This window comes from Nocardia sp. NPDC003963 (assembly GCF_053605105.1).
Window position 1 is genome coordinate 1 of the sequence record NZ_JBSGIP010000032.1, and the last position, 57,671, is coordinate 57,671.

The window sequence follows — 57,671 nt, forward strand, 5'->3', positions numbered from 1 at the left end:
GAGTCGAGTCTTACGAGACACCTCCAAGGGTTGAGGCCCGTCCCGCCGTTCAGGCCTCGAAGCGCATGCGCGAAGCGCGAGTCTCGAGGCCTGAACGGCGGGACACCAGGGGGCCTCAACCCCCGCGACGCCGAAGGCGGCGCCAAAAACACAGCACCTTCACGAGCAACCCCACATCCCCCACCTCCACCGACAAGCTCACCTCTTGTCCACCAGCAAGCTCAGCTCCCACCTCACCAGCAAGGTCAGCTCCCACCTCACCAGCAAGCTCAGCTCCCACCTCACCGGCGAACTCAGCTCCCACCTCCACCGGCAAGCTCACTCCCGCCCCGACTCACTCCCGCCCCGACCAGCGAGCTCATCCCCACCCCACCAGCAAACTTCCCCCACCCCTCACAACAACCACCCGTCGACCAGGACACCCCCACAGCGTCCGAACCCCACCCCACCGCCCGGCCGATATCTCATTCCCCCGGCCGGAGATGCGTCACATCCCCCGCAGCGACCGCTCGATCGTCGATGAGCAACCGTCCCGCCGAATCGATATCGCGCGCGATACCCGTCAGTACCCCGCCTCCCGGCAGTTCCGCCCGAACCCGGGACCCCAGCGTCGCGCAGCGCTCCCGGTAGGCGTCGGCGAGCGGCCCACTCGCCCAGCCGGATTCCTGCCACCGCGTATAGCGGCGGGCGAATTCGGTGAGGAACGACAGCACCAGACGCGTGCGGTCGGTATCGGTGGCGCCGCTGAGGAGCAGCGAGGTCGCGTGCGGGACCGGTAGTTCGTCGGCGGTGAGGCTCACATTCATGCCGATTCCCACGACGATCGCCGGGCGGGGGCCGCCGGCCGCGACTTCGGCGAGGATCCCCGCGACCTTGCGGCCTTCGATCAGGACATCGTTGGGCCATTTCAGCGCCGCGGATACCTCGGCGGTCGTGGTGAGTGCGTCGACCGCGGCGATCCCGGTGAGCAGCGGTAGCCAGCCGAGAGTTTCGGGATCGAGGCCGTCCGGCCGGATGAGCAGCGACAGCGAGATCTGGGCGCGGGGCGGGCTCGCCCACGCGCGGGCGAGCCGGCCGCGGCCGCTCTGCTGCGCCTCCGCGACGAGGACCACGCGGTCCACCTCGGGGTCGGCCGCGCGCGCGATCAGGTCGGCGTTGGTGGATCCGGTCGATTCGATCACGTCGATTCCGGTGTAGAACGCCAGTTCCGGGGTCCCGGTCAGCGCTCGCCGCAGATGTTCGACGTCCAACGGTGGCCTCTGCACGAGGGCAGGTTATCCGGCCGGGCCGGTGGTCACCGCACGCCGGGTGCGGTGACCTCCGGGTCTAGCCGACGAGGTCGTAACCGTTGGGCCGGGAAACTTCGCACAGTGCGTCGTTTTCCACGGTTTCGGTCTCCTCGGTTCCGGCCTCGGTCGCGGTGACGGTTTCGGTGATGGTGGGCTCCGGTTCGGTAACCCGGGTGAACGCGACGGCCTCCGGGAATTCGCCGATTCGAGTTGTCCAATGCCACATAGCAGGCCACCCCCCTTCTGTGCTCCAAAAGTGGCCTGCTACAAGGGTATTGCCCAGTCCAGTTCCACGAAAGCGATTTAATTCCCGGGCGCGCGTCCAGGACCCGGACGCGGTAATCTTGTGAGGGTTCACCGTGCGCGCCGAGTGGACGTTCACCGCGATTCCCGGTACACATATGAACCGGCGACGACTTGCCCACCTGGGGTTTTCTCGACCGGGTTCTACTCACCAGTAGCTGGATCTGGGTTAACAGTCCGGTACGGCTCTGGTTACACTCCGACCCATGACGAGTGTCCAGCAGCAGCCCACGCCGGATTCGGCAGGTGCGCCCGATATCCACACCACCGCCGGCAAACTGGCTGACCTGCGGAATCGGCTGGAAGAAGCCCAGCATCCGATGGGTGAGGCCGCGATCGACAAGGTGCACGCCAAGGGCAAGATGACCGCGCGGGAGCGCATTCTCGCCCTGCTCGACGAGGGTTCCTTCGTCGAACTCGACGCCCTGGCCCGGCACCGCAGCGTGAACTTCGGGCTCGACCAGCAGCGCCCGCTGGGCGACGGCGTGGTGACCGGCTACGGCACCATCGACGGTCGCGAGGTGTGCATCTTCAGCCAGGACGTGACCGTGTTCGGTGGCAGCCTGGGCGAGGTCTACGGCGAAAAGATCGTCAAGGTCATGGACCTGGCGCTCAAGACCGGCCGGCCACTGGTCGGTATCAACGAGGGCGCCGGCGCCCGCATCCAGGAGGGTGTGGTCTCGCTCGGCCTCTACGGCGAGATCTTCCACCGCAATATCCAGGCCTCCGGCGTGATCCCGCAGATCTCGCTCATCATGGGCGCCGCCGCGGGCGGACACGTGTACTCCCCCGCGCTCACCGATTTCGTGGTGATGGTCGACCAGACCAGCCAGATGTTCATCACCGGACCGGATGTCATCAAAACGGTCACCGGCGAAGAGGTCACCATGGAGGAGCTGGGCGGCGCCCACACTCATATGGTGAAGTCGGGATCCGCGCACTATGTGGCCTCCGGCGAACAGGACGCCCTGGATTACGTCAAGGATCTGCTGTCCTACCTGCCGAGCAACAATCGCGCCGAGGCACCGCGCTTCCCGGCCTCCGATCCCATCACCGGCGCGATCGAGGAATCGCTCACCGAAGAGGATCTCGAGCTCGACTCCCTGATCCCGGATTCGCCGAACCAGCCCTATGACATGCACGAGGTCATCCGTCGGCTGCTCGACGACGACGAGTTCCTCGAGATCCAGGCCGAGCGGGCCATGAACATCATCGTGGGCTTCGGCCGGGTCGACGGCCGCAGCGTCGGCATCGTCGCCAACCAGCCGACCCAGTTCGCCGGCTGCCTCGATATCGACGCCTCGGAGAAGGCCGCGCGCTTCGTCCGCACCTGCGATGCGTTCAACGTCCCGATCATCACCCTGGTCGATGTCCCCGGCTTCCTGCCCGGTACGGACCAGGAATACAACGGCATCATCCGGCGCGGCGCCAAGCTGCTCTACGCCTACGGTGAGGCCACTGTGGGAAAAATCACGATCATCACTCGCAAGGCTTACGGTGGCGCCTACGACGTGATGGGTTCCAAGCATATGGGTGCCGATGTGAACCTGGCCTGGCCCACCGCTCAGATCGCCGTGATGGGTGCGTCCGGCGCGGTCGGGTTCGTGTACCGCAAGAAGCTGGCCGAGGCCGCCCGCGACGGGTCCGACGTGGACAAACTGCGTCTGGAGCTGCAGAACGAGTACGAGGACACGTTGGTCAATCCGTACGTGGCCGCCGAGCGCGGTTACGTGGACGCGGTGATCCCGCCGTCGCACACTCGCGGCCAGATCGTCTCCGCGCTGCGGCTGCTCGAGCGGAAGATGGTCACCATGCCCCCGAAGAAACACGGCAACATCCCGCTGTGATCCGGCGATACCCTCAGTAGGCCGCACACTGGTTTCGGGTATGCGATCGGTGAGCGAAGATCGGCTCGCTGAACAGCGCGAGCCCGCTCTAGGCAAGAGAGAGGATCTGGCACTGTGACGATCGTGGCAGAAGAAGAAGTACTGGTCGCAGCGGAACTGGACCTCGCCACCAGGGATGTGCCGGTCGATACCGCGACCGAAGCCGAAGCGGGTGCCGCCGCCGCGACGAACGGGGAGAAGCCGTTCCTCGTGATCGAGAAGGGCGCACCCACCGACGCGGAGATCGCCGCACTGGTATGCGTGTTCACCGCCGCCGCCGCCGCAGGTTCGGCACCCGCCGATTCCGGCCCGCAGGATCTGTGGGGCCAGGCGACACTGCTGCACCGCGGGAACTCCCCGTTCTCGCCGTACTCGTACCCGCAGCTGTCACATCTGCGGTTCTGACACCTATCCCAGGAGATCCCCAGACGTGACCCGGCTGGTACTCGCTTCCGCGTCACCTGCCCGCCGGTCGGTGCTGCGCGCCGCCGGTATCGAACCCGTCGTCCGGGTATCGGACGTGGACGAGGACGCCGTAGCGGCGGCCCTACCGGCCGATACCGGACCGCAGGAAGTGGTCGTCGAACTGGCCCGGGCGAAAGCCCGGGCCGTCGCGGCCACCCTGACCGGTGGAACCGCGGAGGGCGAATCCGATCTCGTCGTGGTCGGCTGCGATTCGATGCTGCTGATCGACGGCGAGTTACAGGGCAAACCACATACACCCGAGGTGGCGCTGGCGCGCTGGCAGGCGATGGCCGGTCATTTCGCGGATCTGGTGACCGGGCACTGCGTACTGCGCCTGCGCGACGGTGCCGTCACCGCCGAGGCCGTCGACTGCAGTGCCACCACCGTGCACTTCGGCAAACCCGATCCCGCCGAACTGGACGCCTATATAGCCACCGGCGAACCGTTGCAGGTGGCCGGCGCGTTCACCCTGGACGGCCTCGGCGGCTGGTTCGTCGACCGGATCGACGGTGATCCCTCCAGCGTCGTCGGGATCGGCCTACCACTGCTGCGCCGACTGCTCCAGGAAGTGGGGGTCGGCGTCGCCCAGCTGTGGACCGACCGCTCCTGACGGCGGACCGCCGCGGAACGACCGGCCGCCCTGCTGCCGAGCGGGTGTCAGCGGCCCGGTAGCGGCCGGGAACGGGTCGGAATCCAGCGCGGCGGACGCGGGTGGCAGCTGGCTGCCCGGCGGCACCGTCTGCCCCGAGACCCGGGACAACCGCGCGGCCTGCCCCGCGGCCGGGTCGATCCGGCCGGGCTGCGGCCGCCGGCGCGCGGCGGGCTCGGCCGCTTCGGGAGCCGGGTTCCGATCCGGTGGCGCGGCGATCCGCCGCAACCGCACCTCACACGTCTCCTCGGACACGAACGGCACCAGTTCGGCCTCGACCGTGCCCTGCGCTCCGGAACGCTCCAGCAGCGCCGCCAGGAGCCCGCGATGCACCCCGCACACGACTTCGGTATGCGTCCGCGCCAGATCGCGCAGCGGACACGCCGTCAACCGGACCACCGCGCTCTCCTCCGGGTCGCGCGCGGCCTCGCGCCCGTCCCGTTCGGGGGCGAAACCCAGCTCCGACATCAGCGAGACGACACGGTCCTTGGCATCGCGCATCGATTCGACCGGCTCACCGGCCGTATCGAGCTTGTCGCCCCAGGCCCGTCCGGCCGCCAGACCCGCGGCCGCCTGCCGCTCCGCGTCCGGCCCCAGCTGATCGGCCAGCACCTGGGCCAGGTCCTGGTATCCGATGGTCCGCTGGACAGCCTTGTACCCGATCCGTGGTCGGCCCCGGCCGCGCGGCGGTTGCTGGAACTGCCGGACCAGTGATTCCCGGGTGAGGATGTCGAGATGGAACCGCACCGTGGTGACATGCTGACCGGTGATCTGCGCCAGCTGCTGTGCGTCGAGGGGCTCGCTCGCGCCGCGGAGGATCGCGAGCAGGCGCCGCCGCGGCCAAGAATCAGACATAGCTCACCCCTCCTTCGGGGAGACTTTATCGGAGATATGTGCGATTAAATCGCCCATTGCACCGACTCTGTGCTCTGCGACAAGTTCACGACAAGTCACACTTACTATCCACAGTGCGGCTCGAACCTGTCGTCAGCACTGCCCGCCTCCTGTGAAGGAACCCGAACGTGCCCGTCGCCCCGGACCCATATCCCGCCTTCGCTTCCTATGCTTACCCACACCGTCTGGTAACCACGGAATGGCTGTCGGCAAACCTCGGCACGCCCGGACTGAAGATCATCGAATGTAATGCCGACGTCCTCCTCTACGGCATAGGCCATGTTCCCGGTGCCAGCAAGCTCGACTGGCGCAGCGACCTCGACGACCCGGTGACCCGTGACTATATCGATGGCGGACGGTTCACCGAACTCATGCGCTCCCAGGGCGTCGAACACGACGACACCGTCGTGCTGTACGGCAATGACGGTAACTCCCACGCCGCCCACGCACTGTGGGTTTTGACCATGTTCGGCCACGCGGACGTCCGCCTGCTCGACGGCGGCCGCGACGCGTGGATCGGCGAGGGCCGGGATACGGTCTTCGAAACCCCCGAACCCACCCGCAGCCGGTACCCGGACACCGAACGCGACGACCGGAAGTTCCGGGCCTTCCGCGAGGATGTCCTCGACCATCTCGGCGATCCGCTGGTGGATGTGCGTTCCCCGCACGAGTACGCGGGCGACCCGGGTGCGGGCGGTCCGGGCACGGCACTGCGCGGCGGGCATATCCCCACTGCCGTCAACATCCCCTGGACCAGCGCACTCGCCATCGACGGCCGTTTCCGCGGCCGGGCCGAACTGGACGAGATCTACGGCGGTATCGACGCGGGCCCACTCACCGTCTACAGCGGGGTCGGCGAACGCTCGAGCCACACCTGGTTCGTACTGAAGTATCTGCTGGGACGGGAGTCGGTACGCAACTACGACGGCTCGTGGACGGAGTGGGGGAATTCGGTCCGGATGCCGATCGTGACGGGTGGTGTATGAGCGGCCCGGTCCGGCGCGGACTTTACACCGGAAAGGGAGGGATACGAACGGGCGCAGCGGCACCGGCGGTCCGAGAGTTTTCCACATGCGCAGGTAGGAACGTTTGTGACCTGGGACCTACTCCCCGGTAGCCCTATCCGAGTTCCGCCTTTGTTGGCAGACTGCCTACACTCGCCCCGAGACAGTTAGTGTCGACCACGGGCGCGGAGCCCGCGTAGCGGATCCGAACCCACGGACCCGGAGCCCCACCAAGCGATCCGAACCTTCGGAAGCCGGACAGCGGACCCCGATCCGCGGGAGCGGAGCCGAAGCGCGGCCCATCCCGCACATCGAACAAAGAGATTGCACACAGGAGGCTCAGTGCCCAGCCATGCCAGCGCGCGGATCACGAAGGTACTCGTAGCTAACCGAGGCGAGATTGCCGTGCGCGTTATCCGGGCGGCCAAGGACGCCGGTCTCGGCAGTGTCGCGGTTTACGCCGAACCCGATGCCGACGCACCCTTCGTCAAGCTCGCCGACGAAGCCTTCGCCCTCGGCGGCCAGACCTCCGCGGAGTCGTACCTCGTCTTCGACAAGATTCTGGATGCCGCCGCCAAATCCGGCGCGGATGCCATCCACCCGGGTTACGGCTTCCTCTCCGAGAATGCCGAGTTCGCCCAGGCCGTCCTCGACGCCGGGCTGATCTGGATCGGCCCGTCGCCCCAGTCGATCCGCGACCTCGGTGACAAGGTCACCGCACGCCATATCGCCGAACGGGCGAAGGCGCCGATGGCCGCGGGTACCAAGGACCCGGTGAAGAACGCCGACGAGGTCGTCGAGTTCGCGAAGCAGTACGGCGTACCGGTCGCGATCAAGGCCGCGTTCGGTGGCGGCGGCCGCGGTATGAAGGTCGCGCACACCATCGAAGAGATTCCCGAACTGTTCGAATCGGCCACCCGTGAGGCGGTCGCCGCCTTCGGTCGCGGCGAATGCTTCGTCGAGCAGTACCTGGACAAGGCCCGCCACGTCGAGGCCCAGGTCATCGCCGACCAGCACGGCAATGTGATCGTCGCCGGTACCCGCGACTGCTCGCTGCAGCGCCGTTTCCAGAAGCTGGTCGAGGAGGCTCCCGCCCCGTTCCTGACCGACGACCAGCGCGCCCGGATCCACGCGTCGGCCAAGGCCATCTGCAAAGAGGCCGGCTACTACGGCGCCGGCACGGTCGAATACCTGGTGCAGGGCGATACCGTCTCGTTCCTCGAGGTGAACACCCGCCTGCAGGTCGAGCACCCGGTCACCGAGGAGACCTCGGGTATCGACCTGGTCCGCCAGCAGTTCCGCATCGCGAACGGCGAGAAGCTGGAACTCACCGAGGATCCGACCCCGCGCGGTCACTCCTTCGAATTCCGGATCAACGGCGAGGACGCGGGCCGCGGCTTCCTGCCCGCCCCCGGACCGGTCACCGAGTACTCCGAGCCCACCGGCCCGGGCGTGCGCGTGGACTCCGGTGTGGTGGCCGGCAGCGTGATCGGCGGCCAGTTCGACTCGATGCTGGCCAAGCTGATCGTCACCGGCGAGAACCGGACGCAGGCCCTGGAGCGGGCCCGGCGCGCGCTCGCCGAATTCCATGTGGACGGGCTGGCCACGGTCATTCCGTTCCACCGGGCGATCGTGGAGGATCCCGCCTTCGTCGGCGACGGTGAGTCGTTCGATGTCTACACCAAGTGGATCGAAACGGAGTGGAAGAACTCCGTCGAGCCCTTCACCGGCGGCGCTCCGGCCGAAGAGGACGACGAGCCGCGGCAGAAGGTCGTGGTCGAAGTCGGCGGCCGGCGGGTCGAGGTCTCGCTGCCGGGCCAGTTCTCGGTCGGATCGGGCGCTCCGGCGGTCGGCGCGGTGCGCAAGAAGCCGAAGCCGCGTACCCGCGGTGGTGCCGGTGGCGGCGCGGCTTCCGGTGACGCCGTCACCGCGCCCATGCAGGGCACGGTCGTCAAGGTCGCGGTCGAGGAAGGCCAGACCGTCGAGGCGGGTGATCTGATCGTGGTGCTCGAGGCCATGAAGATGGAGAACCCGGTCAACGCGCACAAGGCCGGTGTGGTGACCGGGCTGAGTGTGGCCGCCGGTGCCGCGATCACCCAGGGCACCGTTCTCGCCGAGATCAAGTAAAACCGGCCCGGCGGCGCGGCCGCCTCGCCGTGGGCCGCGACCGGTATGCGACAGCATGCCGACCAGCGAGCCAACAGTAGATGCACAGTGCTCCGGGGCGGGTGCGCGGCCGATGGCCCGCACCCGCCCCGGCGTATGGTGACCTGGTGAGTCCAGGACAACCGACGGTCGCGGAGGTGATCCGCGACCGTTTCGCATCCGGTAGCCGAGCCGACGGTCGTCGGCTCGTCCTCGTCGTCGAGGGTGGTGGCAGCCGGGGGGTGTATTCCAGCGGCATGGTGCACGCGCTGGAGGAGCTCGGATTGGCCGGCGTCTTCGACGCCGTGTACGGCACCTCGGCGGGAGCGATCAACGCGGCCTGGCTGCTGTGCGGCCGGGCGGGCCGGGGGCTGAAGGCCTGGACCGACGCGGCGATCATGCGCCGGGCCATCGATCCGGCCCGGATGTTGCGCGGCCGGCCCGCGTTCGACCTGAACTATCTGGTCCACAAGGTGTACGACGGACTGCATCCGATGGATTTCCCGGCGATCCTGGCCAACGAGACCACTTTCCATCCCATCGCCACCGATATCCACACCGGTGCATCGGTGGACCTGCATCCGTTCATCGTCGACAAGGCGACACTGCAGACCGCGCTGCGGGCCTCCTCCGGACTGCCGCTGCTGGCCGGTCCCCCGGTAGAACTCGGCGGGCGACGGTATTTCGACGGCGGGCTCTCGGAAACGGTCCCGGTACGCAGCGCACTGAAGGCCGGCGCCACCCACGCACTGATCCTGCGGACCCGGCGCTCCGACGAACGCCGCCCACCGGCACCGTGGCTGCACGATGTGGTCGGCGGTACCTATATGCGGTTCATCGCGCCCGGCGCCTACCGGGCGTGGAAGCTACGGCCGGGCCAACAGGCGCTGGAGGACGGGGTGATCGCCGGGATGGGCGCGGCCGCGTGCCAGATCCATCCACCGGCCGGGTCGCCGGATATCAGCAGTGTCGAAACCGATCCCGGCATCCTCGCGCGCGGAATGGAGATCGGCCGCCGCGTGGTGACCGAGATCTTCGCCGAACTGGGTCGCGTCGACGGCGTCGCCTTCGGCGCCGCCGGGCCGGGGCCCGGTTGACCCCGGGTCGCCGACCGGTCGCCGCGCGCCTTCGCTCCGGAACCGGGCGGGCCCGGCCACGCAGGCGGACCGTTCGAAGGCGGGAGTGTGCGAACTCGGGTCAGTCGAACCGGATGCCCTGGGCGAGGGGCAGCTCGGTGGAGTAGTTGATCGTGTTCGTGGCGCGGCGCATGTACGCCTTCCACGCGTCCGAACCCGATTCGCGGCCGCCACCGGTATGTTTCTCACCACCGAACGCGCCGCCGATCTCGGCACCCGAGGTACCGATATTGACATTGGCGATACCGCAGTCCGAACCGTCGGCGGCGAGGAAACGTTCGGCCTCCCGCTGATCGGTGGTGAAGATCGCCGACGACAGCCCCTGCGGGACACCGTTGTGCAGGGCCAGCGCCGTATCGAAATCGTCGTAGGTGAGCACGTAGAGGATCGGGGCGAAGGTCTCCTCGCGTACCACCTCGGTCTGCGCGGGCATCCGCACGATTGCCGGATCGGCGTAGACCCCACCCGGCCCCACGCCCTCGGGTGTCACCCGGTCGCCACCGCACAGCACTTCACCGCCGTCGCCGCGCGCGCGGGTGAGGGCGTCCGACATCCCCGCCCAGGCGTCGGGCCCGCACAGCGGTCCCACCTGGACACCCGGATCCAGTGGGTTGCCCACCCGCAACTGACGGTAGGCGCGCACCAGGCGGCCGGTCAGATCGTCGGCCACCGAGGAGTGCACGATGAGCCGGCGCAGACTCGTGCAGCGCTGTCCGGCCGTGCCGACGGCGGCGAAGACGATGCCGCGCACCGCCAGATCGAGGTCGGCGGAGGGGCCGACCACGGCGGCGTTGTTCCCGCCCAGTTCCAGCAGGCAACGGCCGAACCGGGCGGCCACCCGCGGTGCGACCGCACGTCCCATCGCCACCGACCCCGTCGCGCTGACCAGCGCGATCCGTTCGTCGTCGGTCAGCCGGACTCCGGCTGAGGCCGGGCCCAGGATCAGCTGGTGGATCCGCTGATCGGCACCCACGGTTTCGGCCGCGCGGCGGAGCAGCGTATGGCAGGCGAGCGCGGTCAGCGGTGTGCGGTCCGAGGGCTTCCACACCACCGTATCGCCGCAGACCAACGCGAGCGCGGTATTCCAGGACCAGACTGCGATGGGGAAGTTGAAGGCCGAGATCACCCCGGTCACGCCGAGCGGATGCCAGGTCTCCATGAGCCGGTGGCCCGGCCGTTCCGAGGCCATCGTGTAGCCGTAGAGCTGGCGCGACAGACCCACCGCGAACTCGCAGATATCGATCATCTCCTGGACCTCGCCGCGCGCCTCGGCGGGGATCTTGCCCACTTCGAGAGTGACGAGTTCGGCGAGTTCGTCCTGGTGCCGGCGGAGCAGGACGGCGAGTTCACGGATCACGGCCGCCCGCTGCGGTGCCGGGACCAGGCGCCAGGAGCCGAAGGCGTCTACCGCCGCCCCGATCGCGGCATCGATCTCGGCGGGACTGTCGGGCCGCAGTCCGATCAGTACTTCGCCGTCGATCGGGCAGTGCACGAACATTCCGCCCGTCGCCGGGCACTCGATCTCCAGCGAACGCAGCAGGACCGCGGCCCGGTCGGCATATCCGACGGTGACGGTTCGGTCGGTCTCGGTCATCGCGAACTCCTCGGGTTCGGCCGGACGAAATACGCTGTGCGATTTGCGGGGCCGGAGAATGAACGTTCACAACACGGTTCCGGCGGTGTGTCCGCTACGTTAGCCTTCGCTGATGGCGGAAACACCGGCAAAACCAACCCTGGACGAGATCGATCGCCTGTTGATCCGGGAACTGATGGCCGATGGACGGGCGACCCTGTCCAATCTGGCCGAGAAGGCGAGTCTTTCGGTATCCGCCGTGCAGTCACGGGTGCGCAGGCTCGAGGCGCGCGGCGTGATCCGTGGTTACACCGCGAATGTCGACCCCGAAGCACTGGGACAGCTGTTGTCGGCATTTGTGGCGATCACTCCTCTCGATCCTTCCCAGCCCGACGATGCCCCGGCGGCGTTGCAGAACATGCCCGGGATCGAGGCCTGCCATTCGGTGGCGGGCGACGAGAGCTACATCCTGCTGGTGCGGGTGGCCTCGCCGCGGCATCTGGAACAGTTGCTGCAGCAGATCCGGGCGACGGCCAATGTCCGGACCCGGAGCACCATAATCCTGCAGACATTCTACGAAAAGTAGTCGATACCGTAACAAGTCCCTTTAGTTACGGACTTGTCAGAAAATCTTCCTGACAAGCCGGTCGCCGGTCCCGTACCGTCGGAGTGTGACCATCGAACTGGAGCACTCCGGCACGGGCGGTGGCAGAACAAACGGCCGCATCCCCGCATCACGCGTGTTCGAGACCCTGTCGGGCAGTATGCTCGCCGACGGTTTCGACCTGGTACTCGACCTGGGCGCATCCCACGGCTGCCATCTGGTGGACGCGCGCGACGGCACCGACTATCTCGATATGTTCGGTTTCTTCGCCTCCAGCGCCTTGGGTATGAACCATCCCGACCTGGCCGGGGACGCCGGGTTCCGCGCCGAATTGCTCACGGCCGCACTGAACAAGCCGAGCAACTCCGATATCTACACGGTCGAGATGGCGCGATTCGTGGACACCTTCGTCCGGGTGCTCGGCGATCCCCGCCTGCCGCATCTGTTCTTCATCGACGGCGGCGCCCTCGCGGTGGAGAACGCGCTCAAGACCGCATTCGACTGGAAGAGCCGGCACAACGAGATGCACGGCCGGACAACCCTTCCCGGCCACGAGGCGGGAGTCCTGCACCTGACCGGCGCGTTCCACGGGCGTTCCGGATACACCCTGTCACTGACCAATACCGATCCGGTCAAAACCGCGCGGTTCCCCGCGTTCGATTGGCCGCGGATCGAAACCCCCTGCTCCGGAACCGATATCGATATCGAGGCGGCGGAGCGCCGCGCGCTCGAACAGGCCACGCGCGCGTTCACCGACCGGCCCAACGGCATCGCCTGCTTCATCGCCGAACCCATCCAGGGCGAAGGCGGCGACCGGCATATGCGGCCGCAATTCCTGCGGGCCGTCCAGGAACTGTGCCACGCCAACGACGCGCTGTTCATCCTCGACGAGGTACAGACCGGTGTCGGGATGACCGGAAGCACCTGGGCCTACCAGCAACTCGGGCTCGAACCGGATGTGGTGGCCTTCGGCAAGAAGACACAGGTGTGCGGGATCATGGCCGGCGGCCGGCTCGACGAGGTCCCCGACAATGTGTTCGCGGTGTCCTCACGACTCAATTCCACCTGGGGCGGCAATCTCGCCGATATGGTGCGGACGACCCGCATCCTCGAGGTGATCGAACGCGACGGACTGGTCGACCGCGCCACCGAACAGGGCCGGACACTGCTGAACCTGCTGCGCGAACTCGCCGATCGCCGTCCCGCGGTCACCGAACCACGCGGCCGGGGGCTCATGTGCGCTGTCACGCTGCCCGACAGCACCTTCCGCGATACCGTGCTCACCGCCCTGCGCGAACGCGAACGAGTGCTGATGATCGGCACCGGGGAACGCGGTATCCGCTTCCGGCCACCGCTGACCGTCGAGCCCGGTGAACTCACCGCGGCGGTGGCCGCACTGGACCGCGTACTCACCGACCTCGACTGACTTTCCCGGCCCGATCAGACCGGGTCGGGACGCAAACCCAGCGCGCCCGCGGCGAATCGGCGCACCGCCGCCGCCGCGACGGCCAGCGCCGCCTTGTGACCCGGCCGGGCCCAGCCCTCGACGGCCGCGGTCCCGTCCGGACGGGGCGTCACGCCGACCTCGGCCACCAGTTCCGCGGTGGTCGGTTCGCAGACCGCCCAGGAGAAGTGGGACTCCTCGGCCCACTGCGCGCCCCGCCGGGCCACATAATCCGGATCGGTGATCCCGCCCGCGGCCAGCGCGGGCCGGTCGTCGATCCGCTCGTCGGCACGCAGGGCGCGCAGATACCATGCGCCCGCGTTGATCTCGATCGCCTCCATCCGGACACCCTGGCACAGCCGGTCGAGGCGCTCACGCCCGGTTCGTGGCGACGGTCGGGAAGCTCACACCGGGCCGCGGCGCCAGGCCGGGGCGGGTTTGCCCGGCGTTGCGCTCCAACCGGGCGCGACCACGGATGGGCTTCGCCGTCCGGGCCCATTAGGGTCGGTGTACAGTCCGGCCCCCGGGCGGGTCCTCCGATCACCACGACCGCCCGGACCGCGGGCCGGCGTTGATCGAGAAGGGTGCGTTATGACCGGGCAGCGATTGGGCCGCTACCGGCTCGAGCGATTGCTCGGCCAGGGCGGGATGGGCCAGGTATGGCTCGCCCACGCCGAACCGGCCGGGGGACGCCCGGGCGGACTGGTCGCGCTGAAGCTGCTGCCCGCCGAACTCGCCGCCGACCGGACCTACCGGAGCCGATTCGAACGCGAGGCCGAACTCGCCGCCCGGCTGCACGACAGCCATATCGTGCCCATCCACGCGCACGGCGCGCTGGACGGCCGGCTGTTCATCGAGATGGAATTCGTCGAGGGCGACGATCTGGGCCGGATCCTGCGCGCGGACGGCGCGCTGGATCCCGCGCGCGCGGTCGATATCGTCACCCAGACCGCGGCGGCGCTGGATGCCGCGCATCGGGCCGGACTGGTGCACCGGGATGTGAAACCGTCCAATATCGTCGTCCGGCGCGACGGTTTCGCCTATCTCATCGACTTCGGTATCGCCCGGGGTACCGACAGTGCCGCCCTCACGGCATCGGGTCTGACCGTCGGCACCTGGGCGTATATGGCGCCCGAACGGTTCACCGGAGAAACCGACGCCCGCGCCGACATCTACTCCCTCGGCTGCGTGCTCTACGAATGCCTGGCCGGTGTGCGCCCGTTCGGCGAAACCGATCCGGCCCGGCAGATGCACGACCACCTCACGACCACACCGCCCAGTGTGCGCGCCCTGGTGCCGGGGATTCCGGTGGAACTGGACCGGGTGATCGCCCGTGCGATGGCCAAGGATCCCGACGACCGTTATCCCAGCGCCGGGGTTTTCGCCCGAGCCGCCGCGGCTGCCCTGGCGGGCGTTGTGCCCGCGGCTCCCACCGTCCAGGAGGTGGAGCATCCCGGGACGCGCCACTACGAATTGGACGACCGGTCCGCGGCCGCTCACCCGTCCACCCGGGCGTATACCGAGTACCGGCCCGGGGAGCCCGCGCACACCCCGGCATACCGACCGACCCGCGCCTACACCGAACACGCTCCCGACGGGCCGGCACCCACCCCCGGATACCGACCGACCCGCGCCTACACCGAACACGCTCCCGGCGCGGCGGCGCATGCGCCCGCATACCCGCCCACCCGGGCCTATACCCGGTTGGAGACCGGGATGCGACCCGGGAGCCCGGCGCAGATCGCCGGCGCCGCACCGCACGCCCGGGGCAACGGGGGTCCACCGGCCGCGCCGAATCGCCCCGCACCCCACTATCCGGGACCCCCGCCCCGTCGTCCCGCACCACGCGCGAAACCACCCCGGCGCCGCAAGAGCCGATTGCGGCGGCTGCTGCTGTGGCTGACAGTGCTGGTGGTGGTGCCTCTGGTACTGATCGGCGGTTGTGTCGCCGCGCTGGTCGAAGGTGCCGGGTCGATCCGGTTCTTCAGCGGGGACAGCGGTCCGGCGAGCGCGACGGTGGCCGATCCGGGCGTCGCGGTCCGGGACGGCGGTTTCGAATTCGCCGTGCTGAATGTGGAGACCGGGGTGAGCGCGGTCGGGATCGAACGTGCCGAGGGGACGTTCGTGGTGGTCAGCTTCACCGTCCGCAATATCGCCGCCCAGCCGAAGACCTACCTGCCGCTCGGGCAGGAGCTCAACGATACGGCGGGCGCGAAATACGGCCCGGATGTCACGGCCACCGCCCAGCGCGCCGCCGCCGCGGCCGCACCGCGCAACCTGCAGCCGGGCGAATCACTGGGTACCCACCTCGTCTACGGCCTACCGGCCGGCGCAGCGCCGGCGAGTATCACCTTCCGCGATTTCCCGCTGTCCTTCGGCACCACGGTCGCTCTGTAGCCGGGGCGGGCCGCTCAGTTCAGTCGCAGCGTCCACGCGCTCCGGTGGTGCAACCGGACCCGGGCACCCGGCGCCACATCGAAGCGCCAGAACGATTCCGGCGCGGTGTCCAGAGCGACCACCAGCACGGCCCGGACGACCGCCGGATGTGTCACCGCGACGGTATGCGATCGATCCCCGGCGGCCACCTCGGCCAGCCAGCCGCGGGCCCGTTCGATCACGTCCAGAACAGATTCGCCATTGTGCTCGCGGTACCCCGGATCGGTCAGCCAGCGACCCAATTTCTCCGGCGCCAACAGGCCGAGTTCCGTACCACGCCAGTCGCCGCTGTCGAGATCGCGTAACCTCGACAGTGGTGCGGCGTCCAAGCCCAGCAATCGGGCAGTTTCTCCGGTCCGCCGCTCCGGGCCCGCGAGCACCAGTGCGCCCGCCGGTGGTTCGACCGCCCGGTCCGCCAGCGCCGCCCGCCCCGCCGGGGTGAGCGGTTCGTCGGCCGGGAAGCGCGCCACCCGCGACGCCTCGGTGACACCGTGGGAGATCAGGTCGAGTTTTCGAACACCAGGCACCGTCGCAGCATAGAAATGCCGGACTGTCACCGGTAGCCGGCCATCAGCACCACCGGCTCCCGGCCCATCGTGCCCCGCTGCCAGCAGGAGGTGATCGAGGATGACAGATATCCTGATCCGTGCCGTTCCCGGTGCGGTCATCGACGAGATCGACCGGCAAGCCAATGGCCTGGGTATATCCCGTACCGAGTTCCTCCGCCGCAGACTCAGCCGGGAGTTCCGGCCGATCGGCGGGCTGACCACCGCGGATCTGGTCCGGCTGGCCGGGATCATCGGGGAGGACCACACCCCGGATCTGCTCTCCCCCGACCTCGCCGAGACCGAATTCGCCGATCCGGGGATCATCGGCCCCCATCTGGTCGACGAGGCCCCGGCCTGACCGTTCCCACGCCCGGGCGGGCCGGGCCCGAACCTCGTCCGCTTCGATGTCGGTGCCCCGGTGCACACTGGGTTCCGTGACCGAGTTCTCCGCCGCCACCCAGCAGTGGTTCGACGGTGCGTTCCCCGCGCCGACGGCCGCGCAGCTGGGGGCGTGGCAGGCGATCGCGGCCGGTGAGCACACGCTGGTGATCGCACCGACAGGGTCCGGTAAGACCCTGTCGGCGTTCCTGTGGGCCATCGACCGGCTGGCCGCGGCGGAAACCCCGGAGCCGGGTACCTCGGTGCTCTATATCTCGCCGCTCAAAGCGCTGGCCGTGGACGTGGAGCGAAATCTGCGGGCACCCCTGGTGGGGGTGCGCCAGACCGCCCGCCGCCTCGGACTGCCCGCGCCGGATATCAGCGTGGGCGTCCGTTCCGGCGATACCACCACCCAGGAACGCCGGCGATTACAGCGCACCCCGCCGGATATCCTCATCACCACCCCGGAATCGCTGTTCCTGATGCTCACCTCCGCGGCCCGGGAGACCCTGCGTGGCGTACGAACCGTCATCGTGGACGAGGTCCACGCCATCGCCGGATCCAAACGCGGATCGCATCTCGCGCTCTCCCTCGCCCGGCTGGATTCCCTCACCGAGCGGCCGGCCCAGCGGATCGGTCTTTCCGCGACCGTGCGGCCGCCGACGGAAGTGGGCCGGTTCCTGGTGGGGTCGGCACCGATCACCATCGTCTCCCCGCCGGCACCCAAAACCTTCGACCTCTCGGTGCGGGTCCCGGTCCCGGATATGACCGAGCCCGGCGATTCGGACCAGCCCGGCTCGCTGTGGCCGCATGTGGACGAGGCGATCGTCGAACTGGTGCTGGCACACCGCTCCTCGATCGTATTCGCCAATTCGCGCCGGCTCGCCGAACGACTGACCGCCCGCCTGAACGAAACCTACGCCGACCGGCTCGGCGAGTCCGTCGAAACCGCCCACCCGCCACCCGCGCAGCTCGGCCCGTCCACCGAGGTCAACCACGGTGCCGACGCACTGCTCGCCCGCGCCCACCACGGATCGGTGAGCAAGGAGCAGCGGGCCCTCATCGAAGACGACCTCAAAAGCGGCCGGTTGCGCTGTGTGGTGGCCACCAGCAGTCTCGAACTGGGTATCGATATGGGCGCGGTGGACCTGGTGGTCCAGGTCGAGGCGCCGCCTTCGGTGGCCAGTGGGCTACAGCGGATCGGGCGGGCCGGACACCAGGTGGGCGAGATATCACGCGGGGTGCTCTTCCCCAAGCACCGCACCGATGTGGTGCACTGCGCGGTGGCCGCCCAGCGAATGCTGTCCGGACAGATCGAGGCGCTGAAGATACCGGCACACCCCCTCGATATCCTCGCCCAGCAGACGGTCGCGGCCTGCGCCCTGGAACCGCTGGACGTCGACGCCTGGTTCGATACCGTGCGCGGCACCGGCAGTTACGCGTCACTGCCCCGCTCCTCCTACGAGGCGGTGCTCGATCTGCTGGCGGGGCGCTATCCCTCCGACGAATTCGCCGAACTCCGGCCGCGATTGGTGTGGGACCGCGACGCCGGCACGCTCACCGGCCGGCCCGGTGCCCAGCGTCTCGCGGTGACCTCGGGCGGCGCGATCCCCGATCGCGGCATGTTCGCGGTGTACATGGTCGGCGAGAAGGCCTCGCGGGTGGGCGAACTCGACGAGGAGATGGTCTACGAATCCCGGGTCGGCGATGTTTTCGCCCTCGGCGCCACCAGCTGGCGGATCGAGGACATCACCTATGACCGCGTACTGGTCACCCCCGCGTTCGGGCAGCCCGGGCGGTTGCCGTTCTGGCACGGTGATTCGCTCGGCCGGCCCGCCGAACTCGGTGCCGCGCTGGGTGAATTCGTACGGCGAGCCGGTTCGCAGAGCTCGCCGGAAACACTGGCCGAACAGACGACCGCCGCCGGCCTGGACGCCAATGCCACCGCCAATCTCGGTGCGCTGCTGGAGGATCAGCGCCGGGCCACCGGCCGGTTACCCACCGACCGGACACTGGTGGTCGAGCGCTTCCGTGACGAACTCGGTGACTGGCGGCTGGTCCTGCATTCGCCCTACGGGCTGCCGGTACACGCGGCCTGGGCGCTGGCGGTGGGCGCCCGGTTACGCGAACGCTTCGGTGTCGACGCCGCGCCCAATGCCTCCGACGACGGCATCGTGGTGCGGCTTCCCGATACCACCGACGAGCCGCCGGGGGCGGAACTGTTCGTCTTCGAACCGGACGAGATCGACGAGCTGGTCACCGAACAGATCGGTGGCTCGGCGCTGTTCGCCTCCCGTTTCCGGGAGTGCGCCGCCCGGGCGCTGCTGCTGCCGCGCCGCGATCCCGGACGTCGCGCGCCGCTGTGGCAGCAGCGCCAGCGTTCGGCCCAATTGCTCGACGTGGCGCGCAAGTTCCCGGATTTCCCGATCCTGCTGGAAACGGTGCGCGAATGTCTGCGCGATGTGTACGACCTGCCCGCGCTGCGGGATCTGCTCACCGGGGTGGCCCGCCGTCAGGTGCGGCTGATCGAAGTCGAGACCGCCACCCCGTCACCGTTCGCCAACGCCCTGCTGTTCGACTACATCGGCCAGTTCATGTACGACGGCGACAGCCCTCTGGCCGAACGCCGGGCCGCCGCGCTGTCCCTGGACTCCACCCTGCTCGCCGAACTCCTCGGCCGGGTCGAACTACGGGAACTGCTGGACAGCGAGGTCATCGCCCAGGTCGAACTGGAGCTCCAGCGGCTCACCCCGGAACGGCAGGCCCGCGATATGGAGGGTCTGGCCGATCTGCTGCGGTTGCTCGGACCGCTCACCGCGGCCGAAGCGCGGCAGCGCTGCCGCGCGGACCCGGCGGAGTGGTTCGCCGAACTGGCCGGCGCGCGGCGCGCGCTCGAGGTGTCCTATGCGGGCCGGGTGTGGTGGGCCGCGATCGAGGACGCCGCCCGCCTGCGCGATGCACTGGGTGTGCCGCTGCCGATCGGCACCCCGGCCGCCTTCATCGAACCGGTCCCCGACCCGCTCGGCGATCTGGTGGCCCGCTACGCCCGGACGCACGGGCCCTTCACCACGGAATCGGTCGCGCACCGGTTCGGGCTGGGTATCGCGGTCGCGGGTTCGGCACTACACCGGCTGGTGGCCGAGAAACGAGTGGTGGAGGGCGAGTTCACCCCGGCGGCCGGCGGGTCGGAATGGTGCGACGCCCAGGTCCTGCGACGGCTGCGGCGGCGCAGTCTGGCCGCCGCCCGGCACGAGGTCGAACCGGTATCCACCGGGACCTTCGGCCGCTTCCTACCCGACTGGCAGCACATCGGCACCGGAGAACTACGCGGTATCGACGGCGTCGCGACGGTGGTCGAGCAGCTCGCCGGAGTCCCGGTCCCGGCGTCGGCCTGGGAATCACTGCTCCTACCGGCCCGGGTCCGCGATTACTCACCCGCTTTCCTCGACGAGCTCATGGCCACCGGCGAAGTCCGCTGGTCCGGCCACGGCGTCATCAACGCCAAGGACGGCTGGATCGCACTGCACCCGGCCGACCAGGCTCCCCTCACCCTGCCACCGGCCGACGAACCCGAGTTCACCGCAACCCATCTCGCCCTGCTCACCGCGCTCGGTGCCGGCCCTGCCCGCACCGAGCCGGGGGGCGGCGACGGCGACGCCACCGCCCCACCGGTCCCGCACAGCGGTGGCGCCTATTTCTTCCGTCAACTGTCGGACGCGACGGGCCTGCTCGACGATGCGGGGGTCGCGGCCGCCCTGTGGGATCTGGTCTGGGCGGGGCTGGTCTCCGGTGACACCTTCGCCCCGGTCCGGGCCCGGCTGTCGGGCTCGACCCGGACCCCGACCGCGCACCGGACCCCGCGGCGCGCACCCCGCGGCCGCACCTACCTGCCCCGGCCGGCGATGCCGAGTCGTTCCGGCCCGCCGACCGTGGCGGGCCGCTGGTCACTACTACCCGACCGCGCGGCCGACAATACGGTTCGCGCCCACGCCACCGCCGATCTGCTGCTGGAACGCTACGGCGTCCTCACCAAGGGCTCGGTGCAGAGCGAGGGCGTACCCGGCGGTTTCGCACTCGTATACCGCGTGCTCAGCGAGTTCGAGGATCGCGGCCGCTGCCGCCGCGGGTATTTCGTCGATTCGCTCGGCGGCGCCCAGTTCTCCACCACCGATGTGGTGGACCGGCTGCGGTCCTTCGACGGCGACCGCCGCCCCGCCGGCGCCGCGATCGCGCTGGCGGCCTGCGATCCGGCCAATCCCTACGGTGCCGCGCTGCCCTGGCCCAAAACCGAGGGCGGCGCCGGTCACCGGCCGGGCCGGAAAGCGGGGGCACTGGTCGTACTGGTCGACGGCGAACTCGTCCTCTACCTGGAACGCGGCGGAAAGACCTTGCTCACCTGCACCGAGGATCCCGCCGCCCGGCAGGCCGCGGCCGGAGCCCTGGCCGATCTCGTACGGACCGGGCGGGCGGATTCGCTGGTCATCGACCGGGTCGACGGCGAATCGGTGCACGGCAACACCTTCGCCGCGTTCCTCGGCGAAGCCGGTTTCGCCTCGACTCCGCAGGGCCTGCGGCTACGACGTACGGTCGGCCGGCCATAGATCGGAGACCATTGAGCACTCACGGTGATCCGAGCCCACCCGGGCGATCGGATCCGGCGACACGCCCCGGCCCCCCCCCCCCGGTGCCGGCGGCGACACCGAAAGATACAGTCGCTCATGCCTGAGGGTGATGTCGTCTTCCTCGCGGCCGCGCGCCTGCGGGCCGCGCTCGACGGTGCGACACTGACCCGCAGTGATTTCCGGGTACCCCGCTACGCGACCGTCGATCTGCGCGGCCAGGTCGTCGAGAGCGTCGGCAGCTACGGAAAGCATCTGTTCGTCCGCACCGAGACCGTCAGTGTGCACACCCACCTGAAGATGGAGGGTAGCTGGCGGGTCTTCCGATGCGGCCAGCGCTGGACCAAACCGCGGGTCGCCGCGCGGATCGTGCTGGGTACCGCCGACGCCGAGGCCGTCGGGTTCGATCTCGGCTTGGTGGAGGTCCTGCGGCGCGGTGAGGAAGACCGCGCGATCGAACATCTCGGACCCGATCTGCTGGGCCCCGGATGGGACCCGGCGGAGGCGGTGGCCCGGCTGAACCGTGATCCCGCCCGGCCGATCGGCCTCGCCCTGCTCGATCAGCGCAATCTGGCCGGAATCGGCAATATCTACCGGAGCGAGATCTGCTACCTGCGCCGGGTCCATCCGGCACTCCCGGTCGGCGCGGTGGACGATCTGTCCGCGCTGGTGCACGAGGCACATCGGGTGCTGTACCGGGCCGCGCACGAACCGCCCTGGCGGCCGCTGGCCTACGGCCGGGCCCCGCGGCCGTGCCGGCGATGCGGGACCTCGCTGCGGGTGGAGATGCTGGGCGAAACCGTGCCCGGCTACGACCGGGTGAGCCGACGGGAACGCGGGATCTACTACTGCCCGAAATGCCAGGTTCTGCCGGTCTGAACCCGTACGCTGGCGCATACCGGCCGCCGCCCTCTCTGTGACGGCAGCCATGAGCGCAGTAATGTTCGGCCGCTTTCCGACGACACACGGGTACCGCACTGGAAGCAGGTCCCATGAACGCCCGAACCGTCCACCTGGCCGCCGTCACCGGCAAGCTGCTCTCCGCGGTGCTGGCAGTAGTGGCCACCGCGGTGTTCTGTTACTTCCTGCTGCATCCCGCCGCCGCACGGCAGGCGCCGGCCCCGGTACCGCTGGGACCGGCGGCCACCACGGCGCCGAACCACTCCCCCGCTCCGCACTGAACGGTGGCACGGCGCCGCTACGGCACGGTTCAGCCGTCGGTGGGTACCGGTTCCAGGATCTCCGGGCGGGGTTCCGGTGCCGCGATCCGCAGCGCGTCGGCCGAGGCGTCGTCGGGCTGGGCCTGGGACCGGACCTCGGCATCCACCCGGGCGAGATAGGTCCGGATCTCCCGATCGGTCTCCGCATCGCTCCAGCCGAGCACCGGGGCGATGAGCCCGGCGACCTCGTCGGCGCATTCGGCGCCGCGGTGCGCGTACTCGATGGAGATCCGGGTGCGTCGGGCGAGTACGTCGTCGAGATGTAGCGCGCCCTCCGCGGCCGCCGCGTATACCGCTTCCACCCGGAGGTAGGAGGGAGCCGCCGCGATCGGCTGTTTGAGATCGGGGCGATCGGCCGCCAGTGCCATGACCTCGTCGATGAGCGAGCCGTAGCGGTCCAGGAGATGTTTCACCCGGTACGGGTGCACCCCGTACTCCTCGGCCAGTTGCACGGTCTGGTTGACCAGCGCGAAATATCCGTCGGCGCCGAGCAGCGGCACCTTCTCGGTGATCGACGGGGAGACCCGGGCCGGGATGTCCTGGGCGGCCTCGTCCACCGCGTCGTAGGCCATCACCCGATAAGTCGTGTATTTCCCGCCCGCGATCGCCACCAGTCCCGGCGCTATCCGCGCCACCGCGTGCTCGCGCGAAAGCTTGGAGGTCTCGTCGCTCTCGCCGGCCAGCAGCGGCCGCAGACCCGCGTACACACCGTCGATATCGGCAGGAGTGAGGGGCGTGACCAGTACCTCGTTCACCCGGTCCAGCAGGTAGTCGATATCGGCCTTGGTGGCAGCGGGGTGGGCCAGATCGAGATTCCAGTCGCTGTCGGTGGTGCCGACGATCCAGTGCGCGCCCCAGGGGATCACGAACAGCACCGATGTGGCCGTCCGCAGGATGATCGCGGCATCGCTGACTATCCGGTCCCGCGGGACCACGATATGCACGCCCTTGGACGCCCGCACATGGAACCGGCCCCGCTGCTGGGACAGCGCCTGTACCTCGTCGGTCCACACCCCGGCCGCGTTGATCACCACATGTCCCCGGACTTCGCCGGTGGTGCCGTCTTCGCTGTCGCGTACCTGCACCCCGACCACCCGGTCGGCCTCCCGCAGGAACCCCACCACCTGGGTGGAGGTGCGGATAACCGCACCGTAATGCGCCGCGGTACGGGCCACCATCATGGTGTGACGGGCATCGTCGACGACGGTGTCGTAGTAGCTGATGCCCCCGATCATCGAGTTGCGCCGCAGGCCCGGGGCCAGCCGCAGGGCGCCGTGGCGACTCAGATGCCGCTGCCCCGGAACGGATTTCGCGCCGCCCATCGTGTCGTAGAGGAACAGCCCCGCCGCGACGTAGGGCCGCTCCCACGCGCGCCGGGTGAGCGGATAGAGGAAGCGCAGCGGTTTCACCAGATGCGGCGCGAGCCGCGACATGGACAGTTCGCGTTCCTTCAGCGCCTCGCGAACGAGCCCGAATTCGAGCTGTTCCAGATACCGCAGACCCCCGTGGAACATCTTGGACGACCGGCTCGAGGTACCCGAGGCCAGATCCCGCGCCTCCACCAGCGCCACCCGCAACCCCCGGGTCGCCGCGTCGAGCGCGATTCCGGCCCCGACGACCCCGCCGCCGACCACCACCACATCGAAATGTTCCTTGCCCAGACGGTCCCACGCCGCACGACGCTGATCCGGCCCGAGCAACTGCGATCCCGACTCCATACTCATGATCCCTCCCTCGAAGCAGATTCAGGCGACCCGCCGAGGCCGCGGCGAAAACTGAGTTCAGCTGTGGGTTCCCGCTTCCGATCTACAGCGTAGGCGGAAAACGCGGTGAACTCCGGCAGGGAGACAGCCGTCACCGACATGCCGAATTACGCTAGCCTCCTGCCATGCGCTATGTGGCCGCCATCGACCAGGGCACGACCTCGAGCAGATGCATACTGTTCGACCGGCAGGGACAGATCGCGGGCGTGGCCCAGCGCGAGCACGATCAGATCTTCCCGAAGCCGGGCTGGGTCGAGCACGATCCGGAAACACTGTGGCGCAATACCGAATTCGTGCTGGGCGCCGTCCTGGACGAGGCGGGGATCACCGCCGCCGATATCGCGGCGGTCGGTGTCACCAACCAGCGCGAGACCACCGTCGTCTGGGAGCGCGCGACCGGCCGGCCCGTGCACAACGCCATCGTCTGGCAGGACACCCGTACCGACCGTCTGTGCACCGAACTCGCCGGGGATCTCGGCGCGGCGCGCTACGCCGAACGCACCGGACTGCCGCTGTCGACCTATTTCTCCGGACCGAAGGTGCGCTGGATCCTGGATACCGTGCCGGGCGCGCGGGAACGCGCCGAAGCGGGCGAACTGTGTTTCGGGACCGTGGACAGCTGGCTGCTGTGGCAGCTGACCGGCCGCCACATCACCGATGCCACCAATGCCTCCCGCACCCTGCTCATGGATCTGCGCACCCTCGCCTGGGACGAGCGGATCTGCGCGGAGATCGGGGTGCCCACCGCGATGCTCCCGGAGATCCGCAGTTCCTCGGAGATCTACGCGGAGATCGGTACGGGACCACTGGCCGGAGTACCGGTCGCCGGTATCCTCGGCGATCAGCAGGCCGCGATGTTCGGCCAGGCGTGCCTGGCGCCCGGGGAGGCCAAGAACACCTACGGCACCGGCAATTTCATGCTGCTCAACACCGGCACCACCCCGGTTTTCAGCGAGCACGGCCTGCTCACCACGGTCTGCTACCGGCTGGGGGAGCAACCGCCGGTCTACGCGCTGGAGGGGTCGATCGCCGTCACCGGCGCGCTGGTGCAATGGTTCCGGGACAATCTCGGCATCATCTCCGCGGCACCGGAGATCGAAGATCTCGCGCGCACGGTGGACGACAACGGCGGCGCGTATATCGTCCCGGCCTTCTCCGGTCTGTTCGCCCCGCGCTGGCGACCCGACGCCCGCGGGGTGATCGCCGGTCTCACCCGGTTCGTCACCAAGGCCCATCTGGCCCGCGCGATCCTGGAGTCGACGGCCTTCCAGACCCGCGAGGTGATGGACGCCATGCGCGCCGACGCCGAGGCCCGGTCCCTGGATCTCGAGGCGACCGCGCTCAAGGTCGACGGCGGAATGGTCGAGAACGACCTGCTCATGCAGTTCCAGGCCGATATTCTCGAACTGCCGGTCGTCCGCCCGCGGGTCAACGAGACCACGGCACTCGGAGCCGCGTACGCGGCCGGGCTGGCAGTCGGATACTGGTCGGGCACCGACGATATCCGGGCCAATTGGACCGCGGAGAAGACCTGGACCCCGGCCATGTCCGACGCCGAACGCGAATCCCGGCTCGGCGATTGGAACAAGGCGGTCGAACGCACCTACAACTGGGCCGATTGAACCGGTACCCGGCGGTCGGCGGCCCTGGCCAGCCGTGACATCGCTTCGGCGAGCACCTCCGGTGCGGCGGTGGTGAAACACATCCGCGCCGCGTTCGTATAGGGCTCGCTCACCGCGAACGCCCGGCCCGGTACGAAGGCGACACCGGCGTCGAGCGCCCGGGGCAGCAACTCGGTGGTATCGGTACCGTCGGTGAACTCCGCCCAGACGAACATGCCGCCGGACGCCGCCGAGCAGCGCAGAGTATCGCCGAAGTTGTCCCGCGCGGCCTCGACCAGGGCTTTGGCACGCACCGCGTACACACTGCGGACGGTTTCGATATGCCCGTCCAGCCAGGTGGTGTCGGCGAGCAGTTCGGCGGCGATCTGCTGGGTCAATGCCGAACCGCACAGGTCGGCGCCCTGTTTCAGCAGTTCCACGGCGCGGCATACGCGTTCCGGTGCCACCATCCAGCCCACGCGCAGCGCGGGCGCGATGATCTTCGATGCCGAGGAGAGCCGGATCACCGATCGCGAATACGAGGCCACCGGTGCGGGTGCGGGCCGATCGAACCAGAGTTCGCCGTAGGGATCGTCCTCGATCACCCAGAACCCGTGTTCCTCGGCCAGCGCCGCCAGCGCCTGCCGGCGGCGCGTACTCATGGTCACGCCGCCCGGGTTGTGGAAATTGCTCACGGTGTGCACGACGGCCGGCCGTTCCCCGCCGGCGATCAGGTCGGCGAGCAGGTCGATTCGCAGCCCCTCGTCGTCCAGCGGAACCGCGACGATCCGCGCACCGGCCGCCCGGAACACCTGTAGCGCGCCCACATAGGCGGGATCTTCGACCACCACCAGCGCGCCCGGGTCCAGTAGTACCTCCGCGAGCAGCGACAGCGCCTGCTGCGAACCGTGGGTCACGAAGACCTCGGCGATATCGACCCGGCGCCCGAGCCGGTCCGATTCCCGGCCGACCAGTACCTCACGCAGCGGTCCCCACCCCGGCGATTCGGTGTACTGGAGCGTGGCGCTGCCGCCCAGTGCCGTATCGGCCGCGGCGGCGATCCGGGCACCGGGCATGAGTTCGGCGTCGGGCAGTCCGCCGGCCAGGCTCACGATATTCGGATCGGCGGTGAGTTTCAGCAGGTCACGAATGGCGGAGCTGGTGAGGCCGGCCAGCTTGCCGGCCAGCGGCGGTTCGTAATGCGACATGGGGCCTCCGGGGAATTACCTGGTAGTACACCCGATCATCCCATGAATTTTCACCATTTGGCATTGTGATTTCACATACTGAGATCAGCGGCGGTCCGCGATCACCCACAGCACGGTTTTGCCGTCCCGCTCCACCGTGGTCACCGTCTGCTTGTACACGGTCCGCTTCCCGTCCGGCTGCAATTCGGTGAGATCGACGTCGAAGGAGGCCGGCGCGCGCTCGGTGATCCGGACACAGTGCTCGGTCCCCGCCGGGATATGCGTGTCGATCGCGTCCTGGATCGTCGCCGCGTCGGAAATCGTGGGTGAATCCGCGGCGACGAACTGCCGGGCGCCGGCACCGCTGCGCTCCACATAGAACTGGTGCTGGAATCCGAGCACGGCTCCCGCGCCGCTGGTCGTATCCCCGACCCCGTCGCCGACGGTCACCCCGTCCGCCTCGCTCGCCGGGCAACTCAGCGCGGAATCGGCCACCGGTGGCGCCGACGGTTGGTCGTCACCGCCGCTCACCACGACGATCGCCACCCCTACTGCGACCAGCGCGACCAGTACCGCGACCACCGTCACGATCCGGCCGGCCGGGACGTTGCGGCGTGGTTTCGCCGAGAGCGCACCGGCCACCGACTGCGGGGTCAGCTTCTGCGCGATGGGATCGCTGTCCCAGGACAGACCACCGGGCCGCGGCCGCGGCGCCGACCCGACCGGATCGGTCGCACCGGACTCGTGCGGCTGGTTCGGCGACGGCCAGCGCAGATCCGGCCCGGTGTGGTGACGGACCGTGGCCTGCTCCGACTCCGGCACACGGTCGGCAGTATTGCGCACCGTCGGCTCCGGCGGGATCTGATGACGGACCGTGGCCGAATCCGGATCGGGTACGCCGGGCGCGGGCCGCGATACCGGGCGGGAATCGGTCGGCGTCGGACGCTGGACCGGAGTGGAACTGTCCGGGGCCCGATACTGGGGCGGTGGCGGCGGAACCGGCGGCGGCTCCGGCGGCGAAGTCCCCGAACCGGGGGCCGGCCGCCAGGTCAGCCCGGAATCCTCCGGGCGTGGAGTCGGCTTCCAGCCCGGCACCGGTAGCTCGCCCGTCGGCGGGCCGAACTCCGATACCGGCGGACCGAAATCGCCGGTGGGAGGTCCGAAATCCGCCCGGTCGGGTTCGCGCTCTTTGCCTTCGCCCTCGCCGGTCACAGCCTATCCCTTCCGAGACACGCGGGTGGGGCGGCCGTGCACGACCGCCCCACCCGGCAAGATTTCACTCGCGTCAGTACTGGAGTGAACCACCCCACTGGGTATTGACGCCACCGAGGTTGAATCCCTGCTCCGGGTAGTTACCCGGCGGCAGCAACGGCGGCGGCGGCGGAATCTGGGCGGCCGCGTCCAGCGCGGCGGCGCCGCCCGGCTGCTGCGCGATCCAATGTTCGACCGCGGCCTTCGCCGTATTCACCGGAGTGGTGTCGATGACATGGTCGAGCCGGTTGTCCGGCACGCCGTTACCGCCGGTGAACGTCGAAACGTTGATGGTGTTCTCGTCGACGAACTCCACCGAGATACCGGCCTCGCCCGTGCCCGTGGGGGTACGGAAACCGGCGGTACCGACATAGCCGGACTGGTTGGAGAAGTGGTGGGTGTTCGCGAAATGCCCCGGAGCCAGCGCACCACCGTCGACGGCGGCACCGATCTCCATATGCGGACCCTGCATCTCGACGACCGGCGCCACCGGCGCCTCGTCCAGACTCGGCGCCTGCCACTGCGGGCTCTGCGGCTCGATCAGGGTATCGGTCTGCGGGGCACCCGGCTGCGCGTTCTCGCCGTCGGTATCCGGCGTCGCGGCGGGAGCGTCACCCGGCTGCGCGGGCGGCGGCTGCTGACCCTGCGGTGTATTCGGCGAGATGGCCGGCTGCGCCGGAGCGGGCTGACCCGGCACCGGCAGCGGCGCCACACGCGGGGTGGTGACACCCGGCTGCGTCGGCCCGGGGCCGGTCAGGCCCTGGTCGTTCGGACCGTCCTTCTCCGGGGTGGTGACCCCGGGCTGACTCGGGCTCGGCGTGGGGCTGCTCCCCGGCTGCTCCTGGTCGTTCTGCACGCCCGGCTGGCTCGGAGTGGTCTCCGGACCGTTCTGCTGGTCGTTGGTGCCCGGCTGCGAAGGCGCCGGCGCCGGTGTCGTCGGTGTCGCCGGCTGATCGCTCGGAACGGCCCCCGCCGGCGACGCGAAAATGGCCATGGCCGCGGCAGTTGCGAGAGGCAGCGAAGTGCTCGCCACCGCCCGGCCCGCCCGGTTCGGCTTACGATGTTTCACTTTTCGCCCAATCCCTTTCCCGGATGCGGCGCTACCTGCGGCTCACATCCAGTTCCGTCTCATCCGAGACACGAACTCCAGCGGTGACCCGCAGTGGGCCTCGCTGTCCGAGTCCGAAAGGACGAACCCCCCGGCACCAAACCTCGCGACCGCCCGTCGATCGCATCTCTGCCTGGGAAGTGAACCATACTCGAGCAGTTCCGGCAATGTGGCGAAAACTCACCACCGGCAGGAACACTCACGGGTGACCCGCGCGTGAAAAAGCTGTGACACATCCAGGAACTTCGCGCCTTTCCTACCCCAAGTCGTCGTGGCGCATGAGCTGGCGCGCGGCTTCCATAACCGATCCGGTGAGCGACGGATATACCGAGAATGTCTGCGCCAGATCATTGACCGTCAGGTTGTTCTGAACCGCGAGCGCGATCGGCAGGATCAACTCCGAGGCGATCGGCGCCACGACCACACCACCGATCACCACACCCGTCGCCGGCCGGCAGAAGATCTTGACGAAGCCGCGCCGCAGCCCCGACATCTTCGCGCGCGGATTGGTGTTGAGCGGCAGCATCACCGTCCGTGCCGGCACCTCACCGTCGTCGATCGCGGTCTGACTCACTCCCACGGTCGCGATCTCCGGCCGGGTGAACACCGCCGAGGCCACCGTTTTGAGCCGGATCGGGCTGACCCCTTCGCCCAGCGCGTGGTACATGGCGATCCGGCCCTGCATGGCGGCCACCGAGGCCAACGGCAACAGTCCCGTGCAGTCCCCCGCCGCGTAGATACCGGGCACCGCGGTCCGTGATACGCGATCCACCCGCAGGTACCCACCGCGATCGAGTTCGATACCGGCCTGCTCCAGACCCAGATCACCGGTGTTCGGGGTGGATCCGACCGTCATCAGCGCATGTGACCCGGAGACCGTGCGGCCGTCGGCCAGGGTGACCACCACCGAATCACCCGTGCGCTCGACCTTGTCGGCGCGGGCATGCTTCACCAGTTCCACACCGCGTTCGGCGAAGGCGTCCTCCAGCACCAGCGCGGCATCGGCGTCCTCACCGGGCAGCACCCGGTCCCGGCTCGACACCAGGATCACCCGCACCCCCATTTCCGTGTACGCGGAAACGAATTCGGCACCGGTCACACCGGATCCGACCACCACCAGGGTCTCCGGCAGCTCCGCCAGATCGTAGAGCTGACGCCAGTTCAGGATCCGCTCCCCGTCCGGTACGGCACCGGGCAGCACCCGCGGCGAGGCGCCGGTCGCGATCAGCACCACCTCGGCCTCGACGGCCTCCTCCGTCGAATCCGGAAACGACACCACCACCCGATGCGTCGACCGGCCCGAACCCGGCCCCGCCAACCGACCCCGCCCCGGCAGCACCCGCACTCCCGCCGCCTGCAGTTTGGACCGGATATCCGAGGACTGCGCCAGCGCCAGCGCTTTCACCCGCTCGTTCACCTCGGGCAACCGCACCTCGGCCTGGCTCGGATCGAGCGTGATCCCCAGATTCCGGGCCCGCCGCAGATCGGTCCGCACGCCGGTGGAAGCGATGAAGGTCTTCGACGGCACGCAATCCCAGAGCACACACGCCCCGCCGATACCGTCGGAATCGATCAGCACCACCTGCGCGCCGTGCTGAGCCGCGACCAGCGCCGCCTCGTAACCGGCCGGTCCGCCACCGATGATCGCAATGCGGGTCATTCGTTCCCCTGTCCTAATCACCCGCGCGCGGCGCGGCAGCTTCGCGGCCTTCACTCGCCGGACCCAGCCTAATAGGCGCAGTTGGGCGCAGCCCATCCGCACTCCGCGCAGGCCGCGGCGAAGCCGGAGGTACGCCTGGTGGGCGCAGCCCATCCACACTCCGGGCACAGCCGCAGCGACGCCGGAGGTACGCCCGATGAACACTGCTGGGCACAGCCCATCCACAGCCCGCGCACGGCCGCAGCGAAGGCGAAGGTACGCCCGATGAACACTGCTGGGCACAGCCCATCCACAGCCCGCGCACGGCCGCAGCGAAGGCGAAGGTACGCCCGATAGGTGCAGCTGGGCGCAGACCACCGGCATTCCGGGCATTGCAGAAACGCATCCCGGGACACGATTTACGACGCCCCGTACCGGTGAGACCGACCACACAACTAAGCTGCCGGTGTGCCGATCTACGCTGCCTACGGGTCCAATATGGATTCGACCCAGATGCTCGAGCGCTGTCCGCACTCCCCCATGTCCGGGACGGGCTGGCTGGAGGGCTGGCGCCTCACGTTCAGCGGGGACGATATCGGCTGGGAAGGTCCGCTCGCCACTGTCGTGGAAGAACCCGGCTCCCGGGTCTTCGTCGTGCTCTACGACGTCTCCCCCGAAGACGAGCAGCGGCTCGACCGTTGGGAGGGCTCCGATTTCGGGATCCACCGCAAGATCCGGCTCCGTGTCACCCCCAGCCCCGGCAGCGGCGCCGACCCGATCCTCGCCTGGCTGTACGTCCTCGACGCCTACGAGGGCGGACTCCCGTCGGCGCGTTATATAGGTGTGATGGCCGACGCGGCCGAGAAGGCCGGGGCACCGGAGGAGTACGTGCACGCACTCCGCACCCGCAACAGCCGGAACGTGGGCCCCGGGAACAACTTCAGCTGAGTTGTTTTGGCGCCGCCTTCGGCGTCGCGGGGTCGAGGCCCTGTGTTTTCGGCGCGCTGGCGCGCGCGGTCGAGGCCCCCTGGTGTCCCGCCGTTCAGGCCTCGAGACTCGCGCCTTCGGCGCATGCGACGTGCGGTGGGCCGTCCGCGGAAGGTGACCTTTGAGCACCTTCGGCCAAGGGGCGGGACGGGCCTCAACCCTTTGTGGTGTCTCGTATGACTCGACTCGGGGGGGTTGTGACGGCTCTTGCGGTCACTCTGGCGTTCGAGATCTCGGGGTACGTGGCTGCTTTCTCAGCTGCGTATTCGTGCCGGTGAGTGGGCATCCACAAGTGGATCGCCGCGGTGGTCGAGGACGGCCGCTGTCCGGACCGGGCGGCAGGCACCGTCCACAGATTTCCGGCGTGCCGGTGGATCGTGTTCCGCGGTCCACCGGCCGCAACCGTCACACCGGTTCCTGTCCCGCCTGGAGCACGATATTGGTCAGCGTCCGCACTCCTACCGGCAGCGCGCGCTCGTCGATATCGAAGGTCGGTTGATGCAGGTCGAGCTGGGGACCTTCACCCGACCAGACCCCGAGCCGGGCCATGGCGCCGGGCACTTCCTCCAGGTACCAGGAGAAATCCTCGCCGCCGCCGGATTGGGGGGTGTCGGCGAGGGCGTCGGGGCCGATGGCACGTACCGCGTCGCTGAACATGCGGACCGATTGCTCGTCGTTGACCACCGGTGGCACACCCCGCCGGTAGTCCAGCTGGTAGCGCACTCCGGTCGGGGCGAGCAGCCCGTCGACGATTTCGCGCACCATCGGTTCGAGCAGCGCCCAGGTGGTGTGATCGCCGGTGCGGACCGTGCCGGTGAGCATGCCGGTCTGCGGGATCGCATTGGGCGCCTTACCGGCGCTGACCGCTCCCCACACCATGACCGTGCTGGTGCGTGGATCGATCCGGCGGGTGAGCAGACCGGGCAGGCCGGTGATCACGGTGCCGATGGCGTAGACGAGGTCGCTGGTGAGATGTGGGCGTGAGGTGTGCCCGCCGGGCGAGTCCAGGACCAGTTCGACGGTGTCGGCGGCGGAGGTGATGGCGCCGACCCGGATACCGACCTTGCCGGCCTCCAGCCGGGGGTCGCAATGCAGGGCGAACACCCGGTCCACACCGTTCACGGCACCGCTCGCCACCATATCGATGGCACCTCCGGGCATGACTTCCTCGGCGTGCTGGAAGATCAGCCGGACGCCTACCGGTAGGTCGAGGTCGGCCAGTGCCAGGGCGGTGCCGAGCAGGATGCTGGTGTGCGCGTCGTGCCCACAGGCGTGCGAGACGCCGGGCACCGTGGAGGCGAAGGGGCGCCCGGTGAATTCCTGGAGCGCCAGCGCGTCCATATCGGCGCGCAACGCGATACGCGGCGCGTTCTCGGGACCGATATCGCAGATCAGGCCGGTACCGGTCGGCAGTACCCGGAACGCGAGTCCGGCCTTCGTCAGCCAGGTGCCGACGAATTCGGTGGTCGCGAACTCGGTGCGGGATAATTCCGGGTTGGCGTGGATGTGCCGGCGCCATTGAACGAGATCGACCGTGTGCTCGGCCAGCCACGCCGTCACCGCGTCCTGTCCGTCTCGCACCGTACGGCCGGTTGTGCTCACCGAATGTCCTCCTGTCGTAGAACGAGCAGCTGCGAACCACTTCTGCGCGTGCACGGCCCACCCGTACACGTATCGGCCGCGACCGTGGCCGCGGTACATACCGGCGGTTCCGCTATCCCCCGGGGAACAGCCGTAACCTCCAGTTTCGCACCGCTGCCGGATCCGTGCGCGACGGCATCCGCGCCGCACCCGCGCATCCGGGCGGGCGGCCACCGCTCCGGCCGCCGGCCGCGCGCTCGTTCGACGCTAGTTCGAGGCGAATGCCAGGTTATCGGGAGTGGTGGGTACCGCCAGTCCCGACAGGGCCGGGGCGTGCAGGGAACGTTTGATCGCGGGCAGGCTGGGGGTCCGGTTGGCGGCCAGCCCCGCGGCCCGCTCCACTGCGGCGGCGCGCAACGCCTCGGCCTCGGCGATATCGTCGACGATTCCCGACGCGAGTGCCTCCGCGGCACCGAAACGGTGCCCGGTGGTCATCGCGGTGAGCGCCACCTGGTTGGTCAACCGGCTGCTGAGCAGGGCATTCATCCCGACGGTGAACGGCATCCCCAGATGCACCTCGGGTAGGCACCAGAACCCGCGATCGGCGCGCATCACCCGGAAGTCGTGCGAGGTCGCGAGCATCGCTCCGGCGCCGAACGCATGGCCGTTGACGGCGGCGACGGTGGGCAGCGGGAAGGCCAGGATCCGGCTGAACACGCTGTGCACGCGGTCGAGGTAGCCGTGCATCCGGTCGAGATTCGCGAACAGCCAGTCGGTATCGAGCCCGTTGCTGAAGAATTTCCCGGTGGCCGTGGTGACCAGCGCGGCGGGCCCCTCACTGACGGCCACGGTGTCCAGCAGCGCGTGTGTCTCGTCTATCCACTCGTGGCTGAAGCGGTTCTCGCTGTCGGTCTGGCCCTCGTTGCCCAGCGACAGCACGAAAACGTTCCCATCACGTTCCAGGTACGGCATCTGTGCAGCGTATCGGCTACAGGTCGGTGGGCGGGCGCCGGTGGGCGCCGGAGCCGCCGACGGCGCGGGTGGTTCGGGCGGGCCGGGAGCGCGCGAGGCCATACACTGACCGCCATGCTTGCCGAAGAGGCCGCCGAGGAGATCGCGGCCCGGTCGTCGGTGGATCGACACCGGGTCGCAGTGGTACTGGGTTCGGGGTGGCAGGACGCCGTCGCCGAACTCGGGACCCCGAACGCCGAGATCCCGATGCCGGAATTACCCGGGTTCGCCGCGCCTACTGCGCAGGGCCATGTAGGGCGGGTGGTCTCGGTATCGGTAGGCGGTACCGACACCCTGGTGCTGATGGGGCGACAGCATCTGTACGAGGGCCATTCGGCCGAGGAGGTCGTGCATCCGTTGCGTACCGCGGTCGCGGCGGGCGCGGAGACGGTGATCCTCACCAATGCCGCCGGTGGTATCCGGCCGGGCCTGCGGGTCGGGGAGGCGGTACTGGTGCGCGATCACCTGAACCTCACCGGTACGACCCCGCTGACCGGGGCCTCGTTCGTCGATATGGTGGACGCCTGGGATCCGGAGCTGCGCGACCTCGCCCGCCGCATCGACCCCGAACTCACCGAGGGCGTCTACGCGGGACTCACCGGTCCGCAGTACGAGACCCCCGCCGAGATCCGGATGCTGGCCACGATCGGCGCCGATCTGGTGGGGATGTCGACGGTGCTCGAGGCCATCGCCGCACGTGCTCTCGGGGTCAGACTGCTGGGCATCTCGCTGGTCACGAATCTGGCGGCCGGGGTCACCGGCGCACCGCTCACCCACGCCGAGGTGCTGGCGGAGGGGCGCGCGGCGGCGCCGCGGCTGGGCAAACTACTGCGCGGGTTGCTGGAGCAGCTGTAGATGCTGACTTTCGGGACGGCGGGGTTGCGCGGGCCGGTGGCACCCGGACCGGACGGAATGAACGAGATCACCGTGGCCCGGGCCACGGCCGGGCTCGCGGCCTGGTTACGGGACCGCTGTCTCGGTGGCGGCCGGGTCGTGGTCGGCCGGGACGCCCGGCACGGGTCGGTGGAGTTCGCCGAGGTCACCGCCGAGGTGCTGGCCGCGGCCGGTTTCACGGTGATCCGGCTGCCCGAACCCCTGCCGACGCCGGTCACCGCCTTCGCCGTGCGCGAATCCGGTGCGGTGGCGGGCGTGCAGATCACCGCGTCCCACAATCCACCGGCCGATAACGGCTACAAGGTGTTCGTGGACGGCGGCGCCCAGCTCGCACCACCGGCGGACACCGAGATCGAACAGCGGATCACCGCGGTCACCGAACCGATCGACCGGAGCCCGGTGGCCATATCGGGCGATGCCGTCCTGGCGCGCTATCTGGCGCGGGTCGCCCAACTGCCGAACCTCATCGGCGGCGCCGGGGAGCGGGCCGGGATCCGGATCGCTCTCACACCGATGCACGGAGTCGGTGGCGCCACCGCCGTCCAGGCGCTCAGCTCGGCCGGGTTCACCGATATCCACACGGTGGCCGAACAATTCGCGCCCGACCCCGATTTCCCCACGGTGGCGTTCCCGAATCCGGAGGAGCCGGGGGCGGCGGATCTGCTGTTGCGGTCGGCCGAGCGGGTGGACGCCGATCTCGCCGTCGCGCTGGACCCGGACGCGGACCGCTGCGCACTGGGCGTGCCCACGCCGGACGGCTGGCGGATGCTGCGCGGCGACGAGACCGGGGTGCTGCTGGCCGACGATGTGCTGCGTACCGCGGCGCCGGACGCGCTGGTCGCCACCACGATCGTCTCGTCCCGGCTGCTGTCCCGGCTGGCTCCGGCGCGCGGTGCCCGCTACGCCGAAACTCTCACCGGGTTCAAATGGCTGGCCCGCGCGGGCGACGGGCTGGTCTACGCCTACGAGGAGGCCATCGGCCACTGCGTGGACCCCGCCACCGTCCGCGACAAGGACGGCGTCTCCGCGGCGGTGCTGGCGGCGGATCTGGTGGCGCGCCTGCGCGCCCGCGGCCGCACCCTGAACGACGAACTGGACGATCTGGCGGTCGAGTTCGGCGTGCACGCCGGCGATCAGGTCTCGCTGCGCCTGCCGGACCAGCGGGCGGCCGCCGAGGTGGTGAACGCCCTGCGTGCGGCGCCGCCGCGGACACTGGCGGGGACCGCGGTGGAGTACACCGATATGTCGGCGTCACGTGGCCGGATGCGCACCGACGCATTGGTGTTCACCGGTGCCGGGCTGCGGATGGTCGTCCGGCCCTCGGGCACCGAACCGAAGCTCAAATGCTATCTGGAGGTGATCCACGAGGTCTCCGGCCCCGGCGCGTTGCGAACCGGCCGCGCGACCGCGCGGGAGCAACTCTCGGAGCTGCGCGACTACTGCCACACACTGGCCCGCTGAGCGGGTTCAGCGCGGACCGAACTGCCGGTCCCCGGCATCCCCGAGTCCGGGCACGATGTAGGCGTCTTCGTTGAGCCGGTCGTCGATGACCGCGGTCACCAGCCGGACCGGATAACCCGAACCCGCCAGCGCCGCTATCCCTTCCGGGGCCGCCACCACGCAGACGGCGGTGATGTCGGAGGCGCCGCGGTCGGCCAGCAAACCCAGTGTGTGCAGCATGGATCCGCCGGTGGCCAGCATCGGGTCCAGGACCATGACGGGAGTGGCCGAGAGATCGGCGGGCAGCGATTCCAGATACGGCACGGGCCGGTGGGTCTCCTCGTTCCGGGCGACACCGACGAATCCCACCTGCGAATCGGGGATCAGATCGGTGGCCGCGTCGACCATGCCGAGTCCGGCCCGCAGCACCGGGACCAGCAGCGGCGGGCGCGCCAGCCGTACACCCCGGGTGGCCGCGACCGGTGTGGTGATGTCGAAATGCTCCACCGGGGCGTCGCGCAGCGCCTCGTAGACCAGCAATCTGGACAGGTCTCGCAGGGCGGCCCGGAAGGCGGGATCGGGTGTGCTTTCGTCCCGGAGCGTGGTGAGCAGTATCGCCACGAGCGGATGATCCAGCGTGTGCGTGCGCATGAGGGAACGATAAAGTCGAAGGGGCGGGCGGGGCGGACTCGCCGTGACATTCGCGGGTTCGGTTTTCGGGGAACCGTGCGGGAAGCCGATGCGTCGAAACCGGTGGATGACATACTCTGCCCGTTAACGAAGTCGATGGGGGAACCTCTGATGGTGAACATCTCAGCCGATGCCCAGGGCATCGCGGCCTACGGCACCACCGCCGGGGTGATGGCCTCCGAACTCGCGGCGGCGGGGACCGGGGCATCGGGTGCGGCACCCACGATCCTGGGGCCGATCTTCGGTTTGATCGGCGGCGATTTCCTGGCGGCGTACGCGGCCGCACACGCCGGTCATACCGCGGCGATCGGCCAGCTGTCCGCGGTTCTGGGCACGATGAGCGGAGCGGCCGGGGTGGCCGCGGTGAGCTACGCCGAGGCCGATATCAGCAACGCGGCCGCCCTGCGCGGTGTCGCCGGGGAGTGACCCGGTGATCGATATCAGTACGCTGGCCAAACCGATTCTCGATCTGCTCGCCAGCTTCGGCACCGGCGCACTGGCCGCCGGCGGCCCCGGCGACGCGCTGCGTGCCGCGTCCACGGCCATCGACCAGGTCCACTCGCTGGGCCGCAACGGAATCAACCAGATGAACACCGCCTGGGACGGCACCGGGGCGGATGCCGCGACCTCCAAGGCATTACGCGTCCAGACGTCGGCCGCGACGATCTCCGACCGCGGCAACGAGATGGCGACGGTGATGGGCCTGGCCGCGTCCCATGTGGAGACCGGCAACAAAGACCTCACCGCCATCGCGCAGTCGTTCGTGAACACCGCCACCGCGGCCGCGCCCACCCTGGGCACCCCGGCGGGGATGACCCTGCTGGTCGGTTCCGCGATCGACCATCTGGGCCAGGCGCTGGGCGTGGTGGGCCGGGTGCAGAACGAATTGCAGACCCAGACCGCCTCGATGAACGAACTCACCCCGCCCCCGACCACCCCGTCGGCGGCGAACACCTCGCCGGTGAGCACCCAGACCATCTCGACGGTGACTTCGGGCCTCAGCAATGTGGCCGGGGTGGCCGGTTCGATGATGAGCACCGCCATGTCGACGAGCCCCAGCGGTACCACCACCAGTTCCGGAACTCCCGGCAAGACCACCACCTCGACGGGTACCACCACCGAGGGCGAAGGTGTGAAGATCACCCTCCCCGACGGCAGCGTGGTGGAGGCGCCCAACGAGAAGGCGGCCACCGCGGTCAAGGCCGCGCTGAGCACCCAGGGCACCCCCTACGTCTGGGGCGGCAACACCCCGGGCTCCGGGCTGGACTGCAGCGGTATGACCAAATACGCCTACGGCGAGGCCGGGGTGGAACTTCCCCGGCTGGCCCACGAACAGGCCAACGGCGCGACCCCGGTGTCGGCCGGTGATCTCGCCCCCGGTGATCTGGCCGTATGGGACGGCCATGTGGCGATGGTGATCGGCAACGGACAGTTGATCGAGGCCGGAGATCCGGTACAGATCAGTTCGGTGCGAACGGAGAACAGCGGGATGGAGTTCCTCGGGTTCTACCGGCCCACGGAATGAATCGCAGGCAGCAGGGTGCACCCGTTTCCGGGGGCGGACATCCGATCATGACGAGTGGACAGAATATGAGTGAACAGCAGGTTCCCGAGGTGCCGAATGTCACGATCGCGGCCAGCCGCAATCGGGCCGGCACCCTGTCGGTACGCGCCACCGATCAGGGCATGCCGGTGGAGATCAAATTCGAACGCAGTGAATATCGTTACGGCGCGCAGGCTCTCGCCGACGAGATCCTGCGCCTGACCCGCCGTTCCACCATCGCCGCCAAGGCCAAGCGCCGGGAAATGCTGGCGGAGAACGGAATGCCGGCGGAGATCCTGGATCAGCTGGGTCTGCCCACCCGGCAGCAGGCGGTCGACGAACTGGACCGGATGGACGATGCCGATACCGGCCCGACCAGCTGGATGAGGCCGGTATGAGCGACCGGAGTACGCCGAACCACTACAGCGGATCCCCGCTCGTATCCAGGAGGCATGTATGAGCGCGGAAATGGACGCCCTGGTCGCCGGCGCCACCCGGAAACTCGAGGCCCTCGAAGCGGCGCTGTACGGACTCAAACAGGTCCGTGGCCACTTCGGCACCGAGGACGGAATGATCACCGCCGAGGTCGACAGCGACGGCGCGCTGGTGAGTTTGCAGCTGACCGAAGCGGTGACCGCACTACCGCCCGCCGAGGCGGCGCAACTCATCATCGCCGCGTGCCGGCAGGCCGCCGAGGATGCGGGCGGGCGGCGTTCGGAGGTTGTTGCCACACTGAACGAATCGTTCGCGCCGACCCCACAGGCAGTGGTCGATACGACCGGAACCACACCCGGCAGCGTGTGATCGGGCAGTCGGCCGAACGCGTTTCCGCCCGCGTCGCGGCCGTGCGCGGACGACGGAACGGTATCGCTGTGGCTCCACCGAGGCCGTGCGCGAACCAGGGGTGGGCTCCGCCCAGCCGGACCTATTAGGCTTCCGCGTATGGCTTCTGGAGACATCGTCCCGATCGAGCTCGGTTTGACCGACGGCGATCTTGTCACCCTGTGGGCACCGCGCTGGCGTGACGGTGACGACGAGTGGGAGGCGTTCCTAGGGCACGAGGACGCCCTCTACGGCTTCGAGTCCGTTGCCGAACTAGCGGCTTTCATCCGAACCGACTCCGATAACGACCTGGTCGACCATCCGGCGTGGAAGGTGGTCGCGGGCTTGTCGGCGGCCGAGCTGGAGCCCGACGACAACTACTCCTTCGACCTGGTCGGGGTGCCGGAACTGGCCGCGGGCGAGCCCGATGTGGACACCGTCGCCGAGTTGGAGGACACCTTGGCCATGGTGCGCAATATCGGTGAGGTCTGTGAACTGGAGACGGTCACCAAATTCTTCGGTTCGCATCCGTCGCTGGGGGCGCTGTCCGGCGGCACCCATATGTTCGCGGGTCGCGAAGGCCAGGAGGCGTGGGATCTGATCGGCGCGGCGGTGGCCAAGAGCTGGGACGATGTACTCGACGCCATCGATTCGGTGGTACGGGTACCCGAGGTCGACGCCCAGGCCGTCGCTCTGGCCGAGGCCGAACTGCTGGCCGCGGAGGAGAACGAGGTCGACGCCGACGATGCGGCCGATACCGACGACGACAGCGATTTCGAACCCGTCGATCTGGACGAGGACGACGATGCGGACGACGACGATGACGACGCCGAACTCACATTCTGGGAGGAAGTGGGCATCGACCCCGTCAAGATCGTGACGGCCGATACCGAGTACTTCACCCTGCGGTGCTACCTCGACGACGAACCGATCTTCCTCGGCACCAAGAACTCCATCTCGGTGTTCGGCAGTGAACGTGCACTTGCACGGTATCTCGCCGACGACCACGAACACGATCTGTCCCGGATCAGTACGTTCGCCGAAGTGCAGACGGCGGCCATCGACGGATCGCTGGAGGTCGAGGTCACCGAGGAGAACGTCTACGTACTGCCGGGCCTGGCCGACGATCTGGCCGAGGGGCCGGAAGCGGTGGATACCGAGCAACTGGACCTGGTGCTGGAGCTGTTCTCCGATGCCGCCGACTATGCCGAGGATGATGCCGTGGAGCAGGCCCTGGCCAAATCGACACCGCTCGGGTGGTACGTGTCCTACCTGCTCAACCCCGACCCGACCCGGATGGCGCCCAACCCGCCGTTCGACGCCGAATCGCGTGCCTGGCGCGAACTCGAACGCAACTTCGAGTCCCGGCTCACTCCGCGCTGACCGGGCGGCCGGCCCCCGCGGTACAGCCGACGAGAACCCCGGCCCGCGCACCGAGGCGTATCCGCGACCGCGCGGGTACGGTCCGGGCGGCCGGCCGGCCGCGCCCGATTAGGTCTCGATGTGGACACACGGCGTGACATTCGGTCGATAATCCGGGGTGGACTGGGCAAACTGACTGGCCAGCGGCGTTCGTTTGCGTAGTCGTTGCCCGGCTCGCCCGGGTGCCGGCGCCACGCCGTAGCACCAGGGCGGATGTACGAAGGAGGACGCATGCCGACAGTGCGGATCGAGCTGGATCAGGACCTGCTGGTGGCCGCGGGGGCCATCATGGGCACGGCGACGAGCAAAGCGACCATTCACGAGGCACTGCGCCGGATCGTGGTACACGAGCGCCAGCTACGGCATTTCGAGCGACTGGCCGCGTCGGCACTCGATCGTTCTCCTCAGCCCGCCACGGTCGAGGGCTGATCCGGCACCCGCGGCCTCGCCGACCGGCCGAGTCCGGCGAGATCTGTCGGTATCCGCTGGCATGATCCGGACGCACGGAGTCTGGAGGGGATTCATGCCGGTACCGATCACCGATCTACCCGTGGCGCAGCGACCGCGCGAGCGCCTGTGTTCACTCGGCCCGCAGGCGTTGAACGACGGTGAGTTGCTCGCCCTGTTGCTCGGCCAGGGCCGCCGTGGGGAGAACGCCGTCGAACTCGCGCTCGCACTGCTCACCGCGTTCGGCGGAGTGAGCGGGCTGGCCTCGGCACGACCGGAGGAACTACTGCGCCAGCCCGGGGTGGGCGCCGCCAAGGCCACCGCGATCGCCGCCGCGTTCCAGCTGGCTGCCCGGGCGCGCGCCGGCACCCCGACGCCGGCGCCACTGCTACGAGCCGACGATGTGGCCCGGGAAGCCGCTCCCCTGTTCGCCGGCGCCCGGGTGGAGCGGCTGCTGGTGCTGATCTGCGATGCGCGTAACCGGCCACGGCAGCGGGTTTTCGTCGCCGAGGGCGCCATCGACGAGGTGGCGGTACCGGTCCGCGAAATCCTGAACACGGTCCTGCGACACGACGGCCGGGCCTTCGCGCTGGCACATAATCACCCGTCCGGTGATCCGACCCCCAGCCCGGACGACCGCCGCGCCAGCACATTGCTGGCCGCCGCGGCACGGACGGTGGGGCTGCGATTCCTGGACCATGTCGTGCTCGCGGGCGAGAACTGGCAACGAGCCGCCCCGTTCGAGGACGCGTTCCCGTGAATCCGCGACGGGTTTCGCACCGCCGCTCCGCCGCGGACCGGGTTCGGGCGTATCGAACCGGCCGGACCGTTGTACAACGCCGCGGCGGCGAACTGTACGAGGTACCCGGCGGCACCGGGAACAGTGTCGCCGACCACCGGTACGGTGGTTCGCCGCACCGGATCCGGGAGGTCGCCGCTCAGGAGGCCGGTTCGCTCGCAACAGCGGCAGGAGCCGCAGTGGAGGCCCGGCGGCGCCCGGCGGCCAACCGGGAACCGATCAACCCCTGCCGCGGCGCGAACAGGTACACCAGGGTGAACACCGCCCCCTGGGCCAGCACGATGGTGGCACCCGGCGCGGTATCGGCGTAGTAGCTCACATACAGGCCGGTGACAGCGCAGATCGCCGAGAGCGCCGGGGCGATCACCAGCATCCGCCCGAAGCGGTCGGTGAGCAGGTAGGCGGTCGCGCCGGGGATGATCAGCATCGCGACCACGAGGATCACGCCCACCGCCTGCAGGGCCACCACCGAGGTCAGCGCGAGCAGACCGAGCAGGGTCGCGCCCAGGACCCGCGGATTGAGCCCGAGCGCATACGCGTGGGTGGGGTCGAAGGCGTACAGCGTGAAATCGCGGCGTTTGAGTACGAGCGCGGCGAAGACGAAGGCGGCCAGCCCGGCGATCTGGACCAGTTCATCCTGGCTCACCCCCAGCAGGTTCCCGAAGATGATGTGGTTGAGATCGGTATTGCTGGGCGTCACCGAGATGAGCACCAGACCGAAAGCGAACAGGGTGGTGAACACGATGCCGATGGCCGCGTCCTCCTTCACCCGGCTGGTATCGCGGACCACCCCGATCAACCCGACCGCCAGGAACCCGAAAATCACCGCGCCGACGGCGAACGGGACTCCCGCGATATAGGCGAGCACCACTCCCGGCAGCACCGCGTGCGACACGGCGTCCCCCATCAGCGACCAGCCCACCAGTACCAGCCAGCAGGACAGCAGACCACAGACGATCGCCGCGACGACGCTGGCGGTGAGCGCGCGCACCATGAACGCGTAACGCATCGGTTCGAGCAGGAATTCGAGCAGATCCATCACACTCACCGCTGTCCGATCACGTCGAGGCCGAAGGCGAGAGCGAGGTTCTCCGGCCGCAGGGCCTCCTCGGGAGCACCGTGGACGAGTACGCGCCGCATCAGCAGTACGGCTTCGTCGGCGAGGCCGGGCAGCGCGTGCAGATCGTGGGTGGAGATCAGCACGGTCGCACCGTCGGCGGCGAGGTCTTTCAGCAGGCGGGTGATCGTCGCCTCGGACCTCTTGTCCACTCCGGCGAACGGCTCGTCGAGCAGTAGGATCCGGGCATCCTGCGCGATACCGCGCGCCACGAACGCGCGTTTACGCTGACCACCGGAGAGCCGCCCGATCTGGCGGTCGGCGAGATCGGCCAGTTCCACCCGGTCCAGTGCCTCGTCCACCGCGGCCCGGTCGGCCCGGCTCGCGCGCCGGGTGAATCCCATCCGCCCGTAGCGGCCGGTGGTCACCACATCGCGTACCGACAGCGGGAACGACCAGTCCACGGCCTCGTTCTGCGGGACATAGCCGAGCACACCGGCGCGGCGCGCCGCCACCGGTTCGGCGCCGCCGATCCGGACCGTGCCCCGATCCGGGGTGATCATCCCCATCAGGGTTTTGAACAGGGTCGATTTCCCGGACCCGTTCATCCCGATGAGCGCGCAGACGCGGCCGGCGTCCACCCTCAGCCGGACCTCGTCGAGCGCCTGCACTTCGCCGTAGTAGACGGTGACACCGTCGACATCTATCGCGGGGACTGTCATGACCTGCTCCCGGTGAGTGCTGCGGCTATGGTCTCGGCGTCGTGCCGGATCAGGTCCAGATAGGTCGGTACCGGGCCGTCGGCGGCCGATAACGAGTCCACGTAGAGCACTCCACCGAATCGTGCCCCGGTGGCCTCGACCACGCGCCGCATCGGAGCGTCGGAAACGGTGGATTCGCAGAACACCGCCGGGACATCGTGGTCACGAACATATTCGATCACCCCGGTGATCTGCTGCGGCGTGGCCTGCTGTTCGGCGTTGACCGGCCAGAGGTAGTACTCCGAGAGCCCGGCGTCTCGGGCGAGGTAGGAGAAGGCACCTTCGCAGGTGACCAGCGCGCGCTGTCGGCGCGGCAGCGTGGCGAGATCGGCGACGAGTTCGTCGTGGACCTGCTGCAACTGCTGTTTGTAGGTTTCCCCGTTGGCCCGGAAGGCCGCCGCGTGCTCGGGGACCAGCCGGGAGAAGGCGGTCACGATGTTGTCCACATAGGTCCGCACGTTGAGCGGCGACATCCAGGCGTGCGGATTGGGCTTTCCGGCGTAGGCGTCGGAGGTGATCGGTACCGAGGCGACCCCCTCGCTGACCGTGACGTGCTCGGCGTCGAGATCGGCGACGAACTGGCCGAACCAGGCCTCCAGGTTCATCCCGTTGTCCAGGATGAGGTCGGCTTTTGCGGCCCGCTTGATATCGCCCGGAGTGGGCTCGTAGCCGTGGATCTCGGCGCCCGGTTTGGTGAGCGACTGGACTTCGAGGTATTCACCCGCGACGTTCGAGGCGATATCGGCCAGCACGGTGAAGGTGGTGGCGACGACCGGCTCGCCGGTGCGCGGCAGGTGGAACGTATCGCAGGCGGTGAGTACGACGGTGAGGCCGCAGGCCGCGAGCACGGCGGCGATCCGGGGAAACACCTGCATTCCGAACCACCGCCTTCCACTCGGAATGGTAAGTTCGGCTACCCGAATTATCAAGTTCGTGTGACGGAATACAAACGGCCGGTAGCACAAAACCGCTCCCGTGCCGGGCACGGGAGCGGTTCGGTCGGCGAGGGTCGCGCTCAGCGCGCGAACAGCAACGCCCGCTTGACCTCCTGGATCGCCTTGGTGACCTCGATACCACGCGGGCAGGCATCCGTGCAGTTGAAGGTGGTGCGGCAGCGCCACACACCGTCGACCTCGTTGAGGATGTCCAGACGTTCCCGGGCGGCCTCGTCCCGGCTGTCGAAGATGAAGCGGTGCGCGTTCACGATCGCGGCCGGGCCGAAGTAGCTGCCGTCGGTCCAGTACACCGGGCACGATGTGGTGCAGCAGGCGCACAGGATGCATTTGGTGGTGTCGTCGAAGCGCGCGCGGTCGGCCTGGCTCTGGATCCGCTCGTAGGTCGGCTCGTTCCCGGAGGTGATCAGGTACGGCTTCACCGCCCGGAACGCGTCGAAGAACGGTTCCATATCCACGATCAGGTCCTTCTCGACCGGCAGACCGCGGATGGGTTCGACGGTGATGGTGACCGGCTTGCCGTTCTTCGGCAGCATATCCTTCATCAGGACCTTGCAGGCCAGCCGGTTCACGCCGTTGATCCGCATCGCGTCGGACCCGCACACACCGTGCGCGCAGGAGCGCCGGAAGGTGAGCGTGCCGTCCAGATAGGACTTGATGTAGATGAGGATGTTCAGGAACCGGTCCGTCGACAGCGCGGGCACCTGGAACGACTCCCAGCGCTGCCCCTCGCCGTCTTCGGGGTTGAACCGCGCCACCTTGACGGTGATCATGGTCGAGCCCTCGGGGACCGGCGCCGGGTTCGTGGCCGTCGGATTCTCGGCTACAGCGGTCATCAGTACTTACGCTCCATCGGCTCGTAACGGGTCTGCACCACCGGCTTGAAGTCGAGGCGGATATCGGAGAGGAGATCCGCGCCCTCCTTGTAGGCCATCGTGTGCCGCATGAAGTTCACGTCGTCGCGGTCCGGGTAGTCCTCGCGCGCGTGCCCGCCACGCGACTCCTTGCGGTTGAGCGCCCCGACCACCGTGACTTCGGCCAGCTCCAGCAGGAAGCCGAGCTCGACGGCCTCGAGCAGATCGCTGTTGTAGCGTTTGCCCTTGTCCTGCACCGTGATCCGGGCGTAGCGCTCCTTGAGCGCGTGGATATCGGTGAGGGCCTGCTTGAGGGTGTCCTCGGTGCGGAAGACCGACGCGTTGTTGTCCATCGACCGCTGCAGTTCGGTGCGGATATCGGCGACCCGCTCGTTGCCGTGATCGGACAGGATCAGCGCCAGCCAGTCCTGCACCATCTGCGCCGGCTGCTCCGGCATCTCGACGAACTCGGCGCGGTGCGCGTATTCCGCGGCGGCGATACCCGCGCGGCGGCCGAATACGTTGATATCGAGCAGCGAGTTGGTGCCGAGGCGGTTCGCGCCGTGCACCGAGACGCAGGCGCATTCGCCCGCGGCGTAGAGACCGGGGATGATGTCGGTGTTGTTCTTCAGCACCTCGCCCTCGATCCGGGTGGGGATACCGCCCATCACGTAGTGGCAGGTGGGGAACACCGGCACCAGTTCCTTCACCGGATCCACACCGAGGTAGGTACGGGCGAACTCGGTGATATCGGGCAGCTTCTCCTCGAGCACATCCTCACCGAGGTGGGTCACGTCGATGTAGACGTAATCCTTGTTCGGTCCGGCACCGCGACCCTCGAGCACCTCGAGCACCATGGAGCGAGCGACGATATCGCGCGGCGCGAGGTCCTTGATGGTGGGCGCGTAACGCTCCATGAACCGCTCGCCGTCGGCATTGCGCAGAATGCCACCTTCGCCGCGGACCGCCTCGGAGATCAGGATGCCCAGACCGGCCAGGCCCGTCGGATGGAACTGGTGGAATTCCATATCCTCGAGCGGGAGCCCCTTGCGGAACACGATCGCCATACCGTCACCGGTGAGCGTGTGCGCGTTGGAGGTGGTCTTGTACATCCGGCCCGAACCACCGGTCGCGAAGACGATCGACTTGGCGTGGAAGACGTGCAGTTCGCCGGTGGCCAGCTCGTAGGCGACCACACCGGTGGCGACCTGGCCGCGATCGGTATCGGTCAGCACCAGGTCCAGCACATAGAACTCGTTGTAGAACTCGACGTCGTGCTTGACGCAGTTCTGGTACAGCGTCTGCAGGATCATGTGACCGGTGCGGTCGGCGGCGTAGCAGGCCCGCCGGACCGGGGCCTTGCCGTGGTCACGGGTGTGCCCGCCGAACCGGCGCTGGTCGATCTTGCCCTCGGGCGTGCGGTTGAACGGCAGACCCATCTTCTCCAGGTCCAGCACCGCGTCGATGGCCTCTTTGGCCATGATCTCCGCCGCGTCCTGATCGACCAGGTAGTCGCCACCCTTGACCGTGTCGAAGGTGTGCCACTCCCAGTTGTCCTCTTCGACGTTGGCCAGGGCCGCGCACATACCGCCCTGCGCCGCACCGGTATGGCTGCGGGTGGGGTACAGCTTGGTCAGCACCGCGGTCCGCGCCCGCGGGCCGGCCTCGATGGCCGCGCGCATACCCGCGCCACCGGCACCCACGATCACCACGTCGTAGCGGTGCTCCTGAACAGGTCGGGACTCGACGGATCCGCTGGTTCGTTCGCTGCTCTCACCTGCGGCGTCGGTTCGTTCGCTGCGCTCACTCATGCGAGGGGGCCCGTTCCTAACTGATGTTGGGGTCGAAGGTGAAGATGACGTAGGTGCCCACGCCCATGATCAGGATCATCGACAGCACCAGCAGCGTGTTGAGCCAGAACCGGGTCGAGTCCTTGCGCGAGTAGTCGGCGATCACGGTGCGCACGCCGTTACCGCCGTGCAGCTGCGCCAGCCAGAGCATGGCCAGATCCCAGATCTGCCAGAACGGGCTGGACCACCGACCGGCGACGAACGCGAAGTTCAGCCGCTTCACGCCGCCGTCGAGCAGCAGCATGATCGCCATATGACCGAGGACCAGCACGATGAGCGCGAGACCGGAGAACCGCATGAACAGCCACGCGTACTTCTCGAAGTTCCCGCTGGCGTGCGAACGCGGGGAGCGGGGCAGGTCCAGGCTCGCCGGACGGTCGTGGGATTTACCGAGAACAGGTGCGGACATGGCTCAGTGCTCCGTCAACAGTAGGTAGAACATGCGGCCGATGGAGGGCACCAGGAGCACGACCACGAGCCCGATGATTCCCCAGAGCATCTGCTTCTGATAGCGGGGACCGTTGGACCAGAAGTCCACCAGGATCACCCGCACCCCGTTGAGCGCGTGGAACAGCACACAGAAGACCAGGCCCATCTCCATGAGCGCGACGATCGGCGTCTTGTAGATCTCGATCGCTTCGTCGTACATCTGCGGGCTGACCCGTACCAGCGCGGTGTCCAGGACGTGCACGAAGAGGAAGAAGAAAACCGTGACACCGGTGATCCGGTGCAGGGCCCAGGACCACATTCCGGGGTCGCCTCGGTACAGCGTTTTGCGCTTCGGCTGAGCCGGAGCTTCTATCGTGGCCATAGAGTTTCGGTGCCTCCAACATCGTTGATGGACCCGGTCGCAGATCCCGGCACCGGTGTGGCGGGCCGGGATTTCGGTGGCGTACCAACCCACGGCCGACAGGGGCCGACTCCGGGGCCGCTGTCGATGGGCTCGCCGCCGCCGAACCTGAACCGATCTGTTCTGGACTCTAATCCTCCGACAATCGGGGAACTAATTCGGCGTGCCGCGCGTTGCGCCCAGATCACACAGGTTAGGTTTACCTTTGTACGGCAATGGAGGCGTTCCGCGACGGGTTCGTCGCGCCTTCCATCACCTACTACCGGAACCCTTCCGCAACCTCGAATTGTTCCGCAAAACCTTGCTGCGCAGCGTATTTCACATCTCCACGCGGGCAGCACGCCCCGGCCCGCGATTTACCACACGCCCACGAACCCACAATGCCGATGTCGCCATTGCGCGCGGCGGCAATGTGCAAAATGTCTCAGTCCACGAGGGCAAGTTACTCAAGAGTAGCCGACAGATCGACTCCGGACGAAAGGCTATTCGGCAATATCCGGGAATTGCGCGGAGGCCACCGGTCGGAGGCGTCCTCCACGGACCGGGCCCAGCAGGATTCCGGGCCCACCGGCCGCCGGGCGCCCCGCGATCGGGCCGCCGTCAGCGGACCTCGGCGGGTCAGTCGCCTTCGTGGATCGACTCGACCCGCAACCGCACTGCTTCGTAGTTGAAAACGGTATCGACGATATCGCCGGGCACCCGCCCGAGCAGGCCCTGACTGGCCGGCGCGCTCTGCGGGTACTTGCCGACGGTGGGATCGGCCTCGTGATCGGGCACGATCCGGTACTCCATCCGCACCTCGACCGCACCGTCGATATCGAGCTTGGACAGCAGCAGTTTCGAATACACCATGACGATGAGGAACCTGGGAAGCGTCATTCGCACCTTCCTCGTGATGGGCCCCGGACCGGATGGCCGGGCACTGTATGTATCTCCGAGCGATACGACGTGTTTCACATCCGCCCGGAACGCGCGGTCGCGCAGCGGATCGTGCGCTGTCGCGCGGCGGACACGGTGATACGGCAGGCTGGGCCGGGACCCGATGGGTCGCCCACGGACGCGGGAGCGAGCTATGGCTATCGATTGGAATCTTCTTCGCACCAGCGCGCAGACCGCTATGCGACGCGCCTACGCCCCGTACTCGGATTTTCCGGTGGGGGCGGCCGGGTGGGACGGCGCCGCGGTCTCGCTCGGCTGCAATATCGAGAACGTCTCCTACGGACTGGGGCTGTGCGCCGAATGTGTGCTGGTCGGCAACCACAGATCGGCGGGCGGCGGGCGGCTGATCGCGGTCTCGGTCTGCGACTCCCGGGGCGAGATCCTGCTGCCCTGTGGCCGCTGCCGGCAGGTGCTCTACGAATTCGGCGGAAAGGAACTGCTGGTCGACCACCGGGACGGACCGGTCCCGCTGGGCCGGCTGCTGGCCGATGCCTTCGGACCCGACGACCTGGCAGCCGGGCGGAGCTGAGGGCTCGCTGCCGGACCGGATCCCGGCCGGCGGCTTACCGGGCCCTCCGGTGTGGCCGGGGGCGGCACCGTCGACATCGACAGCGGCGAAGCGCACCGGCCGGCACCCGGTGACCGCCGTCGTGGAATCCCGGGGCGACCGGACGGGTTGGTCCGGGTATGACAGTTCCCCTCTCCGTTCTCGACCTGGCCGCGGTCGCCGCCGACGGATCGCATCGGCAGGCCCTCGCCGACACCCTCACCGTCGCCCGGGAGGCCGAACGACTGGGGTACCGCCGCTTCTGGGTGGCCGAGCACCACGGCATGCCGGGTATCGCCAGTTCGGCGCCGCCGGTGCTGATCGCCGCGGTGGCCGCGGCGACCGAACGGATCCGGGTGGGCTCCGGCGGTGTGATGCTGCCCAACCATTCCTCGCTGGTGGTCGCCGAACAATTCGGCACCCTGGTGGCGCTCTACGGCGACCGCGTCGACCTGGGGCTGGGGCGCGCGGCGGGTACCGATCCGCTCATCTCGGCGACCATCCGGCGCGGCGCCGCGGCCGAAGCGGTGGAGGATTTCCCCAAGCAGGTGGTGGAACTGCTCGCCTACTTCGGGACGATTCCGCCGTTGCGCGGCGGACAGGGCGACCGCATCCAGGCGGTGCCCGGTAAAGGCGACTCTCCCGAGATGTGGCTGCTCGGTTCCAGTGACTTCAGTGCCCGGCTGGCCGCCATGATGGGGTTGCCGTTCGCCTTCGCCCATCATTTCGCCGGTGGACGCAACACCCCGCTGGTCTTCGACCTGTATCGCAGCGAGTTCCGGCCCTCCGAGGTGCTCAGCGAACCGCATTCGATGCTGGCCGTGGCGACCGTGGTCGCCGATTCCGCGGCCGAGGCCCGCCGGCGGACCCTGCCGCAGAGCCTGGTCCAGCTGCGAATGCGCACCGGGCAACTGCCCCAGCGGATACCGACGCTGGCCGAAGCGGAGGAGTACGCGTGGTCGGACGCGGAGAACGCGTTCGTCGACGACCGCAATGCCGATCAGGCGATCGGCACCCGCGACGAGGTCCGCGACCGGCTCGACGTCCTCGCGAAGGACACCGGCGCGGACGAGATCATCGTCACCCCGACCGGCCCCACCGTGGCACACCGCCTCGAAACCCTGCGCGCCCTCCAGGAGTGACACCGCGCCCGCCACACTCCGGCGGCGTACCGCCCACGCTGCCAGACTGAGGGCGTGACGGCATACGACGCGGTATCGATCATCGGAGCCAAACGCGACGGGGAGGAACTGTCCGACGCGCAGATCGACTGGGCCCTCGCCGCGTTCACCCGCGGCGAGATGGCCGACGAGCAGATGGCGGCGCTGGCCATGGCGATCGTGCTGCGCGGGATGAACCGCCGCGAGACCGCGCGCTGGACCGAGGCGATGATCCGCTCGGGCCGGCGGCTGGATTTCACCGATCTCACCCGGCCGACGGTGGACAAACATTCCACCGGCGGTGTGGGTGACAAGATCACTCTGGCGCTGACTCCCCTGGTGGCGGCCTGCGGGGCGGCGGTCCCGCAGCTGTCCGGGCGCGGCCTGGGCTATACCGGCGGCACCCTGGACAAACTCGAGGCGATCCCCGGCTGGCTGGCCGATATCGGGCCGGACCGGATGCGCGAGATCCTCACCGATCCGGCCGCCGGGTGTGTGGTCTGCGCGGCCGGTGCCGACCTGGCCCCCGCCGACAAACGGCTCTACGCGCTGCGCGACACCACCGGCACCGTCGAATCCATTCCGCTGATCGCCGCGTCGATCATGAGCAAGAAGATCGCCGAGGGCACCGCCGCCCTGGTGCTCGATGTGAAGGTCGGTTCGGGCGCGTTCATGCGCACCCGCGAGGAGGCCCGCGCACTGGCCACCACGATGGTCGAACTCGGCGCCGACGCCGGGGTCGACACCGTGGCCCTGCTCACCGCGATGGACACTCCGCTCGGCCGCACCGCGGGTAACGCGCTCGAAGTCGCCGAGGCCGTGGAGGTGCTCGCGGGCGGCGGACCGTCCGATGTCGTGGAGCTCACGATGGTCCTGGCACGGGAGATGGTCGCGCTGGCGGGTCTGGATATCGACCCGGCCGGAGCACTGGCCGACGGCCGGGCCATGGACCACTGGCGAGCGATGATCCGCGCCCAGGGCGGAGACCCCGCCGCACCGCTGCCCACCGCCGCCCATACCGAAACCCTGTCCGCCCCGTCCTCCGGCATCCTGACCCGCCTCGACGCGCGCGGGGTCGGTATCGCAGCCTGGCGGCTGGGTGCCGGGCGCGCCCGCCAGGGTGATCCCGTCCAGGCCGGCGCCGGGATCCGATGGCACGCCGGACCGGGCGAACGGGTCACCGCCGGGCAACCGCTGCTCACCCTGCACACCGACACCCCGGAAACCTTTCCCCGCGCGTTCGATGCCCTGGCCGAAACGATCACCGTCGAGGCGGAATCCGGTGCCGGTGCCGGAGCCGGCCGCGGGCCGTTGATCCTCGACCGGATCCCGTCCGTTCGCCACAGCGATCACCGCTGGTCGCCACACCGGTATGCCGGGCATCCGCCTGCCCGCTCGGGTCTCGGTACCGCGCATCCGCATCCGCATCCGGCCGCTGACCACCCGGGTAATTCGGAGTGAGCAGCAGCCGAAGAGGTGGAACATTTCCGGGCGTCCGGCTGACCGGCGCGACATTCGGCGATACCGTCGGTACATGACCGGACCATTGCCGCTGGACCTCGCAACGCTGCGCCGGGCACCGAAGGCGCTGCTGCACGACCACCTGGACGGTGGTCTGCGGCCCGCCACAGTGCTCGAACTGGCCGCGGACTGCGGTTACGACCTACCCGCGCAGGATGCGGAATCGCTGGCGCACTGGTTCCGGGACGCGGCCGACAGCGGTTCGCTGGAACGCTACCTGGAGACCTTCACCCATACCGTCGCGGTGATGCAGACCCCCGCGGGGTTGCACCGGGTGGCCCGCGAATGTGCCGAGGATCTGGCCGCCGACGGTGTGGTCTATGCCGAGGTGCGGTTCGCGCCCGAACAGCACCTCGAACAGGATCTGACCCTGGACGAGGTGGTCGAGCACGTTCTGGCCGGATTCGCCGCGGGCGAGGCGGCGGCCGCCGCGGCCGGGCAGCCCATCGTGGTGCGCTGCCTGCTGACCGCCATGCGGCACGCGGCGCGGTCCCGCGAGATCGCGGAGCTCGCGATCCGTTTCCGCGACCGGGGTGTCTGCGGTTTCGATATCGCGGGCGCGGAGGCCGGCTACCCGCCCACCCGGCATCTGGACGCGTTCGAGTACATGCGGGTCAACAACGCGCATTTCACGATCCACGCGGGTGAGGCGTTCGGTCTGCCGTCGATCCACGAGGCGCTGGCGTTCTGCGGCTGCGACCGGCTCGGCCACGGGGTCCGCATCGTCGACGATATCGAGGTACCGGGCGCGGTCGGGGATGCCCGGCTCGGCCGGCTGGCGGCCTATGTGCGCGATACCCGGGTTCCGCTGGAGTTGTGCCCGTCGTCGAATGTCCAGACCGGCGCGGTCCCCTCGCTGGACAAGCATCCGTTCGACCTGCTGGCGCGCCTGCGCTTCCGGGTGACGGTGAACACCGACAACCGGCTCATGAGCGATACCACCATGAGCCGGGAGATGCTGAAACTGCACCAGACCTTCGGTTACGGCTGGAGCGATCTGGAACGTTTCACCATCAACGCGATGAAGTCGGCGTTCATCCCGTTCCCGGAGCGGCTGCGCATCATCGACGACATCATCAAACCGGGATACGCGGTACTCCTGGGCTGAACCGCGGGCGCCCCTCGAATACCGGACGGTACGAAAACCACTGGTGGGAGCCTGTGGCGTACATCTCCGGTGCGGGGATTCGAGGCCTACCTCCGCATTCGCTCCGGCCGTGCGCGGCTATGGGCGGCCGTCGCCGACAGCGCCATCGATGCGCACCTCCGCGTTCCCTCCCGCCCGGCGCGGCTGTGGGCGGCCGGGGCCGGCGGTGCCCTTTAAGCTCGGCGTCGATATGTACAACAGGCAGCAGAACCAGCGCACCGCCCGACTGCTCGGCTCGGTGCTCTCCGCCGTGATTCTCGCGGCCGGACCGATCGTCGTATGCGGGCCCGCGGCAGCGCAGCCCGCACCACCCACCACCACCCCGTTCACCACACCGGTCACCGATACGTGCCCGCACAAAACGCAGCCACCACCGGCGATCGATGCCTCCGAGGTCCCGGAACCGGGCGAACCAGCGCCGGAACCACTGTCGGTCCCCGATTCTCCCGTCGGCGGAAAGCGGCTCGGCGAATGCGGTGTGGTCCTGCCCACCGGCGCCCCCGCGCTGCCGGCCGATATCTCCGCGACCGCCTGGATGGTGTCGGATCTGGACACCGGAGCGGTCCTCGCAACCAAGGACCCGCACGGCCGGTACCGCCCGGCCAGCACCATCAAAGTTCTCTTGTCGATCGTCGCGCTGCGCACCCTGGACCTGGACGAGGTCGTCGTGGGCACCCAGGCCGACGCCGATGTCGAGGGCACCAGAGTCGGCATCGGACCGGGCGGCCGCTACAGCAACCGGCAGTTGCTGCACGCCCTGGTGATGGCCTCCGGTAACGATGCCGCGCACGCGCTGGCCGCTCAGATGGGCGGCGACGCGGTCGCGGTGGCGAAGATGAACGATCTCGCGAAATCGCTGCACGCCGCCGACACCCGCGCGGCCACGCCGTCCGGACTGGACGGACCCGGGATGAGCACCTCGGCCTACGATCTGTCGCTACTGTTCCGGGAGGCCATGTCGATCCCGCTGTTCGCGGAGATGATCGGTACCGAGCAGTTCGACTTCCCCGGATTTCCGGCCGATCCGAAAATTCCCGGCGACCAGGACCACCCCGGGTTCCCGATCGCCAACGACAACGGTCTGCTCTACAACTATCCCGGCGCCCTCGGCGGGAAGACCGGCTACACCGACGACGCCCGCCAGACCTTCGTCGCGGCCGCCCAGCGCGATGGCCGCCGGCTGGCGGTCACGCTGCTCCAGGCCGATGTCCTGCCGATCCGCCCCTGGGAGCAGGCCGCGCGCTTGCTCGACTACGGATTCGCACTCGATCGGAACGCGCAGGTCGGGGATATCCCCGGGGACGACGGCGAATCCGTGCTCAGCGCACCGGGGTTGGCGGCACCACCGGAGAACGCGATCGCCTACTCCGCGCAGGGACCGGGTGCCGGCGGTGAATTCGACGAGCTGTGGATGCTGCTCATGGTCGGCGGCCTGATCCTGGTACCCATCCTGCTGCTCGGTACCTGGCACGTCCGCACCCGCAGGCACTGACGGCAGTTACCGATCGGCGCCCGGGCCCCGCGGGGCCCGGGCGCGCCCCGGATCACACCGGTGCGAAGAAATCACCGGCCCGCTTACGGACTTCGGTGCACCGGAAATCCAGTTCGTCGGCACTGTCGGCGACCACGAACACCAGGCCGAGCGCCACCGAATCCATCATGGACCCGGTCGGCGGATAAGTCCGGCCCGGCACGGCTCCCATCCGGACCTCCTGTACGCCGGGAAGTCCCGCCAGTTCGGCCTCGGCGCCGCCGAGGTACTCGGCTTGCCGATCGATACTCAGCAGCACCAGTGCACCGTGCCGGGAGAGCGCGTATCCCGTCCCGCGTCCCGCGTCCGGCACCGGCAGCCCGAAGAGTTCGGCGATGTATTCGCATTCGCGGTGGATCTGCGAACTACCGGTGAGCAGATGGGTATGCCGCGGATGACCGATACCGTGCGCGCGCGCACCGAAATCGATCAACCGGGGTCCCACGGGGCCGGACATGATCTCCATATGCGCCGGACCCACTCGTACGCCCAGAGCATCGAGCACCCGGTGCGCGTAGCCGGCCAGCTCCTCCACCACCGGGTCGTCGTGTCCGAGCCACCGGCCTCGTTCGTAGACGAAATCCCCGGTGGCCGAAACCCATTTGTCGTACACGCTGACGCAGACGAGTTCGTGCCCCGCCGGAGTGGAGAAGGTGTCCACGGCGTATTCCACCCGCGGAGCCGGATACATTTCCTGGATCAGGGCCGCCGAGGTACCGCCGAACAGGCCGGCACCGTCGGTGATCGCCGATACCGCGGCGGTCAGCTCAGCGGGTGTCGCCACCAACCGGACGCCGACCGAGGCGGCGCCCCGGGCCGGCTTGACCACGAGTTTCCGGCCCGCGCGCAGATCCGCGACCGCCTCTGCGGGCACGGCATCCCGACCAGAAGGGACAGCGCGAGTGGTGAGTGTAGGCACCCCGGCCGCCGCCAAGGCCTCGAACATGTACTGCTTATCCCATCTTCGCATCGGCAGAAGCGTCTCGCCGGTGGGACAGCCCGGAATATCGGTACGTAAGCGTTCGGCCAATTCCACACCCGGCTCGGACCCGGCGACGACGTATCCCACCGACCGCTCGGCACATATGTCCAGCAGCAGATCGTAGGAATTTCCGAGATCGGCGGCGAAATCCAGAGCGCCCGGTGTGGGCACAGTGCGGAATTCCGAGACCAGCGCATGATCGGTATCCAAGAGAATTGTTTCGATTCCGTACCGCTCGAGCACGCTGGGATACAGTTTTCCCGAACTCACCGGGTCGACGATCAATACCGAACTATTCGACACGAACCGAACTCCTGTCCTTGGACATTCCTGCTACTACCGCCACCGCACCCGCGGCGAACGAGATCTGGACGACGAGCGTCCAGTACAGCGCACTGTCGTGCAGTACCCCGAAGGCTCCGATACCCGGCCCCACCGCGAAACCGAGAGACTGCGCCGCCGACAGATATCCCTGATATCTCGGGTTTTCCGAAGGCGTCGAGATATCGGCTATCGAGGCGCTCGCCCGTGGCATGAAGACCGCCTCACCCAGCGAGAAGAGCACGAATCCGGTAATACATACGGTCCAGCTGGAGCCGGCACCGCAGACGGCGAGCCCGAGACCGGTGACGAATATCCCCAGACCGAGTGCGTAATTCCATTTCAGTCGGGCCGTCAGAGTGCTGATCGGTAGCTCCAAGAAGATGATGAAGAGGGAATTGACGACCAGCAGCACACCGT

53 protein-coding genes (1 of these 53 running past the window's edge) are annotated in these 57,671 nt (G+C 68.7%); 29 read left to right on the forward strand and 24 right to left on the reverse strand.

Going from position 1 to position 57,671, the window contains the following annotated elements; genetic code table 11:
- Nucleotides 1–464: 464 nt before the first annotated feature.
- Nucleotides 465–1,265: a biotin--[acetyl-CoA-carboxylase] ligase gene (locus tag ACWEWT_RS29605; RefSeq protein WP_452563875.1), complete on the reverse strand. Its 801-nt coding sequence runs from the start codon at nt 1,263–1,265 to the stop codon at nt 465–467.
- A gap of 61 nt (nt 1,266–1,326) precedes the next feature.
- A complete protein-coding gene (locus tag ACWEWT_RS29610) occupies nt 1,327–1,515 on the reverse strand; it encodes a hypothetical protein (protein WP_452563877.1) in 189 nt (62 codons plus the stop codon).
- A 283-nt stretch (nt 1,516–1,798) separates the two neighbouring features.
- Between ACWEWT_RS29610 and ACWEWT_RS29615 the strand changes: the two genes are divergently transcribed.
- The 3 genes from ACWEWT_RS29615 to ACWEWT_RS29625 all read left to right on the forward strand — a co-directional run bounded on the left by ACWEWT_RS29615 (nt 1,799) and on the right by ACWEWT_RS29625 (nt 4,553).
- Nucleotides 1,799–3,439, forward strand: a complete 1,641-nt coding sequence (locus tag ACWEWT_RS29615; RefSeq protein ID WP_452563879.1) for an acyl-CoA carboxylase subunit beta — start codon at nt 1,799–1,801, stop codon at nt 3,437–3,439.
- A 114-nt stretch (nt 3,440–3,553) separates the two neighbouring features.
- Complete coding sequence (locus ACWEWT_RS29620; protein WP_452563880.1) at nt 3,554–3,883, forward strand: acyl-CoA carboxylase subunit epsilon; 330 nt, start codon at nt 3,554–3,556, stop codon at nt 3,881–3,883.
- Between the two features lie 25 nt (nt 3,884–3,908).
- A complete protein-coding gene (locus ACWEWT_RS29625; protein ID WP_452563882.1) occupies nt 3,909–4,553 on the forward strand; it encodes a Maf family protein in 645 nt (214 codons plus the stop codon).
- Here ACWEWT_RS29625 and ACWEWT_RS29630 read toward each other — a convergent pair.
- On the reverse strand, nt 4,482–5,447 hold the full coding sequence (locus ACWEWT_RS29630; RefSeq protein WP_452563884.1) for a helix-turn-helix transcriptional regulator: 966 nt from the start codon (nt 5,445–5,447) through the stop codon (nt 4,482–4,484). The two genes, ACWEWT_RS29625 and ACWEWT_RS29630, sit on opposite strands and share 72 nt — an antisense overlap.
- A gap of 167 nt (nt 5,448–5,614) precedes the next feature.
- Between ACWEWT_RS29630 and ACWEWT_RS29635 the strand changes: the two genes are divergently transcribed.
- The 3 genes from ACWEWT_RS29635 (at nt 5,615) to ACWEWT_RS29645 (ending at nt 9,732) form a co-directional block, all read left to right on the forward strand.
- On the forward strand, nt 5,615–6,472 hold the full coding sequence (locus ACWEWT_RS29635) for a sulfurtransferase (RefSeq protein ID WP_452563886.1): 858 nt from the start codon (nt 5,615–5,617) through the stop codon (nt 6,470–6,472).
- A gap of 360 nt (nt 6,473–6,832) precedes the next feature.
- Entirely contained in the window at nt 6,833–8,617 is a 1,785-nt protein-coding gene (locus ACWEWT_RS29640; protein WP_452563888.1) for an acetyl/propionyl/methylcrotonyl-CoA carboxylase subunit alpha, read from the forward strand.
- Nucleotides 8,618–8,763: 146 nt separating this feature from the next.
- The gene (locus ACWEWT_RS29645; RefSeq protein ID WP_452563890.1) at nt 8,764–9,732 is read left to right on the forward strand and encodes a patatin-like phospholipase family protein; all 969 of its coding nucleotides are present in this window, start codon (nt 8,764–8,766) and stop codon (nt 9,730–9,732) included.
- Nucleotides 9,733–9,832: 100 nt separating this feature from the next.
- On the opposite strand, the gene amaB is transcribed toward ACWEWT_RS29645, so the two are convergent.
- Complete coding sequence (gene amaB, locus ACWEWT_RS29650) at nt 9,833–11,365, reverse strand: L-piperidine-6-carboxylate dehydrogenase (protein ID WP_452563892.1); 1,533 nt, start codon at nt 11,363–11,365, stop codon at nt 9,833–9,835.
- A gap of 112 nt (nt 11,366–11,477) precedes the next feature.
- Between amaB and ACWEWT_RS29655 the strand changes: the two genes are divergently transcribed.
- Nucleotides 11,478–11,930 carry an Lrp/AsnC family transcriptional regulator gene (locus ACWEWT_RS29655; protein WP_030522498.1) on the forward strand — a complete coding sequence of 151 codons (453 nt, stop codon included), beginning with the start codon at nt 11,478–11,480 and terminating at the stop codon, nt 11,928–11,930.
- An 85-nt stretch (nt 11,931–12,015) separates the two neighbouring features.
- Nucleotides 12,016–13,374, forward strand: a complete 1,359-nt coding sequence (gene lat / locus ACWEWT_RS29660; protein ID WP_452563893.1) for an L-lysine 6-transaminase — start codon at nt 12,016–12,018, stop codon at nt 13,372–13,374.
- A 14-nt stretch (nt 13,375–13,388) separates the two neighbouring features.
- Here lat and ACWEWT_RS29665 read toward each other — a convergent pair whose 3' ends face one another.
- Nucleotides 13,389–13,733 (reverse strand): hypothetical protein, encoded by a 345-nt coding sequence (locus tag ACWEWT_RS29665; RefSeq protein ID WP_452563895.1) that lies wholly within the window; start codon nt 13,731–13,733, stop codon nt 13,389–13,391.
- A 250-nt stretch (nt 13,734–13,983) separates the two neighbouring features.
- On the opposite strand from ACWEWT_RS29665, the gene ACWEWT_RS29670 reads away from it, so the two are divergent.
- Entirely contained in the window at nt 13,984–15,789 is a 1,806-nt protein-coding gene (locus tag ACWEWT_RS29670; RefSeq protein WP_452563896.1) for a serine/threonine-protein kinase, read from the forward strand.
- 14 nt (nt 15,790–15,803) lie between these two features.
- Here ACWEWT_RS29670 and ACWEWT_RS29675 read toward each other — a convergent pair whose 3' ends face one another.
- Nucleotides 15,804–16,355 carry a histidine phosphatase family protein gene (locus ACWEWT_RS29675; RefSeq protein ID WP_452563898.1) on the reverse strand — a complete coding sequence of 184 codons (552 nt, stop codon included), beginning with the start codon at nt 16,353–16,355 and terminating at the stop codon, nt 15,804–15,806.
- Nucleotides 16,356–16,455: 100 nt separating this feature from the next.
- On the opposite strand from ACWEWT_RS29675, the gene vapB reads away from it, so the two are divergent.
- The 4 genes from vapB to ACWEWT_RS29695 all read left to right on the forward strand — a co-directional run bounded on the left by vapB (nt 16,456) and on the right by ACWEWT_RS29695 (nt 22,554).
- Nucleotides 16,456–16,734, forward strand: a complete 279-nt coding sequence (gene vapB, locus ACWEWT_RS29680) for a type II toxin-antitoxin system VapB family antitoxin (protein ID WP_452563900.1) — start codon at nt 16,456–16,458, stop codon at nt 16,732–16,734.
- A gap of 46 nt (nt 16,735–16,780) precedes the next feature.
- Nucleotides 16,781–21,355 (forward strand): ATP-dependent helicase, encoded by a 4,575-nt coding sequence (locus tag ACWEWT_RS29685; protein WP_452563901.1) that lies wholly within the window; start codon nt 16,781–16,783, stop codon nt 21,353–21,355.
- 117 nt (nt 21,356–21,472) lie between these two features.
- Complete coding sequence (locus ACWEWT_RS29690) at nt 21,473–22,252, forward strand: DNA-formamidopyrimidine glycosylase family protein (protein WP_452563903.1); 780 nt, start codon at nt 21,473–21,475, stop codon at nt 22,250–22,252.
- Nucleotides 22,253–22,365: 113 nt separating this feature from the next.
- Entirely contained in the window at nt 22,366–22,554 is a 189-nt protein-coding gene (locus ACWEWT_RS29695; protein ID WP_452563905.1) for a hypothetical protein, read from the forward strand.
- 29 nt (nt 22,555–22,583) lie between these two features.
- On the opposite strand, the gene glpD is transcribed toward ACWEWT_RS29695, so the two are convergent.
- Complete coding sequence (glpD, locus tag ACWEWT_RS29700) at nt 22,584–24,317, reverse strand: glycerol-3-phosphate dehydrogenase (protein WP_452563907.1); 1,734 nt, start codon at nt 24,315–24,317, stop codon at nt 22,584–22,586.
- Nucleotides 24,318–24,481: 164 nt separating this feature from the next.
- Here glpD and glpK point away from each other — a divergent pair, with 164 nt between their 5' ends.
- On the forward strand, nt 24,482–25,978 hold the full coding sequence (gene glpK, locus ACWEWT_RS29705) for a glycerol kinase GlpK (protein ID WP_452563909.1): 1,497 nt from the start codon (nt 24,482–24,484) through the stop codon (nt 25,976–25,978).
- Here the strand turns inward: glpK and ACWEWT_RS29710 are convergent.
- The 4 genes from ACWEWT_RS29710 to ACWEWT_RS29725 form a co-directional block, all read right to left on the reverse strand.
- Nucleotides 25,960–27,165, reverse strand: a complete 1,206-nt coding sequence (locus ACWEWT_RS29710; RefSeq protein WP_452563911.1) for an aminotransferase-like domain-containing protein — start codon at nt 27,163–27,165, stop codon at nt 25,960–25,962. The genes glpK and ACWEWT_RS29710 overlap by 19 nt on opposite strands.
- 84 nt (nt 27,166–27,249) lie before the next feature.
- Entirely contained in the window at nt 27,250–28,356 is a 1,107-nt protein-coding gene (locus ACWEWT_RS29715) for a hypothetical protein (protein WP_452563912.1), read from the reverse strand.
- Between the two features lie 73 nt (nt 28,357–28,429).
- Entirely contained in the window at nt 28,430–29,464 is a 1,035-nt protein-coding gene (locus tag ACWEWT_RS29720; RefSeq protein WP_452563914.1) for a hypothetical protein, read from the reverse strand.
- Between the two features lie 295 nt (nt 29,465–29,759).
- Nucleotides 29,760–31,163, reverse strand: a complete 1,404-nt coding sequence (locus tag ACWEWT_RS29725) for an NAD(P)H-quinone dehydrogenase (protein ID WP_452563972.1) — start codon at nt 31,161–31,163, stop codon at nt 29,760–29,762.
- 447 nt (nt 31,164–31,610) lie between these two features.
- On the opposite strand from ACWEWT_RS29725, the gene ACWEWT_RS29730 reads away from it, so the two are divergent.
- Nucleotides 31,611–32,090, forward strand: a complete 480-nt coding sequence (locus ACWEWT_RS29730) for a gamma-glutamylcyclotransferase (RefSeq protein ID WP_357430232.1) — start codon at nt 31,611–31,613, stop codon at nt 32,088–32,090.
- Between the two features lie 444 nt (nt 32,091–32,534).
- Here ACWEWT_RS29730 and ACWEWT_RS29735 read toward each other — a convergent pair whose 3' ends face one another.
- The gene (locus tag ACWEWT_RS29735) at nt 32,535–33,689 is read right to left on the reverse strand and encodes a M20 family metallopeptidase (RefSeq protein ID WP_452563973.1); all 1,155 of its coding nucleotides are present in this window, start codon (nt 33,687–33,689) and stop codon (nt 32,535–32,537) included.
- A 288-nt stretch (nt 33,690–33,977) separates the two neighbouring features.
- Complete coding sequence (locus ACWEWT_RS29740; protein ID WP_452563916.1) at nt 33,978–34,682, reverse strand: enoyl-CoA hydratase-related protein; 705 nt, start codon at nt 34,680–34,682, stop codon at nt 33,978–33,980.
- A gap of 114 nt (nt 34,683–34,796) precedes the next feature.
- Between ACWEWT_RS29740 and ACWEWT_RS29745 the strand changes: the two genes are divergently transcribed.
- Together ACWEWT_RS29745 and ACWEWT_RS29750 are read left to right on the forward strand one after the other, a co-directional pair.
- The gene (locus ACWEWT_RS29745; protein WP_452563918.1) at nt 34,797–35,576 is read left to right on the forward strand and encodes a purine-nucleoside phosphorylase; all 780 of its coding nucleotides are present in this window, start codon (nt 34,797–34,799) and stop codon (nt 35,574–35,576) included.
- On the forward strand, nt 35,577–37,076 hold the full coding sequence (locus tag ACWEWT_RS29750; protein ID WP_452563919.1) for a phospho-sugar mutase: 1,500 nt from the start codon (nt 35,577–35,579) through the stop codon (nt 37,074–37,076).
- Between the two features lie 6 nt (nt 37,077–37,082).
- On the opposite strand, the gene upp is transcribed toward ACWEWT_RS29750, so the two are convergent.
- A complete protein-coding gene (gene upp, locus ACWEWT_RS29755; protein WP_452563920.1) occupies nt 37,083–37,706 on the reverse strand; it encodes a uracil phosphoribosyltransferase in 624 nt (207 codons plus the stop codon).
- Between the two features lie 150 nt (nt 37,707–37,856).
- Between upp and ACWEWT_RS29760 the strand changes: the two genes are divergently transcribed.
- The 7 genes from ACWEWT_RS29760 to ACWEWT_RS29790 all read left to right on the forward strand — a co-directional run bounded on the left by ACWEWT_RS29760 (nt 37,857) and on the right by ACWEWT_RS29790 (nt 42,739).
- Entirely contained in the window at nt 37,857–38,171 is a 315-nt protein-coding gene (locus ACWEWT_RS29760; protein ID WP_452563921.1) for a type VII secretion target, read from the forward strand.
- Between the two features lie 4 nt (nt 38,172–38,175).
- Nucleotides 38,176–39,270: a C40 family peptidase gene (locus tag ACWEWT_RS29765; RefSeq protein WP_452563922.1), complete on the forward strand. Its 1,095-nt coding sequence runs from the start codon at nt 38,176–38,178 to the stop codon at nt 39,268–39,270.
- A gap of 65 nt (nt 39,271–39,335) precedes the next feature.
- Nucleotides 39,336–39,686, forward strand: a complete 351-nt coding sequence (locus ACWEWT_RS29770; protein ID WP_452563924.1) for a hypothetical protein — start codon at nt 39,336–39,338, stop codon at nt 39,684–39,686.
- 58 nt (nt 39,687–39,744) lie between these two features.
- Entirely contained in the window at nt 39,745–40,092 is a 348-nt protein-coding gene (locus ACWEWT_RS29775) for a YbaB/EbfC family nucleoid-associated protein (protein WP_452563925.1), read from the forward strand.
- Nucleotides 40,093–40,230: 138 nt separating this feature from the next.
- Entirely contained in the window at nt 40,231–41,493 is a 1,263-nt protein-coding gene (locus tag ACWEWT_RS29780; protein WP_452563926.1) for a primosomal protein, read from the forward strand.
- 270 nt (nt 41,494–41,763) lie between these two features.
- Nucleotides 41,764–41,961, forward strand: a complete 198-nt coding sequence (locus ACWEWT_RS29785) for a type II toxin-antitoxin system VapB family antitoxin (RefSeq protein WP_452563928.1) — start codon at nt 41,764–41,766, stop codon at nt 41,959–41,961.
- Nucleotides 41,962–42,055: 94 nt separating this feature from the next.
- Nucleotides 42,056–42,739: a JAB domain-containing protein gene (locus tag ACWEWT_RS29790; RefSeq protein WP_452563930.1), complete on the forward strand. Its 684-nt coding sequence runs from the start codon at nt 42,056–42,058 to the stop codon at nt 42,737–42,739.
- Nucleotides 42,740–42,917: 178 nt separating this feature from the next.
- Here ACWEWT_RS29790 and ACWEWT_RS29795 read toward each other — a convergent pair whose 3' ends face one another.
- The 8 genes from ACWEWT_RS29795 to ACWEWT_RS29830 all read right to left on the reverse strand — a co-directional run bounded on the left by ACWEWT_RS29795 (nt 42,918) and on the right by ACWEWT_RS29830 (nt 49,982).
- Nucleotides 42,918–43,817, reverse strand: a complete 900-nt coding sequence (locus ACWEWT_RS29795) for a metal ABC transporter permease (protein ID WP_452563932.1) — start codon at nt 43,815–43,817, stop codon at nt 42,918–42,920.
- Nucleotides 43,818–43,822: 5 nt separating this feature from the next.
- Nucleotides 43,823–44,557: a metal ABC transporter ATP-binding protein gene (locus ACWEWT_RS29800; RefSeq protein WP_452563934.1), complete on the reverse strand. Its 735-nt coding sequence runs from the start codon at nt 44,555–44,557 to the stop codon at nt 43,823–43,825.
- The gene (locus ACWEWT_RS29805) at nt 44,554–45,471 is read right to left on the reverse strand and encodes a metal ABC transporter substrate-binding protein (RefSeq protein WP_452563936.1); all 918 of its coding nucleotides are present in this window, start codon (nt 45,469–45,471) and stop codon (nt 44,554–44,556) included. The genes ACWEWT_RS29800 and ACWEWT_RS29805 overlap by 4 nt, the downstream gene beginning before the upstream one ends.
- A gap of 140 nt (nt 45,472–45,611) precedes the next feature.
- Complete coding sequence (locus ACWEWT_RS29810; protein WP_452563938.1) at nt 45,612–46,385, reverse strand: succinate dehydrogenase iron-sulfur subunit; 774 nt, start codon at nt 46,383–46,385, stop codon at nt 45,612–45,614.
- Nucleotides 46,385–48,214, reverse strand: a complete 1,830-nt coding sequence (sdhA, locus tag ACWEWT_RS29815) for a succinate dehydrogenase flavoprotein subunit (protein ID WP_452563940.1) — start codon at nt 48,212–48,214, stop codon at nt 46,385–46,387. The genes ACWEWT_RS29810 and sdhA overlap by 1 nt, the downstream gene beginning before the upstream one ends.
- Nucleotides 48,215–48,230: 16 nt before the next feature.
- Nucleotides 48,231–48,662, reverse strand: a complete 432-nt coding sequence (locus ACWEWT_RS29820; RefSeq protein ID WP_452563941.1) for a succinate dehydrogenase hydrophobic membrane anchor subunit — start codon at nt 48,660–48,662, stop codon at nt 48,231–48,233.
- A gap of 3 nt (nt 48,663–48,665) precedes the next feature.
- Nucleotides 48,666–49,064, reverse strand: coding sequence for a succinate dehydrogenase, cytochrome b556 subunit (sdhC, locus tag ACWEWT_RS29825; protein ID WP_452563942.1), 399 nt, complete (start codon nt 49,062–49,064; stop codon nt 48,666–48,668).
- A gap of 657 nt (nt 49,065–49,721) precedes the next feature.
- Nucleotides 49,722–49,982 (reverse strand): hypothetical protein, encoded by a 261-nt coding sequence (locus tag ACWEWT_RS29830; protein WP_452563944.1) that lies wholly within the window; start codon nt 49,980–49,982, stop codon nt 49,722–49,724.
- A 193-nt stretch (nt 49,983–50,175) separates the two neighbouring features.
- Here ACWEWT_RS29830 and ACWEWT_RS29835 point away from each other — a divergent pair, with 193 nt between their 5' ends.
- The 5 genes from ACWEWT_RS29835 to ACWEWT_RS29855 all read left to right on the forward strand — a co-directional run bounded on the left by ACWEWT_RS29835 (nt 50,176) and on the right by ACWEWT_RS29855 (nt 55,909).
- The gene (locus ACWEWT_RS29835; RefSeq protein ID WP_452563946.1) at nt 50,176–50,571 is read left to right on the forward strand and encodes a cytidine deaminase; all 396 of its coding nucleotides are present in this window, start codon (nt 50,176–50,178) and stop codon (nt 50,569–50,571) included.
- Between the two features lie 158 nt (nt 50,572–50,729).
- Nucleotides 50,730–51,731, forward strand: coding sequence for an LLM class flavin-dependent oxidoreductase (locus ACWEWT_RS29840; protein WP_452563947.1), 1,002 nt, complete (start codon nt 50,730–50,732; stop codon nt 51,729–51,731).
- 54 nt (nt 51,732–51,785) lie between these two features.
- Entirely contained in the window at nt 51,786–53,210 is a 1,425-nt protein-coding gene (locus tag ACWEWT_RS29845; protein ID WP_452563949.1) for a thymidine phosphorylase, read from the forward strand.
- A 73-nt stretch (nt 53,211–53,283) separates the two neighbouring features.
- A complete protein-coding gene (locus tag ACWEWT_RS29850; RefSeq protein ID WP_452563951.1) occupies nt 53,284–54,378 on the forward strand; it encodes an adenosine deaminase in 1,095 nt (364 codons plus the stop codon).
- 229 nt (nt 54,379–54,607) lie between these two features.
- Nucleotides 54,608–55,909, forward strand: a complete 1,302-nt coding sequence (locus tag ACWEWT_RS29855) for a D-alanyl-D-alanine carboxypeptidase family protein (RefSeq protein WP_452563975.1) — start codon at nt 54,608–54,610, stop codon at nt 55,907–55,909.
- Nucleotides 55,910–55,961: 52 nt separating this feature from the next.
- On the opposite strand, the gene ACWEWT_RS29860 is transcribed toward ACWEWT_RS29855, so the two are convergent.
- A complete protein-coding gene (locus tag ACWEWT_RS29860) occupies nt 55,962–57,233 on the reverse strand; it encodes an ATP-grasp domain-containing protein (protein ID WP_452563952.1) in 1,272 nt (423 codons plus the stop codon).
- Nucleotides 57,223–57,671 carry the 3' end of an MFS transporter gene (locus ACWEWT_RS29865; protein ID WP_452563953.1) on the reverse strand. Its footprint extends 793 nt past the window's final position, so only the last 449 of its 1,242 coding nucleotides appear in the window; its start codon lies beyond the right edge, outside the window — the gene reads right to left on this strand; it ends in the stop codon at nt 57,223–57,225. The genes ACWEWT_RS29860 and ACWEWT_RS29865 overlap by 11 nt, the downstream gene beginning before the upstream one ends.

Bases quoted from the DNA above. Each gene is read 5' to 3' on its own strand.
- sdhC (WP_452563942.1), bottom strand. From the start codon at position 49,064: ATGGCCACGATAGAAGCTCCGGCTCAGCCGAAGCGCAAAACGCTGTAC.
- ACWEWT_RS29655 (WP_030522498.1), top strand. From the start codon at position 11,478: ATGGCGGAAACACCGGCAAAACCAACCCTGGACGAGATCGATCGCCTG.
- amaB (WP_452563892.1), bottom strand. From the start codon at position 11,365: ATGACCGAGACCGACCGAACCGTCACCGTCGGATATGCCGACCGGGCC.
- ACWEWT_RS29710 (WP_452563911.1), bottom strand. From the start codon at position 27,165: ATGTCGCATTACGAACCGCCGCTGGCCGGCAAGCTGGCCGGCCTCACC.
- ACWEWT_RS29770 (WP_452563924.1), top strand. From the start codon at position 39,336: ATGAGTGAACAGCAGGTTCCCGAGGTGCCGAATGTCACGATCGCGGCC.
- glpK (WP_452563909.1), top strand. From the start codon at position 24,482: ATGCGCTATGTGGCCGCCATCGACCAGGGCACGACCTCGAGCAGATGC.
- ACWEWT_RS29800 (WP_452563934.1), bottom strand. From the start codon at position 44,557: ATGACAGTCCCCGCGATAGATGTCGACGGTGTCACCGTCTACTACGGC.
- ACWEWT_RS29785 (WP_452563928.1), top strand. From the start codon at position 41,764: ATGCCGACAGTGCGGATCGAGCTGGATCAGGACCTGCTGGTGGCCGCG.
- ACWEWT_RS29750 (WP_452563919.1), top strand. From the start codon at position 35,577: ATGCTGACTTTCGGGACGGCGGGGTTGCGCGGGCCGGTGGCACCCGGA.
- ACWEWT_RS29615 (WP_452563879.1), top strand. From the start codon at position 1,799: ATGACGAGTGTCCAGCAGCAGCCCACGCCGGATTCGGCAGGTGCGCCC.
- ACWEWT_RS29665 (WP_452563895.1), bottom strand. From the start codon at position 13,733: ATGGAGGCGATCGAGATCAACGCGGGCGCATGGTATCTGCGCGCCCTG.
- ACWEWT_RS29670 (WP_452563896.1), top strand. From the start codon at position 13,984: ATGACCGGGCAGCGATTGGGCCGCTACCGGCTCGAGCGATTGCTCGGC.
- vapB (WP_452563900.1), top strand. From the start codon at position 16,456: ATGACAGATATCCTGATCCGTGCCGTTCCCGGTGCGGTCATCGACGAG.
- sdhA (WP_452563940.1), bottom strand. From the start codon at position 48,214: ATGAGTGAGCGCAGCGAACGAACCGACGCCGCAGGTGAGAGCAGCGAA.
- ACWEWT_RS29690 (WP_452563903.1), top strand. From the start codon at position 21,473: ATGCCTGAGGGTGATGTCGTCTTCCTCGCGGCCGCGCGCCTGCGGGCC.
- ACWEWT_RS29760 (WP_452563921.1), top strand. From the start codon at position 37,857: ATGGTGAACATCTCAGCCGATGCCCAGGGCATCGCGGCCTACGGCACC.
- ACWEWT_RS29855 (WP_452563975.1), top strand. From the start codon at position 54,608: ATGTACAACAGGCAGCAGAACCAGCGCACCGCCCGACTGCTCGGCTCG.
- ACWEWT_RS29630 (WP_452563884.1), bottom strand. From the start codon at position 5,447: ATGTCTGATTCTTGGCCGCGGCGGCGCCTGCTCGCGATCCTCCGCGGC.
- ACWEWT_RS29840 (WP_452563947.1), top strand. From the start codon at position 50,730: ATGACAGTTCCCCTCTCCGTTCTCGACCTGGCCGCGGTCGCCGCCGAC.
- ACWEWT_RS29820 (WP_452563941.1), bottom strand. From the start codon at position 48,662: ATGTCCGCACCTGTTCTCGGTAAATCCCACGACCGTCCGGCGAGCCTG.
- glpD (WP_452563907.1), bottom strand. From the start codon at position 24,317: ATGAGTATGGAGTCGGGATCGCAGTTGCTCGGGCCGGATCAGCGTCGT.
- ACWEWT_RS29780 (WP_452563926.1), top strand. From the start codon at position 40,231: ATGGCTTCTGGAGACATCGTCCCGATCGAGCTCGGTTTGACCGACGGC.
- ACWEWT_RS29740 (WP_452563916.1), bottom strand. From the start codon at position 34,682: ATGCCGTACCTGGAACGTGATGGGAACGTTTTCGTGCTGTCGCTGGGC.
- ACWEWT_RS29835 (WP_452563946.1), top strand. From the start codon at position 50,176: ATGGCTATCGATTGGAATCTTCTTCGCACCAGCGCGCAGACCGCTATG.
- ACWEWT_RS29725 (WP_452563972.1), bottom strand. From the start codon at position 31,163: ATGACCCGCATTGCGATCATCGGTGGCGGACCGGCCGGTTACGAGGCG.
- ACWEWT_RS29775 (WP_452563925.1), top strand. From the start codon at position 39,745: ATGAGCGCGGAAATGGACGCCCTGGTCGCCGGCGCCACCCGGAAACTC.
- ACWEWT_RS29805 (WP_452563936.1), bottom strand. From the start codon at position 45,471: ATGCAGGTGTTTCCCCGGATCGCCGCCGTGCTCGCGGCCTGCGGCCTC.
- ACWEWT_RS29745 (WP_452563918.1), top strand. From the start codon at position 34,797: ATGCTTGCCGAAGAGGCCGCCGAGGAGATCGCGGCCCGGTCGTCGGTG.
- ACWEWT_RS29810 (WP_452563938.1), bottom strand. From the start codon at position 46,385: ATGACCGCTGTAGCCGAGAATCCGACGGCCACGAACCCGGCGCCGGTC.
- ACWEWT_RS29790 (WP_452563930.1), top strand. From the start codon at position 42,056: ATGCCGGTACCGATCACCGATCTACCCGTGGCGCAGCGACCGCGCGAG.
- ACWEWT_RS29795 (WP_452563932.1), bottom strand. From the start codon at position 43,817: ATGGATCTGCTCGAATTCCTGCTCGAACCGATGCGTTACGCGTTCATG.
- ACWEWT_RS29610 (WP_452563877.1), bottom strand. From the start codon at position 1,515: ATGTGGCATTGGACAACTCGAATCGGCGAATTCCCGGAGGCCGTCGCG.
- upp (WP_452563920.1), bottom strand. From the start codon at position 37,706: ATGCGCACGCACACGCTGGATCATCCGCTCGTGGCGATACTGCTCACC.
- ACWEWT_RS29695 (WP_452563905.1), top strand. From the start codon at position 22,366: ATGAACGCCCGAACCGTCCACCTGGCCGCCGTCACCGGCAAGCTGCTC.
- ACWEWT_RS29685 (WP_452563901.1), top strand. From the start codon at position 16,781: ATGTCGGTGCCCCGGTGCACACTGGGTTCCGTGACCGAGTTCTCCGCC.
- ACWEWT_RS29830 (WP_452563944.1), bottom strand. From the start codon at position 49,982: ATGACGCTTCCCAGGTTCCTCATCGTCATGGTGTATTCGAAACTGCTG.
- ACWEWT_RS29850 (WP_452563951.1), top strand. From the start codon at position 53,284: ATGACCGGACCATTGCCGCTGGACCTCGCAACGCTGCGCCGGGCACCG.